The sequence below is a fragment of the Duganella sp. S19_KUP01_CR8 genome (assembly GCF_036688705.1).
Lineage (GTDB): Bacteria > Pseudomonadota > Gammaproteobacteria > Burkholderiales > Burkholderiaceae_D > Rugamonas.
Window position 1 is genome coordinate 171,911 of the sequence record NZ_JAQQPR010000004.1, and the last position, 57,671, is coordinate 229,581.

The 57,671-nt window shown below is 64.8% G+C and carries 48 protein-coding genes (2 of these 48 running past the window's edge); 20 read left to right on the forward strand and 28 right to left on the reverse strand.

The window, feature by feature from the left end:
* Both V6M89_RS05860 and V6M89_RS05865 read right to left on the reverse strand, forming a co-directional pair.
* Positions 1-1,027: the 5' portion of a CheR family methyltransferase gene (locus tag V6M89_RS05860; protein ID WP_332852317.1), read on the reverse strand. The gene continues 473 nt to the left of window position 1, outside the view; 1,027 of the gene's 1,500 nt are visible here — the first part of the coding sequence; the start codon lies at positions 1,025-1,027; its stop codon lies beyond the left edge, outside the window.
* Complete coding sequence (locus V6M89_RS05865; RefSeq protein ID WP_332852318.1) at positions 1,024-1,494, reverse strand: chemotaxis protein CheW; 471 nt, start codon at positions 1,492-1,494, stop codon at positions 1,024-1,026. The genes V6M89_RS05860 and V6M89_RS05865 overlap by 4 nt, the downstream gene beginning before the upstream one ends.
* 172 nt (positions 1,495-1,666) lie before the next feature.
* On the opposite strand from V6M89_RS05865, the gene V6M89_RS05870 reads away from it, so the two are divergent.
* From V6M89_RS05870 to V6M89_RS05880, 3 genes are read left to right on the forward strand one after another with little or no spacing between them, the layout of a single operon-like run.
* Positions 1,667-2,071: a response regulator gene (locus tag V6M89_RS05870; protein WP_332852319.1), complete on the forward strand. Its 405-nt coding sequence runs from the start codon at positions 1,667-1,669 to the stop codon at positions 2,069-2,071.
* A 16-nt stretch (positions 2,072-2,087) separates the two neighbouring features.
* Positions 2,088-6,656, forward strand: coding sequence for a PAS domain S-box protein (locus tag V6M89_RS05875; protein WP_332852320.1), 4,569 nt, complete (start codon positions 2,088-2,090; stop codon positions 6,654-6,656).
* Positions 6,657-6,669: 13 nt separating this feature from the next.
* Positions 6,670-7,602 (forward strand): diguanylate cyclase domain-containing protein, encoded by a 933-nt coding sequence (locus V6M89_RS05880; protein ID WP_332852321.1) that lies wholly within the window; start codon positions 6,670-6,672, stop codon positions 7,600-7,602.
* A 22-nt stretch (positions 7,603-7,624) separates the two neighbouring features.
* Here the strand turns inward: V6M89_RS05880 and V6M89_RS05885 are convergent, their stop codons facing one another.
* Positions 7,625-8,794 (reverse strand): FAD-dependent oxidoreductase, encoded by a 1,170-nt coding sequence (locus V6M89_RS05885; protein WP_332852322.1) that lies wholly within the window; start codon positions 8,792-8,794, stop codon positions 7,625-7,627.
* 98 nt (positions 8,795-8,892) lie between these two features.
* Between V6M89_RS05885 and V6M89_RS05890 the strand changes: the two genes are divergently transcribed.
* The gene (locus V6M89_RS05890; RefSeq protein WP_332852323.1) at positions 8,893-9,681 is read left to right on the forward strand and encodes an AraC family transcriptional regulator; all 789 of its coding nucleotides are present in this window, start codon (positions 8,893-8,895) and stop codon (positions 9,679-9,681) included.
* Here the strand turns inward: V6M89_RS05890 and V6M89_RS05895 are convergent.
* The 17 genes from V6M89_RS05895 to V6M89_RS05975 form a co-directional block, all read right to left on the reverse strand.
* Entirely contained in the window at positions 9,678-10,778 is a 1,101-nt protein-coding gene (locus tag V6M89_RS05895) for a lipase family protein (RefSeq protein ID WP_332852324.1), read from the reverse strand. The genes V6M89_RS05890 and V6M89_RS05895 overlap by 4 nt on opposite strands.
* Positions 10,779-10,946: 168 nt before the next feature.
* Positions 10,947-12,215, reverse strand: coding sequence for a PepSY-associated TM helix domain-containing protein (locus V6M89_RS05900; protein WP_332852325.1), 1,269 nt, complete (start codon positions 12,213-12,215; stop codon positions 10,947-10,949).
* On the reverse strand, positions 12,215-13,606 hold the full coding sequence (locus V6M89_RS05905) for an MATE family efflux transporter (protein ID WP_332852326.1): 1,392 nt from the start codon (positions 13,604-13,606) through the stop codon (positions 12,215-12,217). Before V6M89_RS05905 ends, V6M89_RS05900 begins: the two co-directional genes overlap by 1 nt.
* Positions 13,603-14,934 carry a lysine N(6)-hydroxylase/L-ornithine N(5)-oxygenase family protein gene (locus V6M89_RS05910; RefSeq protein WP_332852327.1) on the reverse strand — a complete coding sequence of 444 codons (1,332 nt, stop codon included), beginning with the start codon at positions 14,932-14,934 and terminating at the stop codon, positions 13,603-13,605. The genes V6M89_RS05905 and V6M89_RS05910 overlap by 4 nt, the downstream gene beginning before the upstream one ends.
* A gap of 9 nt (positions 14,935-14,943) precedes the next feature.
* On the reverse strand, positions 14,944-15,987 hold the full coding sequence (locus V6M89_RS05915; protein ID WP_332852328.1) for a GNAT family N-acetyltransferase: 1,044 nt from the start codon (positions 15,985-15,987) through the stop codon (positions 14,944-14,946).
* A 46-nt stretch (positions 15,988-16,033) separates the two neighbouring features.
* On the reverse strand, positions 16,034-18,136 hold the full coding sequence (locus V6M89_RS05920) for a TonB-dependent siderophore receptor (protein ID WP_332852329.1): 2,103 nt from the start codon (positions 18,134-18,136) through the stop codon (positions 16,034-16,036).
* Between the two features lie 11 nt (positions 18,137-18,147).
* Entirely contained in the window at positions 18,148-22,062 is a 3,915-nt protein-coding gene (locus tag V6M89_RS05925) for an amino acid adenylation domain-containing protein (RefSeq protein WP_332852330.1), read from the reverse strand.
* The gene (locus V6M89_RS05930; RefSeq protein WP_332852331.1) at positions 22,055-22,267 is read right to left on the reverse strand and encodes an MbtH family protein; all 213 of its coding nucleotides are present in this window, start codon (positions 22,265-22,267) and stop codon (positions 22,055-22,057) included. Before V6M89_RS05930 ends, V6M89_RS05925 begins: the two co-directional genes overlap by 8 nt.
* Before the next feature lie 170 nt (positions 22,268-22,437).
* Positions 22,438-24,639, reverse strand: coding sequence for an aldehyde oxidoreductase molybdenum-binding subunit PaoC (gene paoC, locus V6M89_RS05935; RefSeq protein ID WP_332852332.1), 2,202 nt, complete (start codon positions 24,637-24,639; stop codon positions 22,438-22,440).
* Between the two features lie 3 nt (positions 24,640-24,642).
* Positions 24,643-25,596: an FAD binding domain-containing protein gene (locus V6M89_RS05940; RefSeq protein ID WP_332852333.1), complete on the reverse strand. Its 954-nt coding sequence runs from the start codon at positions 25,594-25,596 to the stop codon at positions 24,643-24,645.
* A complete protein-coding gene (paoA, locus tag V6M89_RS05945; protein ID WP_332852334.1) occupies positions 25,593-26,234 on the reverse strand; it encodes an aldehyde dehydrogenase iron-sulfur subunit PaoA in 642 nt (213 codons plus the stop codon). Before paoA ends, V6M89_RS05940 begins: the two co-directional genes overlap by 4 nt.
* Before the next feature lie 83 nt (positions 26,235-26,317).
* Positions 26,318-27,115: a ferritin-like domain-containing protein gene (locus V6M89_RS05950; RefSeq protein WP_332852335.1), complete on the reverse strand. Its 798-nt coding sequence runs from the start codon at positions 27,113-27,115 to the stop codon at positions 26,318-26,320.
* Positions 27,116-27,278: 163 nt separating this feature from the next.
* Entirely contained in the window at positions 27,279-27,755 is a 477-nt protein-coding gene (locus V6M89_RS05955; RefSeq protein ID WP_332852336.1) for a helix-turn-helix domain-containing protein, read from the reverse strand.
* 82 nt (positions 27,756-27,837) lie between these two features.
* A complete protein-coding gene (locus V6M89_RS05960; RefSeq protein WP_332852337.1) occupies positions 27,838-28,875 on the reverse strand; it encodes a S66 peptidase family protein in 1,038 nt (345 codons plus the stop codon).
* Positions 28,875-31,640, reverse strand: coding sequence for a TonB-dependent receptor (locus V6M89_RS05965; protein WP_332852338.1), 2,766 nt, complete (start codon positions 31,638-31,640; stop codon positions 28,875-28,877). Before V6M89_RS05965 ends, V6M89_RS05960 begins: the two co-directional genes overlap by 1 nt.
* 195 nt (positions 31,641-31,835) lie before the next feature.
* Positions 31,836-32,726 carry a LysR family transcriptional regulator gene (locus tag V6M89_RS05970; protein ID WP_332852339.1) on the reverse strand — a complete coding sequence of 297 codons (891 nt, stop codon included), beginning with the start codon at positions 32,724-32,726 and terminating at the stop codon, positions 31,836-31,838.
* Between the two features lie 25 nt (positions 32,727-32,751).
* A complete protein-coding gene (locus V6M89_RS05975) occupies positions 32,752-33,636 on the reverse strand; it encodes an N-acetylmuramic acid 6-phosphate etherase (RefSeq protein WP_332852340.1) in 885 nt (294 codons plus the stop codon).
* Positions 33,637-33,786: 150 nt separating this feature from the next.
* Between V6M89_RS05975 and V6M89_RS05980 the strand changes: the two genes are divergently transcribed.
* Positions 33,787-35,055, forward strand: coding sequence for a serine hydrolase domain-containing protein (locus tag V6M89_RS05980; protein WP_332852341.1), 1,269 nt, complete (start codon positions 33,787-33,789; stop codon positions 35,053-35,055).
* A 4-nt stretch (positions 35,056-35,059) separates the two neighbouring features.
* Complete coding sequence (locus tag V6M89_RS05985) at positions 35,060-36,328, forward strand: D-amino acid dehydrogenase (RefSeq protein ID WP_332852342.1); 1,269 nt, start codon at positions 35,060-35,062, stop codon at positions 36,326-36,328.
* Between the two features lie 49 nt (positions 36,329-36,377).
* On the opposite strand, the gene mmsB is transcribed toward V6M89_RS05985, so the two are convergent.
* From mmsB to V6M89_RS06010, 5 genes are read right to left on the reverse strand one after another with little or no spacing between them, the layout of a single operon-like run.
* Positions 36,378-37,262: a 3-hydroxyisobutyrate dehydrogenase gene (gene mmsB, locus V6M89_RS05990; protein ID WP_332852343.1), complete on the reverse strand. Its 885-nt coding sequence runs from the start codon at positions 37,260-37,262 to the stop codon at positions 36,378-36,380.
* Positions 37,263-37,274: 12 nt separating this feature from the next.
* Complete coding sequence (locus V6M89_RS05995; protein ID WP_332852344.1) at positions 37,275-38,402, reverse strand: enoyl-CoA hydratase/isomerase family protein; 1,128 nt, start codon at positions 38,400-38,402, stop codon at positions 37,275-37,277.
* Entirely contained in the window at positions 38,395-39,180 is a 786-nt protein-coding gene (locus V6M89_RS06000; RefSeq protein WP_332852345.1) for an enoyl-CoA hydratase, read from the reverse strand. Before V6M89_RS06000 ends, V6M89_RS05995 begins: the two co-directional genes overlap by 8 nt.
* Positions 39,177-40,337, reverse strand: a complete 1,161-nt coding sequence (locus tag V6M89_RS06005; RefSeq protein WP_332852346.1) for an acyl-CoA dehydrogenase family protein — start codon at positions 40,335-40,337, stop codon at positions 39,177-39,179. The genes V6M89_RS06000 and V6M89_RS06005 overlap by 4 nt, the downstream gene beginning before the upstream one ends.
* A 5-nt stretch (positions 40,338-40,342) precedes the next feature.
* A complete protein-coding gene (locus V6M89_RS06010; protein ID WP_332852347.1) occupies positions 40,343-41,845 on the reverse strand; it encodes a CoA-acylating methylmalonate-semialdehyde dehydrogenase in 1,503 nt (500 codons plus the stop codon).
* A 140-nt stretch (positions 41,846-41,985) separates the two neighbouring features.
* On the opposite strand from V6M89_RS06010, the gene V6M89_RS06015 reads away from it, so the two are divergent.
* The 11 genes from V6M89_RS06015 (at position 41,986) to V6M89_RS06065 (ending at position 52,824) form a co-directional block, all read left to right on the forward strand.
* A complete protein-coding gene (locus V6M89_RS06015) occupies positions 41,986-43,395 on the forward strand; it encodes a short-chain fatty acyl-CoA regulator family protein (protein WP_332852348.1) in 1,410 nt (469 codons plus the stop codon).
* An 82-nt stretch (positions 43,396-43,477) separates the two neighbouring features.
* On the forward strand, positions 43,478-43,993 hold the full coding sequence (locus V6M89_RS06020; protein ID WP_332852349.1) for a PRC-barrel domain-containing protein: 516 nt from the start codon (positions 43,478-43,480) through the stop codon (positions 43,991-43,993).
* 121 nt (positions 43,994-44,114) lie between these two features.
* A complete protein-coding gene (locus V6M89_RS06025) occupies positions 44,115-45,197 on the forward strand; it encodes an ABC transporter substrate-binding protein (RefSeq protein ID WP_332852350.1) in 1,083 nt (360 codons plus the stop codon).
* 75 nt (positions 45,198-45,272) lie between these two features.
* The gene (locus tag V6M89_RS06030; RefSeq protein WP_332852351.1) at positions 45,273-46,703 is read left to right on the forward strand and encodes a circularly permuted type 2 ATP-grasp protein; all 1,431 of its coding nucleotides are present in this window, start codon (positions 45,273-45,275) and stop codon (positions 46,701-46,703) included.
* A gap of 9 nt (positions 46,704-46,712) precedes the next feature.
* A complete protein-coding gene (locus V6M89_RS06035) occupies positions 46,713-47,663 on the forward strand; it encodes an alpha-E domain-containing protein (RefSeq protein ID WP_332852352.1) in 951 nt (316 codons plus the stop codon).
* Between the two features lie 13 nt (positions 47,664-47,676).
* Positions 47,677-48,480 carry a transglutaminase family protein gene (locus tag V6M89_RS06040; protein ID WP_332852353.1) on the forward strand — a complete coding sequence of 268 codons (804 nt, stop codon included), beginning with the start codon at positions 47,677-47,679 and terminating at the stop codon, positions 48,478-48,480.
* 59 nt (positions 48,481-48,539) lie between these two features.
* On the forward strand, positions 48,540-49,415 hold the full coding sequence (locus V6M89_RS06045) for a proteasome-type protease (protein WP_332852354.1): 876 nt from the start codon (positions 48,540-48,542) through the stop codon (positions 49,413-49,415).
* 58 nt (positions 49,416-49,473) lie between these two features.
* Positions 49,474-49,884 carry an Hpt domain-containing protein gene (locus tag V6M89_RS06050; protein WP_332852355.1) on the forward strand — a complete coding sequence of 137 codons (411 nt, stop codon included), beginning with the start codon at positions 49,474-49,476 and terminating at the stop codon, positions 49,882-49,884.
* Positions 49,885-50,479: 595 nt separating this feature from the next.
* Positions 50,480-50,893 (forward strand): hypothetical protein, encoded by a 414-nt coding sequence (locus V6M89_RS06055; protein WP_332852356.1) that lies wholly within the window; start codon positions 50,480-50,482, stop codon positions 50,891-50,893.
* Between the two features lie 104 nt (positions 50,894-50,997).
* A complete protein-coding gene (locus V6M89_RS06060; protein ID WP_332852357.1) occupies positions 50,998-51,909 on the forward strand; it encodes a LysR family transcriptional regulator in 912 nt (303 codons plus the stop codon).
* 105 nt (positions 51,910-52,014) lie between these two features.
* Positions 52,015-52,824 (forward strand): hypothetical protein, encoded by an 810-nt coding sequence (locus tag V6M89_RS06065; RefSeq protein WP_332852358.1) that lies wholly within the window; start codon positions 52,015-52,017, stop codon positions 52,822-52,824.
* Here the strand turns inward: V6M89_RS06065 and V6M89_RS06070 are convergent.
* Entirely contained in the window at positions 52,758-53,582 is an 825-nt protein-coding gene (locus V6M89_RS06070; RefSeq protein ID WP_332852359.1) for a hypothetical protein, read from the reverse strand. The genes V6M89_RS06065 and V6M89_RS06070 overlap by 67 nt on opposite strands.
* A gap of 184 nt (positions 53,583-53,766) precedes the next feature.
* Between V6M89_RS06070 and nadB the strand changes: the two genes are divergently transcribed.
* Entirely contained in the window at positions 53,767-55,380 is a 1,614-nt protein-coding gene (gene nadB / locus V6M89_RS06075) for an L-aspartate oxidase (RefSeq protein ID WP_332852360.1), read from the forward strand.
* 9 nt (positions 55,381-55,389) lie between these two features.
* The gene (locus V6M89_RS06080) at positions 55,390-55,926 is read left to right on the forward strand and encodes a GNAT family N-acetyltransferase (RefSeq protein ID WP_332852361.1); all 537 of its coding nucleotides are present in this window, start codon (positions 55,390-55,392) and stop codon (positions 55,924-55,926) included.
* Positions 55,927-55,963: 37 nt separating this feature from the next.
* Here the strand turns inward: V6M89_RS06080 and V6M89_RS06085 are convergent, their stop codons facing one another.
* Positions 55,964-56,743, reverse strand: coding sequence for a PEP-CTERM sorting domain-containing protein (locus V6M89_RS06085; protein WP_332852362.1), 780 nt, complete (start codon positions 56,741-56,743; stop codon positions 55,964-55,966).
* A gap of 103 nt (positions 56,744-56,846) precedes the next feature.
* Positions 56,847-57,422, reverse strand: a complete 576-nt coding sequence (locus tag V6M89_RS06090; RefSeq protein WP_332852363.1) for a TetR/AcrR family transcriptional regulator — start codon at positions 57,420-57,422, stop codon at positions 56,847-56,849.
* Between the two features lie 62 nt (positions 57,423-57,484).
* Here V6M89_RS06090 and V6M89_RS06095 point away from each other — a divergent pair, with 62 nt between their 5' ends.
* Positions 57,485-57,671, forward strand: partial view of a DUF418 domain-containing protein gene (locus tag V6M89_RS06095; protein WP_332852364.1) — the 5' portion only. The gene runs 851 nt beyond the window's last position; only the first 187 of its 1,038 coding nucleotides appear in the window; the start codon lies at positions 57,485-57,487; its stop codon lies beyond the right edge, outside the window.

Sequence of the window (57,671 nt, forward strand, 5' to 3'; positions counted from 1 at the left end):
GGCAGGTCAGCGCGTGGTTAAGGTCGGCCTGTGCCGGCGCCGACGGGATGGCGCCGGCGCGCGGCACGGCCACCGCCAGCGTGTCGATGCGCTGCGCGGCGCGGGCGATGACGTCGACCCAGGCCGGATCGTCGAACAGCACGGGCCGGGTCTGCACGCCGTTCCATGGCGGCTGGTTGAAGTCGGCCGGCAGCGGCGCCTGGCCGGCGTAAAGCTTGCGCTGGTAATAGAAAGTCGCGTGGGTATGGCACAGATGGAAATCGTGCGACAGGCCGCGCAAGGTTTCCGCGTGGCCCATGAACAGATAGCCGCCGGGCGCCATCGCGCCGGCGATGCGCGCCACAGCCGCCTGCGCCTGGGCCGGGCTGAAGTACATCAGCACATTGCGGCAAAAGACGATGTCGTAGCTGCCGGGCGCCCACAACTCGTCGTCGTCCTGGGCCAGGTTGCGCTGGTCGAAACGCACCGAGCGCCGCACGCTGTCGTTGAGCACGTACAGCTCGGCCTCGCGGGTGAACCAGCGCGCCCGCATGGCCGGACTGACTTCACGCAGCGACCAGGCCGAATAGCGGGCGCGCGCGGCCTTGGCCAGCATGGCGGGATTGGCGTCGACGGCGCGGATCTCGACGCTGCCGGCGCCGAGCGGCCCCGCCTCGCGCGCGGTGATGGCCAGCGTGTACGGCTCCTCGCCCGAGGCGCAGCCGGCCGACAGCACCCGCACCGGCAAGCCTTCGCGCGCCTGCCAGCAGGCCGGCAGCGCCACCTCGGCATAGGCGCGGATCTGCTCGATGTTGCGGAAAAAATAGGTTTCGGTGACGGTCAGGTCGACCGCCAGCCGATGCAAGGCCTCGCACGGTGCGGGCGCGGCCGCCAGCGTGGCCAGAAAAGCCGCACTGTCGTTGCCCGCATGCAGGGCCAGCACGCGCGCCAGGTTGCCCAGTTTGGTTTCATCGAACTGCAGGCCCAGCCGCTCGGCGATCAAGTCGCGAAACTGCGCCACCTGGGTGGAGGTAGGCTCGAGGTTCATACGGTGGCTTCCCCGGCCGCCAGGGCTTCCCACATGGACTCGGGCACCATGCGGCCGGCGCGCAGCACCAGCAGCAATTCGGCATCGAGGGTGGCGATGGCTTGCACCAGGCCGTCGTCGCTACCGTCCAGCAAGGGAGCGATCTCGGCCAGCGCGGCGGCGGCCAGCTGGCGCACGCCGATCACGCCGTCCACCGCCAGCGCCAGTTGGCGCTCGCCGACGCTCAAGGTGACAAAACGCGACACTTGCGCCGAGCAAGCCGGCCCGACCAGGCGGGCACAATCGATGACGGGAACCGGGACGCCTCGTATCAGGGCCAGGCCGAGCAGGAAGTCGGCCATGGCGGGCACCGGATCGACCGGCAGCGCCCGCATGATTTCACGCACATGCCGCAACGGCAGCGCACACAGGCGTTGCCCGCTGCGGCACAATAGAACTGAATGCAATGGCTCGCTATCGAATGTCATGGAGACCCATTTCACTGACCAGCAAAAAGCGTGGAAACCGGTTTGCGCTTCCATGAAGGTTACACAAGATTCTAACAGAGAATCTATCCGAAAATCACACGTCGTAAATTGGTGTCAGGACATAAAATTCTACGTTATAGTCACTTTCGCAGGCGTATGGGAGGACGCATCGATGGCGCAAGATACGAGAACCGCAGTATTTATAGTTGACGATAATGCCATGACGCGCACTTTGCTGCGCATGATGATACAAGGCGAACAGTATCAGGTGGTCGGCGAAGCCGGGACCGCGGAACAGGCGCTGGAACGGATGAAGGCCATCCGCCCCGCCATCGTCTGCCTCGACGTGCGCCTGCCGGACGTGGACGGGCTGGAACTATTGCGGCGCATCCGCGCGATCTTGCCTGCCTGTGCGATCTTGATGGTGACCGCCTGCAATGACCGTGGCACGGTTGAAACCGCCATGCGGGATGGCGCCAATGGTTTCATCCTCAAGCCGTTCAATCCCGGCACCGTGCTGGACGCGCTCAATCAGGTCGCCGCCGCGCTGGGCGGCGCCAAGCCCCCCGACCAGTAGCGAAAGGGCCAAGGCCATGCAGTCGTTGATAGCGCGCCGGCTGGCGCCCCGAAATGTCCTGCGCATGCTGGCCGGCGGCCTGGCCGCGCTGGTGACCGTGGTCGTCACGCTGTACGCGCTCGGCCGTTATGAAGGCCAGCAAACGCTGGCGGAGCTGGAGATGCGGATCCGCGGACGCAGCATCGCCAACGCCGGCATCTTGCAGCGCGAACTGGACGACTTGCGGCGCGACACCATTTTCCTGGCCAGCGTGCCGCCCGTCGCCGGCCTCGCCCGCGCCGAGGGCAATGGCGGTTACGACGCCCTGGAAAATACGCCCGGCACCTATTGGGAAGCGCGGCTGGTCAACATCTTCACCGCCTACGCCATCGCCAATCCCGACATCACCCAGCTGCGCCTGATCGGCGTGGCCGATCAGGGACGCGAGCGCATCAGGATAGACCGCTCAGGTGGCAAGCTGGTCGCCACCAGCAAAGCGGACCTCCAGCAGAAAGGCGAAACGGAGTACATGCGCATGGCGATGCGCCTGCCCGCCGGCCAAACCTATCTGTCCGAAATTAACCTCAACCGCGAACATGGCGAGCTGCAGGTCCCCCACGTTGCCACCATCCGGGCGGCGACGCCGGTGTACAACAGTGCCGGACAGGTGTTCGCTGTGGTGGTCATCAACTATGACGTCCGGGCGATCATGCGGCCGGTCAGCGGCAATCTGCCGACCGGGTTTCGCGCCTACCTGACCAATGCCGCCGGCGATTTCGTGCTGCATCCCGATCCGTCGCGCGCCTATGGCTTCGAGCGGGGGCGGCGCTGGCGGTGGCAGGACGAATTCGCCACCACCGATGGCGCCGGCCTGTCGACCTCATTGCAGCAGGTCACCGCCGCCAACGGCCAGTCCCTGTACGTGGCGGAAACGCGGGTCAAGCTGGACCCGGCGCAACCGGGGCGCGACTACCGCTTCATGCTGGCGGCCACCGACACCGCCGTGACCGGCGCCATGATGACGATGCGGCTCGGCGTGCTGTTCGCGATGCTGGTGGGCGCGCTGCTGGTCGGCGCGGCGGCGCAGCTGTACTTGCGCCAGCGGCGCCAGGTGGACGAGCACCAGGCGCGCATGTCGGCCATCGTCGAGAATTCGCACGATGCCATCATCGGCAAAACCCTGGACGGCACCGTCACCAGCTGGAACCGGGGGGCGGAACGGATGTTCGGCTATGCGGCGGGCGAGGCGATCGGCCGCTCGCTCGCGGAACTCATCGTTCCGGCTGACGCGGCGGATGAAGAAGCGCAGATCCTGCGCCGCATCGCGCAAGGCGACGGGGTGGCGGACATGCATACCCGGCGCCGCCGCCGGGATGGCCGGCTGCTGACCGTTTCCGTCACCTCCTCGCCGATCCGCGGCGCGGACGGCCGCATCATCGGCGCCGCCAAGACCGTGCGCGACATCGGCGAGCAGGAGGCGGCCAACCAGCGCGTCCGCGACCTGAACGCGACGCTCGAGCAGCAGGTGCGGCAGCGCACGCTGCATCTGGAATCGGTCACCATGCTGCAACGGGCCATTCTGGACCATGCCTCCTACGCCATCATCGCGACCGACGAGACGGGCATCATCCGTCTGTTCAATCCCGCCGCCGAGCGCATGCTTGGTTATGCGGCAGATCAAGTACTGGGCCTGCTGACGCCCGCCGTGTTGCACGATCCCGACGAAGTGGCGGCCCGGGCCGCCGTGCTGTCGCAAGAGCTGCAGCGTGTGGTGGAGCCCGGTTTCGAGGCCTTCGTCGCCAAGGCCAGGCTGGGCCTGGCGGACGAGAACGAATGGACCTACATCCGCCGCGACGGCTCGCGCTTCCCGGTGTTGCTGTCGGTGACCGCCTTGAGCGGTGCGGACGGCGTCATCAACGGTTACCTGGGCATCGCCTCCGACACCACGGCGCGCGAGCAGGACCGGCGGGTGCTGGTGGCCGCCCGCGATCAATTGCTCGACGCCGCCGAGGTGGCCGAACTGGGCATCTGGACCTGGACCCTGGACACCGGCCTGCTGGAGTGGAACCAGCGCATGTACGACTTCTACGACGTCCCGCCGGAAGCCTACGGCGGCGGCCTGCATTATGAACATTGGCGCCAGCACGTCCATCCCGACGATGTCGACGCGACCGTGGCAAAGCTGATGGATGCGGTCGCCGGCACCGGCAAGTACGACCCCGTGTTCCGCGTCGTGCGGGCCGACGGCACGCTGCGCTACATCCAGGCGGCGGCCTCGGTCGAGCGCGACGCCAAGGGCAAGGCGATCAGAGTGCTGGGCATCAACCGCGACATCACGGCCCAGCATCAGGCGGAAGCCACCTTGCGCGCCGCGACCGAGGCGGCCGACAGCGCCAACCGGGCCAAATCCGAGTTCCTGGCGAATATGAGCCATGAAATCCGCTCGCCGATGAACGCGGTGCTGGGCATGCTGGCCTTGCTGAAAACCACCGCGCTCGACACCCGCCAGCTCGACTACGCCGACAAGGCCGAACGCGCCGGCCGCGCCTTGCTGGGCATCCTGAACGACATCCTCGACTTCTCCCGGGTGGAAGCGGGCAAGCTCACGCTCGACCCCTACCCCTTCAGCCACGACCAGCTGCTGCGCGAGATCAGCGTGATCCTGGCGGCCAACCTGGAGGACAAGGACATTGAAATCTCCTACCGGATCGACCCCGCCCTGCCCGACTGGATGGTGGGCGACGCCATGCGCCTGCAGCAGGTGCTGATCAACCTCGCCGGCAATGCCATCAAATTTACCCAGCAGGGCGAGGTGGTCGTCACGGTGCAAGCCTTGCCGCCGGAACAGCGCGACATCGCGAGATACGGCGCCGACGCGCTGCGCGTGGGTTTCGGCATCCGCGATACCGGCATCGGCATCTCGGCGGAACAATGCCAGCGCATCTTTGTCGGCTTTTCCCAGGCCGAGGCCTCGACCGCGCGTCGCTACGGCGGTTCCGGACTGGGGCTGTCCATCAGCCAGCGCCTGGTCGCCATGATGGACGGCGTGCTGACCGTAGAAAGCGTGGTTGGCCAGGGCAGCACCTTCTCCTTCAGCATCGCCTGCCAGCGCGCGCCGGCGCCGGCGGCGAGCGGCCCCGGGGCCGCCCGGTTCGGGGCGCTGAGATGCCTGGTCGTGGACGACCACGAGACCGCCCGCGCCTCGATGACCGCCATGTTGGCTTCATTTGGCTGGACGGTCGACGCCGTGCCCAGCGGGGCCGCCGCGCTGGCCGCCATCGAGCATAACGCCGCCCTCCCCTACGATGTATATTTCGTCGACTGGCGCATGACCGGCATGGACGGCTGGGAGACCGCGGTGCGGATCCGCCGGCTCGCCGCGCGCGGCCAGGCGCCGCTGATCATCATGGTGACCGCGCATGGACGGGAGGTGCTGGCCTTGCAACAGGCCGATGGCGAGGTGCTCGACGGGGTGGTGGTCAAGCCGGCCACGCCGTCGATGCTGTTCGACGCGGTAGCCAAGGCCGCCGATCCCGCCCGCGCAAACGGCGCCACCCGCCTGGCCGGCGCGCGCCGCCTGGCCGGCCTGCGCTTGTTGTTGGTGGAGGACAATCCGACCAACCAACAAGTGGCGTTCGAACTGCTCAACCAGGAAGGGGCCAGCGTCGAAGTGGCCAACGACGGCAGCGCGGCGATCCGCGCCGTGCTCGGCGCCGTCCAGTCTTTCGACTGCGTGCTGATGGACATACAAATGCCACAGATGGATGGCTACACCGCCACCCGCGCCATCCGCGCGCAGCCAAACGGCGCTCGCTTGCCCATCATCGCGATGACCGCCAATGTCATGGAGAGCGACCGCGAACTGGCCTTGGCCGCCGGCATGAACGACCATGTCGGCAAGCCCTTCGACTTGCCCAAATTGGTCGAGACCATCTGCCGGCATACCGGCAGGGATAAACCTGAGCCGCAGCCAGTGGCGGCGGCGGCACAGCCTGCGGCGCGGCTGGAGCGCCCCGGCCTGGAGGGCGGGACGGCGCTGGCCCGCTTCGGTGGCAACACGCTGTTCTACCGGCGCGCGTTGCGCGGCTTCGTGGCCGAACTGGCCACGCTGGAGGACCAGGTGCCGCTGCTGCCCGGCGGCAGCGCGGCCAGCGCGGCCGCGCTGCACAGCCTCAAGGGCGTGGCCGGCACCGTCGGCGCCGATGCGCTGGCGGAGGCCGCGTCCGGGCTGGAGCAACTGGTGCGCGACCAGGCCAGTCCCGCCGCATGGGCCGCCGCGCACGCCGCATTGATGAGCGTGGCGCGGCAGGCGGCCGAGAGCGCCACCGCGCTGGCCGCGGATCTGGAAAGCCTGGAACCGGCGCAGCCAGCGGCGATATCGGCCGATCCGTCGGCGTTGCCGGATGGGCTGCGCAAGCTGCATGGTTTGCTGGCGGCTTCGAATCTGGACGCCTTGCCGTTGTTTGAAGCGTTGTTGCGCGACTATGGGCAGCGCATGCCAGCGGAGTTTTCCGAGATGAACGACGCGATTGAACGATTCGACTTCGCGGCGGCGGCGCAGCATTGCGCCGCCACGCAGCGTCAATTGCCGGCCGAGCCATCGTAACTGGAGCAACGAGATGAACACAAACTTACAGACCGGCGCAAGGCACGGCAAAGTACTACTGGTGGACGACCAGCAGGCCAATCTGCGGCTGATGCATCAGATCCTGGCCGGCGACTACGAACTGTTTGTCGCCACCAGCGGTGTGCAGGCGCTGGAGCTGTGCGAGCGCGGCGCGCCCGACCTGGTGCTGCTCGATGTCGTCATGCCCGGCCTGGACGGCCTGGAAGTGTGCCGGCGCCTGAAACAGCATCCCGATACGCGCGGCATCGCCGTCATTTTCGTGACTGCCGGCACCACGCCGGAGGAGGAAAACGCCTGCTGGGCAGCCGGCGGCGCCGACTTCGTTACCAAGCCGGTCAATCCGCTGACGCTGCGCCACCGGGTGCGCGCCCATTTGCAGCTGAAGCAATACGTCGACACGCTGCACGCGCTGGCCTTCGTGGACGGTCTGACCGGCATCGCCAACCGGCGCCACCTGAATGAGCGGCTGGAGGTCGAATGGCGGCGCTGCCTGCGCAGCGGCATGCCGCTGGCGGTGCTGATGATCGATGTGGATTTTTTCAAACGCTACAACGACCGCTACGGCCACCAGGCCGGCGACGACTGCCTGAAGCGGGTGGCCGGCGCGCTGTCCTCGGCCATGCAGCGCGCCGGCGACCTGGCGGGACGTTATGGCGGCGAAGAGTTTCTCTGCCTGCTGCCGGAAACCGACGTCGCCGCCACGCGCGCATTGGCCGAGCGGGTGGAGCTGGCCGTTCGGGCGCTGGCCATCGAGCATCTGGATTCCGCGACCGCGCCGGTGGTCACCATCAGCGTCGGCGCCGCCGTCGTGCATCCGGGGCCGGACCAGGCCCCTGCCACCTTGCTGCAACGGGCGGACGCGGCCTTGTACAAGGCCAAGCAACTGGGGCGCGGCCAGGCTTTCGTCTCGGACGAGCAGGACTGACAACGGGGCAAGCCGCTGGCCGTCAAATCCCGGCCGTCGCGTCCTTCGCGCTGCCGTACAGCCGCTGGGCGCCGCGTGCCGATGCCTGCAGCGCCGCGCCCGCGCGCAGGCGCATATCGTTTTCGTAGCTGCCGACGGCCTGCTCCAGCGTCAGCGCGCCCATCAGCGCCTTGGCCAGCTGCGTGGCCAGCGTGGCCGCATCGCGCAGCGCGCTATTGCAGCCCAAACCGCTGGCCGGACTCATCACGTGCACCGCGTCGCCCAGCGCCGTCACCCTGCCCGGAACCGTCTCCAACGGTGTGCCCGCCTGTCGGACTGGCAGCATGGCCAGCATGCCGGCCGGCGTCGCGGCGAATACCGCGCTTAGTCCCGGCGCCCAGTGTTCGCTGACGGCGGCGATGCAGCGCCGCACGGCGGCTTCGTCGGCAGGCAACTGCGCGCCCAGGCCGAAGCGTTCGCGCCGACCTATCATCGCCCAGTACAGGTAGTCTTGGACCGGGTTCAGCGTGACCGCGCCGGAAAAGCGCATGGCATCGAGCACCAGCGCCAGATCGTCGCCGAACACCACCGAGGTGCCCTGCCGCAGCAGCGGCGCGATCGCCGCGCTGTCCAGCCCTGCCCGGCCGTAGATGCAGACGGCGCCTGTATCGTGCGCCTGCGCCGATGGGAAGCACTGCGCCGCGACGCGCGAATGGCTGCCGTCGGCGCCGACCAGCAGATCGGCCCGGTGGCGCGTGCCATCGGTAAATTCAAACGACACGCGGCCTTCGTGGTCGCGGTCGATCTTGCGCAGCTCCTTGCCGAAGTGCACTCTGTCGGCGATGCCGCACATCAGCACCTCACGCAAGGTCTGGCGATGGGCCTTGAGGTCCTGCTCGGCGTGCTCGCCGTCATCCCAGGCCTCGTTCCAGCGCGCCGCGCTGTTGAGCTGGACGTCCAGCGCATGGACCTGCCCGAGCTCATCCGCGCAGCTAGCCTGGAACAAGGCGTACAACTGCGGCGGCAGGCACTCGCGCAGCGCCGCTTGGCCGTCGGCATTGATGCGGAGGCGATAGCCTTGGGGGCGGCTGTCCAGCGCCGCGTCGCGCTCGAACACGTCGAACGGAATGCCTAGCCGCTTCAGCGCTTGGGCGAGGCACAGTCCGCCAAGGCCGGCGCCGATGATGGCGACGTGGAATCGATTGTTCTGCATGGGATATCTGTCCTGGTTGGTTGCTAAGAACCTCAGTATTGGACAATTCAGTCGTGCAGTGATAACGTGGTTTGGTCGATAAATAATGAAATTGAGCCATGCAGGAAAACCACAGCGAGCGTGAGGACGGCCCCGATCTGATCGTGCTGTGGGGCGATCCCGGCCAGGGCAACGAGTTTCAACTGGGGACGCGGGAATACGACTGGCACCGCCATCATCGCGGCCAGGTGTTTTGCGTGGAGAGCGGCCTGGTGCATGTGCGGACCGCCACCGGCTCCTGGCTGCTGCCGCCGCAACGCGCGGGCTGGCTGCCGCCCGGCGAACTGCACAGGGTCAGCATCACCGGCGCGGGCAGCGGCTGGACCGTGCTGCTGACGCCCGCCGCCAGCGCGCAACTGCCGCCCCACCCCACCGTCATCGGCGTGACCGAGATCATGCGCGCGCTGGTGCGCCAGGCCGCGACATGGACCGGACAGGAAGCGCTGTCGCCGCCGCAGCAACGCGTGTTGTCGGTGTTGCTGGACGAGCTGCACCAGCAGCCGCAAGCCGCCCTGCACCTGCCCATGCCGCAGGACCGCCGCCTGCTGCGCATCACCGCCGCACTGGCCGCCGCGCCGGACGACGGCCGCAGCCTCGCCGAATGGGCGGACTGGGCCGGCTTGTCGTCACGCAGCATGAGCCGGTTGTTTCGCCGCGAAACCGGTTGCAGCTTCGGGCAATGGCGGCAGCAATTCCTGCTGTCGATCGCGCTGGAACGCCTGGCGCAGGGCGTATCGGTGAACGCCGTCTCCGACGCGCTGGGCTACGCCACGACCAGCAACTTCATCGTCATGTTCAAGCGCCATTTCGGGGCATCCCCGGGACGGTATTTTCGGACCCGGCCTTAGTTGATTTTAGAAACTTCCGGATGGACCACTGTGGAAGCGTAGTCGTCGATCGGAGCCGGCGCTGCCGCCGGTTGCCAATTGGAGGCACTCTCGATGCTGCCGTACAGCAGCGTCATGCTGTGACGCCCAGATGGTCCGGCACTGATGGCTGGAAAAGCGATTCTGACGTCGACCCGATTTTCACGGGGCAAGTTGAATTTCGTCGAGACTCCACGGACAAACGACAGCGCCTCCCCATCGATGTAGACCCGATGAATGATCGGGTCCTGCGCGATCACGGCCTTCCTCCATTTGAGAAAGAACCATCCGGTGGCCGGGCTCGGATCGAATGTAATGGTTGAGCGCACAAGACAAGCGTCAACGGAATACGCCAGATGTTGGGCAAGTCCACCGCCCAAGGAATGTCCGGTCAGCTCGATCGGGACCTGCATGCCCTCAGTTTTTCCTTGCACGGCCGTGCAGACAGGAGTCGATTTGGTTTTAGGCAGCACACGGGCCAGCGCCTCGATCATTCTCATCCCCTCGGCTCGAGCCTCCTTGAATTGAGCATTTCCGCCGACACCGAAATCGACGTTGCTAAAATTCGCGACCCAGTCGTTGAGCCATTGTCGGCGTATGTTCTCCGTGCCGCGAAAGGCGATCGTCGCTTCAAGCGGACGGCCAGCCGGGTCAAGCTTCACGTACGTTTCGTATTCCAACCCCACGTTGCCGCGACATGGCCGGAGCGGTTCGGCGGCGCCGGCTGGTTCCATACCAAGAGTGATCATCATTTTTCTGTCGAGCCTGATCCAATCTTTCGGGAGATCCAGCGCCAGGGTTTTGGGATCAGAGGAAGCAACATAGTCGCAGGCCGTCGCCAGAAGCGCAGTGGACCCACGCAGCTCCCTCCGATAGACCGCTTCTGACATTTTTGCATACGGGACGTAGCGGGCCATCGCCGCAATCGCTTCCGCGTCCGTTAGCGTTTTTTCCGCATCGCCCGCCGAGGTACGTGCCGACTCGTAAACCGTGGGGAATTGGTTGCCAGTCGCCGTGCAGCCAGCGAATAATCCGGTCACTACGAGCAGCAGCGCCAGTTTGATTTTGTGCTTTTCCATCGTTTCTCCGTCGAAGTTCCGCCATCCACATTGGAGCGCCCGCTCCAGGCGATGTGCGATTAAATTATCATATTGATAATTCCAAGTGGGAACTTATCGGAGATTTTTCATCGAATTTTCACCGCAGAGTCGTTTTTTACAACACCTCCACGGTGAAGCAGGGTTTGCTCAACGCCGCGCGGCCGCCGCCGCCGGCGCCGACACTCTGGCCGCCGCAGTGACCCGAGCGCTTCGTTTGCGCCACCAGATCAGCACGCCGGTCACGGACAAGGTGGCGACGACCAGGCCCATCAGCGAGATCAGCACGCGACCCGGTATGCCCAGGATGCGTCCCGAGTGCAGCGGGAACTGGGCCTGGATGAAGATGTCGGCCGCCGTGCCCTTCCACGGCTGGCGGTCGCCCAGCAGTGCGCCGCTGCGGCCATCAAAGTACAGCTGCCGGTGGCCGACGCCGCCGGCGCCGTGCTCGTCCTGCGGCGCGAAGAAGGCCACCGAGTAGATGCCGTACTCGGGCGAATACGACAGGTTCCCCACCGGCTCGCGCCAGCCGCGCCGGGCTGCTTCCGGTTCGGCCTTGGCCTGCACTTCGGCATATGCCAGCGCGGGTGCGATCGGCTTGGTCGGGCCAGTCGGCGTGCGCACATCGAACGGCGACGGCGTCACGTCCGACACCAGCGACATCACGGGGAAGAACACCTCCCGGTACAGGTTCAATGAGAACGCCGTGAAGGCGATGATGAACAGCAGCAGCCAGGTCCACAGGCTGAACGCGCGATGCAGGTCGAAATTGAACTTGGTGCCGCCGGCGCCAAAGCGGATCAGCCATGCAGGCCGCCAGCGCTGCCACCAGCTCTTGGACTGCGGGCCGACCGCCACCACCGTGCGCCGCCGCACCGGCAGCGTGAGATAGAAGCCGACAAAACTGTCCACCGTCCAGATCATCGCGATGCCGCCCATCAGCCACAGGCCCCATTGCTCGATGCCCCACATCTGCGGAATGTGCAGCGTGTAGTGCAGCTGGTAGAGGAAGGACACGAACGTCTCGCGCGTGATCGGCCAGGCCGCGCCCCACTTGCGCGCGCCCAGCTCCGCGCCGGTGACCGGATCGACAAACACCTGGTTGTACGGCGCCGGATACAGCGCGCCGGTGGCCGGGTTCACGCGTGGCTCCACGTAGAAGGCCAGCGAATGTCCCGGTTCCGCCGCCATCGGCACCGACAGCACCTGCATCTGCGGATGGCGCGCCTCCAACGCCCGCGCCAGTTGCAGCGCCGGCAGCGCCGGGCCGACGCCGGATGCATCGGTCAGGTGCGGGTTGAGCAGTTCATCCAGCTCGTGATCCCAGGAGATCACGGCGCCGGTCACGCCGCTGATGAAAAGGAAGCCGGCGATCAGCAGACCGGCCCAGCGATGCAGCAATGTAGCGATTCGACGCATTAGTTTGTAGCCTGTAGAGTTTCAATCGAAGACGCGCCTTCCTGGCCGGCGATGCGGCGCAGCGCGCCCATTTCGCCGAGCAGCATGGTCGCGCCCAATGCGGCGCTCAGGGTGGCGGCGATCGCCATGCTGGCGATCAGTCCATTCAGTCCCCACAGCGACGGCAGCAGGAACAGCAGCGGTATCAGCAGGTAGCCGTGCGGCGCCAACACCAGCCAGGCGGCCTTGCGGCTACGCTCCGCAGCCTGCAGCGCCACCACCGCCACCATGTGGAAGCCGAACAGGCAAAAGCTCAGGTGGAACACGCGGCAGGTCGTCACCGCCAGCTGCTGCACGGCGGGATCGTTGGTGAACCAGGTGACGATCCACGGCGCGAACACGATCACCAGCGCCGAATAGACGATGGCGAAGCCGCTGCAGATGGCAAGCATCAGCCGCGTCGTCTGCAGGAAGCGCAGGCGCTGTCCGCCGCCCCAGCTAAAGCCCAGCAAGGCTTGCGCGCCAAGGCAGAAGCCCACCAGCGGCAGGCTGCCGCCGGTCAGGATGCGCAGGCCGATCGCCACCGCCGCCACGGCCGTGTCGCCGTAGCTCGCGGCGTTCCGGTAGATCAGTGCGAACGCCACCGCCGCCAGTCCGGTCGACATGGCGGCAGGTACGCCCACCTGCACCACTTGCCACAAGCCGCGCCAGTCGATCCGCACATGGCGCGGCGCCACATGGATCTTGCCGATGCGTTTGTAGAAGTAGACGGCATACGCTGCCAGCGCCGCCAGCGCGGAGATCAGCGTGGCCCAGGCCGCGCCGGCCACGCCCATCTCGTAGTGGAAGATCAGGATCGGATCGAGAATCACGTTCAGCGCGAAGGAACCGATCAAGGTCCACATGCTGAAGCGGGTGTTCCCTTCCGAGATGGCGATGAAGTCGCACAGCATCTGCAACAGGATCAGCGGCGCGCTGTAGCAGAAGATGGTGGCGTAGACGGTCGATGCCGGCATGGCTTCGGCCGTGGTGCCCATCGCGGCCAGCAGCATGGGCAGCAGCGGTATCAGCAGCGCCGCCATCACGCAGCCGGCCACGCCCAGCAGCACCATGACGGTGCTGGCGGTGCGATTGGCCTGTTGCCCGTCGCCGGCGCCCAGCATGCGCGCCACGCAGCTGGCCACGCCCACGCCCGCGCCTTCGCCGATCGCGCCGAACACGATCAGCAAGGGGAAGCAGATGCTGATCGCGGCGATGGCGTGCACGCCCAGCTGGCTGACGAAGAAGGCATTCGCCAACTGGTGCATCGCATTGGCCGACAAGCCGATCACCGCCGGCAGCGCCAGGGTGAACAACAGGCGCTTGAGGTGCGGCGAATTCATGTCCGGCAAAGCGGCGCTGGCGAAACTCATTCCACTTCCTCCATCACGACGTTGTCGGTACGGGCCGGCCGTTGCGGCTTGGGCGACAACTTGTCCACCAGCGACAACGCGATCTCGTGTGAACGTATCGCCAGCACCGACAGCAGCGTGTCGGCCAGGCCGTGCGTGGTCTCGGACGAACCCTGCACGAAGATCGGCGCCTGCACGTGGGCCGGCGTGGCCAGCTGATAGTGGCGGCCGATCGTAAAGCCGTCCAACTCGTGTTCAAGTTCGGCCAACAGCGAACGGCTGGTGTCGCGCAGATAGCCGGTGGCGCTGATCACGCGCTGGTAGCGCTGCTGGCGTAGCTCCCCGGCGCCTGCCTGGGCCAGGCTCAGGGTCAGACCATGCTCGTCGCTTTGCACCTGCTCGATGGCGCAGGAGCTGAGCACCCTCACCCGCTCGTTGCCGTCGACGCGCTGGGCGTACAGCATGGCGCTGATGCGTTCTATCAGGTCGCCGTCCACCACGGCGTAGTTCGTGTGGCGGAATTCCGCCAGTAGCGACTGCCGCACCTGCTGCGGTTGGCCGAAGAAGAAGTCGGTGTAGTCCGGGTCGAAGATGTGGTTGATCGATGGGCCGTCTTCCGATGGCTTGAGCGTTGAACCGCGCAGGATCAGGTCCACCTTCGCGTTCGGATAGCGCGACACCAGGTCGAGGAAGATCTCGGCCGCGCTCTGGCCGCCGCCCACCACCGCCAGCGCATGCTCGCCGCTGGTGCCGAGCGGATTGCGTTCGATCTCGCTCAAGTAGCGCGACGAATGGATGATGCGCGCATCGTTGAGCTCCGCCAGGCACGCCGGCACGAATGGCCGGCCGCCGGGCGCGAACACCAGGCTGCGGGTGCGGCGCTGGCGCTCGCGGCCCGCAACGTCGGCGGAGTGCACCTGCAGCGCGACCACGTCGCGGCCTTTGTATTCGGGGACCACGCGGGTGACGCTTTCGCCATAGCGGCTATGGGCGTCGAAATGGCCGGCGGTCCAACGCAGGTAGTCGTTGAACTCGATCCGGCTCGGGAAGAAGGTCTTCTGGCTGATGAAGGCCTCCAGCCGGTTGTGCTGGCGCAGGTAGTTCACGAAGGAGTAAGGGCTGGTCGGATCGCGCAGCGACACCAGGTCCTTCAGGAAGGAGATCTGCATATCGGTGCCGGGCAACAGCATATCGCCGTGCCAGGTGAAGCGCGGTTGGCGCTCGATGAAGCAATGCGACAGTTCGCGCCCGCGCTCCCGCAGGATCTCGTCCAGCGCGATGGCCAGCGCCAGGTTGGACGGGCCGAAGCCGACGCCGACGATGTCGTAGGTATGTGGTTCAGTGTACATGGTCGCTCCTCAGGCTTTCGGGCTTGGATGCCACAGTCGGTTGCTGAAGAACTTCTCGCGCATCAGCATCACCAGCGTGGCGCGTTTGTGCGGGAAGTCGAAGTCCTTGATGGCGGCGAAGCCCGAGCGTTCCAGGTTGCGCACCTGGCGCTGGTGGCTGGCCGCAGGCTCGCCGACGATGCGCTGGGTGCGCGGCTCGTCCAGGAACATGTAGTGCATCAGCGATGGCAACCAGGCGCTGATGAACTGCCCGCCCGAATAGGCGGCCTCCCCGACCAGCACATGCCAGCCGCGGTCGTAGTCGTCGGCGGCGTAGTAAGGCCCGAGGCGGTTCTCCTGCGACCAATACACTTCCATGTAACCGAACGGCACGCGGTCGAACTCGGCGATCAGCGGCAGCATGTGCGGATCGGCCAGGCGGCCGTTCAGGTAGGCGCGCTGGTAATCAAGGTCGCCTTCCTCCTGGAAGAACTGGGCCACGCGCGGATCGTTCATCCATTTGTGCATGGTGCCGAGGTCCTGCTCGACGCTGGCGACACGGAAGGCGATGCTCTGGCCCAGCCATGGGATGTAGCGCTCGTACACATAGCCCTGCGGCTTGGCGGGACGTTGCGGGTGCCAGCGTTCGCCGGTGCGTACATGGTTTTGCGGGTAGATGGCCGGCGCCTGCGGCAGCCAAAGTTGCGGCAGTTGCCACAACATCGCCGGCGATACGGTCAGCGACGGACCGGCCTCGCGGGCCACGCCGCTGCGCAGCAGGTCCGCCTTGATCTCGGGCCATTCGCCGGCATGCAGGCGGATGTTCGTCAGTTCGGCGCTGGAAGCGCTCAGCGACTCCAACGCGGCCAACAAGGCCAGTTGTAGCAAGGCCGGCGGCTGTGGTGCGCCGGATTTGCGTGCCAACCAGCATTCGTTGCCAAGGTCGACGTTCAGTTGCAGTACCGGCTGGCCGTTGCGGCTGACGGCCAGCGTGTCGGCGGCATGCACCACCTCCAGCGCCTGGCCGGACAGGATCGCGCTGCGGAATGGCGCGGATTTTACAGTGTCGTTCATGCTTTATCCTTCGTATAAATCGTATGGAGGAATGGCTGGCACCGTGTTACCACACGTAGCGGGCTGTGAGTTGGGCCTGGCGGCGGGCGGCGTAATTGCAGCTGCCGTCGGTCGAGCAGTTACCCAGATAAGTCTTGTCGGTCAGGTTGCTGACGTTGAGCGCGAAGTCCCATTGCCGATAGCGGTAGCCCAGCATGGCGTCGGCCAGGGTGACGCCGGCGTGTTCGAAGGTGTTGGCGTCGTCGCCGAACGTGGCGCCGGTGCGCCGAACGCCCGCGCCGGCGCGCCAGCCCTGGCCGAATGTGCGCTCGGCCCATGCGGCCAGGTTCACGCGCGGCACCAGCGATGGACGCTTGCCTTCGTTGCCGTCGTTGTTGCGGGTGATCTTGGCATCGAGTCCGGTCAGGGAGCCGTTGACTTTCCAGTTGTTGTCCAGTTTTGCTTCGGCCTCCAGCTCCAGGCCGCGCACGCGCACTTCGCCGCGCTGGATCTGGGCGCCGATGCCCACGTGATCCGGATCTGCGGTCAGCACGTTGCTCTTGCGCAGATCGAATACCGCTGCGGTGAACAGCGCCGGCCGATCCAACGGCGCCCATTTGACGCCCAGTTCGACCTGCTTGCCTTTCTCCGGCTCGAAATTGTGGCCGTCGAAGGTCTGGCCCATCACGGGACGGAACGAGGTGGCGTAGCTCAGGTAAGGCGATACGCCGTTCGGCGCCAGCCAGGTCAGGCCCAGGCGGCCGGTGGTGGCGTTGTCCTTCTGGCTGTTTTGCGCGGCGTTGAAGTAGTCGTCGTTGTCGATGCGGCTGCGGTCGCGGCGCAGGCCCGCCGTCAGCAGGTACTGGCCGTCGAACTTCATCTGGTTCTGGGCGTAGACGCCGGTCTGGCTCAGGGTGCTGCGCTTGTCCTCATACTTGTCCGGCACGCCGACCGCCTGGCCGTAGACCGGCGAGATCACGTCCAGCGTCGGCGCCTCGCCCAGGTAGTTCTGCCCTTCCTGCACGGCGCGGCTGTAGTCGATGCCGGCCACGAAGGTGTTGTCGATGGCGCCGAAGCGGCTGCTCCATTCAACATTCTGGTCGGCGGCGAAGACGCGCGCCTTTTGCTGCGCCGAGAAGTTGGCGCGGTCGATGGTACGCTCGTCGTCGTGCAGGCCGGTCATGTACAGGCTGTGGTAGTCGACCTTCTCGGTCGCATAGCGCAGGTTCTGGCGCACCTTCCAGGCTGGCGACAAACGCTTTTCAAACACGTAGCCGACGCTGCGCTGTTCGGTCTTGAAGTGATCGAGTCCCGGCTCGCCAACGAAGCGGTTGGCCGGGATCTGGCCGAATGGGCCGGTCTTCTGCGTGCCGATGGACGGCAAGTAGAAATTCGGCGGCACGTTATCGTTTTGCAGATAGGCGAGCAGCGTGAGCGTGGTGTCGGCGTCCGGATGCCAGGTCAGCGCTGGCGCGAAGTACTGGCGATTGTCCTTGGTGTAGTCGATGGCGCCCTTGGCTTCACGCGCCAGCATGGTGACGCGGTACAGCCATACGCCCTGCTCGTCCAGCGGCCCGCCCACATCGGCGGCGACCTGCTTGCGGTCGTAACTGCCGTAGCTCACTTCCACTTCGCGCAGCCGGGATGCGGTCGGCCGCTTGCTGACGGCGTTGACCATGCCGCCTACTTCCGCCTGGCCGTACAGGACGGAGCTCGGGCCGCGCAGCACTTCCAGGCTTTCCAATCCATACGGCTCCAGCGTGAAGCCGGTGAAGCCGCGCGTCGGCAGATTCAGGCCGTCGCGGAAAATGCCGTTGGAGCCGACTTCGAAGCCTCGTATCATGTATTGGTCGAAGCGCGGATCGACGCCGAAGCTCTCGGTCTGCATGCCGGCCGTGTAGCGCAGCGCTTGCGGTATGCCGGGCGCTTTTTGCGCATCCAGCCGTTCGCGGTTCAGCACCGAGATCGATTGCGGTACTTCGACGATGGGCGTGTCGCCCTTGCTGCCAGTGCTGCTGCGCTTTGCGATGACGTCAGCCTCGCCCTGCACGACGATGGTGGACAGGGTGGTTTCGGCCTCACTGGCGCAGGCGCCCAGGTGATAGCCGCCCATCAGCAGCATGGCGCCTGCTACGGCGCGGGCCAAAGGCGTGAGGTCTTGCTTGTTCAACTGGTGTCGCATCAGGTAAAGCTTTCTTCAAGTGGGTGAATGGTCATTTCAACGCTGAGTGCAAAGCTCTGGTGGAATTGCGGATCGGCGATGATGCTCAGGTGCGTGCTGCCGGGGATGGCGTGCACGCGTTCGACCTTGCTGGACTGTTTGCGCCAATCGATCACGTTCATCCCGCGCAGCAGCGAGTCTTCGGCGATCCATGCGTGGATGCGGCAATCGAGCGGCGCCAGCGTGTAGTCGCGGAAGACCAGCGCGTTTTCCATCAGCGTCCAGAAAATGTGTTCGCGGCTGCCGATCTCCGGACCGTCCAATGGCAATGGTTCCGGGCTGTTGTTCACGTAGTGCAGGAACTGGGTGTAGACGGTGGCGTCCATGCGGCCCAGCAGTTCCAGCCAGCGTTTGTGCATGGTGCTGACGGCCAGCCAGGCGTCGATGTCGTTTTGCAGGCTTAGTCGCAGCGACGGTTCCAGCGGCTTCTCGCCGCCGACCGCGAACTCCGCGTCAAGCGCGCAGACGTCGAGCATGCCGACAAAGCGCACATCGACGCTGTCACCCAGCAGGCGCGCCGCTTCGTAGGCCAGGATGCCGCCCCACGACCAGCCCAGCAGCATCACCGGCTGGCCGGCGCTCTGGCTGCGGATATGGTCGGCGTAGCGTGCCGCCAGCGCGGCGACGGCCAGCGGTTCGCCGTCGCCGCCGGACAGCGAGTGGCAGATAAAGCCGGTGGCCGGTTGGTCCGGGCCCAGGTAGTTCACCAGCGCCGTGTATTCCAGCGTGCTGACCAGCAGTCCGGGGAAGCAGTACAGCATAGGCTTGCTGCCGCCGCGCTGGAGGCACACGACTTCGCTGCCCGCCATATCCTGGTCGCTAAGCGCGCGGGCCAGGCTGGCGATGTCCGGGTAGTTGAACAGGTCGACGATGCCAAGGCCGTGATCCGGCAGCAGTTTGTCGAGCATGGTCAGCACGCGCAGTGCGCTGAGCGAATCGCCGCCCAGTTCGAAAAAGTTATCGGTGGCCCCGACCTGCTGTAGTTGCAGCACTTCCTGCCAGATCGCCACGAGCTGGCGTTCGATATCGGTGGACGGCGCCACCACTTCGCGCCGTTCCTGGGTCGGCAGCGGCAGCGCCTTGCGGTCGATTTTTCCGTTCGGCGTCAGCGGCAGGCTGTCGAGCATGACGACTGCGGCAGGCACCATATAGTCCGGCAGTTGCGCGGCAAGCCGGTGGCGCAGCGTGGCGCCGTCGATCACAGCGCCCTGCTCGGCCACGGCGTAGCCAACCAGCCTGGCGCCTTGCGGGGTCTGGTGCAGCACCACGACGGCCTCGCGCACCGATGCCAGCTTGCCCAGCGCCGCTTCAATCTCGCCCAATTCGATGCGGAATCCGCGCACCTTGACCTGGTGATCGAGGCGCCCCAGGTATTCGATGATGCCGTCGGCGCGCCAGCGCACCTGGTCGCCGGTGCGGTACATGCGCCCGCCGTCGGCCGTGAACGGGTCGGGGATGAAACGGTCTGCGGTCGCTGCGGCTTGCCCGTGGTAGCCGCGCGCCAGGCATGCGCCGCCTATATGCAGTTCACCCGCCACGCCGGGCGGCACGGGATTGAGGTCGGCGTCCAGCACATAGGCGCGGCGCGGGCCGACGGCGCGGCCTATCGGCGCAAACGCGCCATCGAAGCTGGCGCTGGCGGTGGTCTTCCACGCCAGTGGCGAGATCACCGTTTCGGTCGGGCCGTAGCCGTTGATCAGGCACTCGGGCGACAAGGCGCGCTTGAGTTGTTCGAAGGTGGCGCGGGGCATGCCCTCGCCGCCAAAGGACAACAGGCGCAGGGATGCCGCGTCGCTGCGGCCCTCGGCCCATTCGGCCAACTGCTGCACGTAGCTGGTGGGGAAACCGGCGTTGTTGACGCGGTGCTCGCGCATGGCGGCGTGGGTTTCGGCCGCGCTCCATAATGCGCCGCCGCGCAGCACCACGCAGCCGCCGACGATCAGCGGTACGATCCAGCGCTCGTGGGCGCCGTCAAAGCTGATCGACAGGAAGTGCAGCTCGCGCGATGCGGCGCTCATTTCGTACAGTTCCGCCGTGGCTTGGCAGTGCAGCGACAATGGCCCGTGCGCGACCGCCACGCCTTTGGGCTTGCCGGTGGAGCCGGAGGTGTAGATGATGTAGGCCATCTGCTGCGGCGATACGTACAGGTCCGGCGGGCTGTCCGGCAATTGGGACAGGTCGAGCGCATCGACCGCGATGGTGGCGCCGTTGGCCGGCGCCGGCAATTGGTCTTGCAGCGAAGCTTGGGTCAGCAGGCAGAAGACCGCCGCGTCTTCCAGGATGTATTCGATGCGCTCTTGCGGATAGGCCGGATCGATGGGCACCAGCGCGCCGCCGGCCTTGAACACCGCCAGCAAGGTGACGATCATGTCGACGCCCCTCTCCAGCGCCACGCCTACGCGGGTTTCCGCGCGCACGCCGATCGAGACCAGGTAATGCGCCAAGCGATTGGCCGCCGCGTGCATGGCCGCGTGGCTCAGGGAATCGCTGCCGCACACCAGTGCTTCGGCTTGCCCGTGCTGCGCTATTTTCTGCTCCATCAGCTGGTGTACCGGGACTGGCGCATAGCTGGCGGCCGGCCACGGAGAGCTCAGCTGCGCCAGCGCTTGCGCATCGACCAGCTGCAACTGGTCAAGCCGGGATTGCGGCGCGGCCAGCGCCTGCGCCAGCAGGGAAAGCGTCCGCTCCAGCAGCGCGCCAGCGGTGGAGGCGTCGAACAAGGCTGCGACATACGACAAGGCCAGCGCATAGCGGCCATCGACGCGCACGCTGGCGCGCAGCAGCAGGTCCACGCGCAGGGCCTGGTCTTCGTCTATCCTTAGCGCGACATCGCCCTTCAGACGGGCGTCATGTCCGCGCCAGACGTAAGCCACCTGGAACGGCAATTCGTGTTTTTGGAAACCGTCGGCATTGAGCCGTTCCAGCAGCTTCTCGAATGGCAGCGCGGCGTGTGCCAGATTGGCGGCATCTTCAACGCGCACCGCATCCAGCAACGCGGCAAAGCTCATGCCGCTGTCCAGCGCCAGGCGGGAGACGAGGATATTTTCGAACGGGCCGATGATGCTGTCCACCGCGGCCGGACGGCCGGCGTCGAACGTCGCCATACGCAGATCGGATTGCATGCTGTGGCGGTACATCAGGGTGGCGAATACGGCGCGCAGCACCTGCTCCGGATGCGCGCCGCTAGCGGCGCAGAACGAATCCAGCGCTTGGGACAAGGCGCCATCGACCACTGCGTCCACCTGCGCATCGGCATAGGTGCGCACCGCTGTACGCGGACGATCCAGAGCCAGCGCCAATGCTGGCGATCCGTCGGCCAGCTTGGTCATCCAATAGTCGTAGTCGGATGCCAGCGCGCCGGAACTCAGTTGCGCCAACTGGCGGGCCGCGTGCTGGTGAAAGGCCAACGATCCGATTGCCGGCAATGGCTCGCCGGCGATGCCGCGCAGGAGTTCATCGACCAGCTTCTCGACCGAGTTAACGTCGGCGACCATGCGATGCACGGCCAGGACCAGGGTCGAACCATTCAGCCAGGCTTTCATGCCAGGTTGGCGTTCCAGATCGAAGTCCTGGCGTTCGGACCAGCGGTCGTAGTCACCGCTGCGCTCCAGCAGAAGCGGCGCCGCGCTGCCAAGGCGCTGTTCGATGTCGCCCCAGGCCAGGCGGTGGAACGTGGTTTGCAAAATTGGATGGCGTGCCTGCAAAGCGGTCAGGCCATAGGCGATCAGCGCGCGGTCTACGGCTTTCGGCCAGCGCAATTCGATGCGGATGTGCAGGCGCTGGGTAGTCTGGCTCAGCTGGCTCAGGAACCACAGGCTGCGCTGGGCCGGCGAGACCAGCTCGATGGCGGCGTCGGATGGCAGTTTGTTACCCATGACGCAGCTCCCCGCCGGCCAGCGCCAGTTGAAGGCTGTGTTCACGCAGGTCTTGCCAGACGGTGTCGATATGCGCCAGGCACAGTTCGCGGGTGGCGCGGAATCCCGTCGCCAGCCAGCCCTCCGGCACCGGCCGTTGCGCCGGCCAGACCGAGTACTGCCGCTCGGCGTTGATGACTACTTCGTAAAGTCGTTCCTGTTGCATGCCCGCTCCCGATCCGCCGGACGCCAGCATGCCGCTGGTGTCAAGCAGTTAAAATTAACAATAGCATAATCAATGTGAATGATAATGACTATCATTTAGATTTGCAATAGCGATTTGAAATGCCACTGCCGGGTGTAGGGAATACGGATGAGGGTGCCGCGCGGCCGGGCTTACGTCGGTTCCGGCAATTTTCCGATCAGTTTGTCGAGGGTAAGTGGATAGTCGCGTACGCGCACGCCGGTGGCGTTGTAAACCGCATTGGCGATCGCCGCGCCGACGCCGCAAATGCCCAGTTCACCCACCCCCTTGGCCTTCATCGGCGACGAGATCGGGTCGGTTTCGTCGAGGAAGATGACGTCCTGGTGCGGGATGTCGGCGTGCACCGGCACTTCGTAGCCGGCCAGGTCGTGGTTGACGAAGAAACCGCCGCGCTGGTCGACCACCAGGTCCTCCATCAGCGCCGCGCCCGCGCCCATGGTCATGGCGCCGATCACCTGGCTGCGGGCTGATTTGGGATTGAGGATGCGCCCGGCGGCGCACACCGCCAGCATGCGCCGGATGCGTGTTTCACCGGTGGCCGCGTCGACCGCGACTTCGACGAAGTGGGCGCCGAAGGTCGATTGCTGGTACTTCTTGTCGAGGTCGCCGTATTCCATGAAGTCCTCGGCCACCAGTTCGCCATCGGCCGCCGCCTGCGCCAGCGGCGCCGTGCGACCGCCCGCGCGCACGGCGCTGTCGGCAAAGATGGCGTCGTCGGGATCCAGGCCAAGTTTTTGCGCCACCGCCTCGCGCAGTTTGACGCAGGCCGCGTACACGCCGGCCGTCGAACTGTTGGCGCCCCACTGCCCGCCCGAGCCGGACGACACCGGGAACGACGAGTCGCCCAGCTTGACGACCACGCTGGCCAGCGGCACGCCCATCATCTCGGCGGCGGTCTGGGCGATGATGATGTAGCTGCCGGTGCCGATGTCGGTCATGTCGGTTTCCACGGTGACCACTCCGCCGCGGTCCAGCCGCACGCGCGCGGCCGACTTCATCACCAGGTTGTTGCGGAAGGCGGCGGCCACGCCCATGCCGATCAGCCAGTGGCCTTCACGCAGCTTGCCGGGCTGGACGCTGCGCTTGCTCCAGCCGAATTGATCGGCGCCGGTGCGAAGGCATTCGACCAGCCGGCGCTGCGAAAACTTGCGGTCCTTGTTCTCGGGATCGGAGGTGGTGTCGTTGATGATGCGGAAGGTGACCGGGTCCATCTTCAGTTTCTCGGCCATCTCGTCCATCGCGATTTCCAGCGCCATCAGGCCCGGCGCCTCGCCCGGCGCGCGCATGGCGTTGCCTTCGGGCAGATCGAGCACGGCCAGCCGCATTTTAGTCATGCGGTTGGCGCCCGCGTACAGCAGCTTGGTCTGCTGCACCGCCGTCTCCGGACTGCCGCCCGGCAGGTTGCCGGACCAGCTCTCGTGGCCGATGGCGCTGATCTTGCCCTCGCGGCTGGCGCCGATGCGGACGCGCTGGATGGTCGCCGGCCGGTGCGTGGTGTTGTTGAACATCAGCGGCCGCTGCAGCGCCACTTTCACCGGGCGGTTCGCGGCCCGCGCGCCGAGCGCGGCCAGCAGCGCTTCGGCCCGCACGAACAACTTGCCGCCGAAGCCGCCACCGATGTAGGGCGACACCAGGCGCACGTTTTCCTTCGGTATTCCCAGCGTTTTGGCCAGGTCGCCCTGGCCCCAGGCGATCATCTGATTGGCGGTCCAGACGGTGAGCTTGTCGTCCTCCCATGCGGCGATGGACGCGTGCGGCTCCATCATCGCGTGGGCCTGGTCCGGGGTGGTGTAGCTGGCGTCCAGCCGCACCGGGGCCGAGGCATAGGCGCCTTCGAAGTCGCCGGTCTTGCTGTCCTTGTTGCCCTTGCCCTCGGGCAGGACGGCCTTGTCCTTGGCGGCGGCCAAGTCGTAGGCGCCCTTTTCCGCCGCATATTTCACTTTCACCAGCTGGGCGGCGGCGCGCGCCTGTTCGAAGGTTTCCGCCACCACCAGCGCCACCGCCTGGTGATAGTGCTGGATGTCCGGTCCGCCCAGCAGCTTGGCGGTATTCATCTTTCCCTTGCCGAGCTTGCCGGCGTTGTCGGCCGTGACGATGGCCAGCACGCCGGGCGCGCGCCGTGCGTCGTCCAGCGACATCGAACTGATGCGACCCTTGGCGATGCCGGCGCCGACCACGTAGCCGTAGGCGGCGTTGGGCGCGGCGGCGTGCTGCTCGTAGGCATACGGCGCGGTGCCGGTGGTTTTGTAGGGGCCATCGATACGGTCGACCGGCTTGCCGATGACCTTGAGCTGATCGATGGGATTGGTGGTGGCGGGCGTGGTGAACTTCATGTGTCAGCCTTTCTTCGCTTCCGCCAGCACCGCACCGAGCGTGCGCTGGACCAGGGTGATCTTGAAGGCATTGTCTGCCGTGGTTTTGGCGCCGGCCAGCAACTGCTCGGCAACCGCCTTGGCGCCTCGATGCATGGTCGCGTCCGCCGCCGGCATGCGCCAGGGCTTGTGCGCCACGCCGCCCAGCGCCACCCTGCCCGTGCCGTCCGGCTGGACAATGGCCGCCACCGAGATCAGCGCGAACGCATACGATGCGCGGTCACGCACCTTGCGGTAGATGTGCACGCCGCCCAGCGGTTTCGGCAACGTCACGGCGGTGATCAGTTCGCCCGGCATCAGCGCGTGCTCGATATGCGGCGTCGTGCCCGGCAGCCGGTGGAAATCGGCGATCGGAATGGTGCGCGCAGAGCCGTCCGGGCGCACCGTCTCCACGCTGGCGTCGAGCAGGTGCATGGCCACCGCCATGTCGCTGGGATGGGTGGCGATGCAGGACGCGCTGGCGCCCAGCACCGCGTGGTTGCGACTGTAGCCGCCGATGGCCGAACAGCCGCTGCCTGGCGCGCGCTTGTTGCACGGCTGGTTGGTGTCGTAAAAGTACGGGCAGCGGGTGCGCTGCAGCAGGTTGCCGCCGGTGGTGGCCTTGTTGCGCAGCTGCGCGGACGCGCCGGCCAGCAAGGCGCGCGACAGCACGCCGAAGTCGCGCCGCACGCGGGCGTCGGCAGCCAGATCGGTGTTGCGCACCAGCGCACCGATGCGCAGGCCGCCGTCGGAGGTGGCTTCGATCTTGTCCAGCCCGAGGCCGTTGACGTCGATCAGGTGGGCCGGCGTTTCGATTTCCAGCTTCATCAGGTCGAGCAGATTGGTGCCGCCGGCGATGAACCTGGCGCCCGGTACGCGTAGCGCGGCTGCCGCGGCCTCCGCAGGCGATTGTGCACGTTGGTAGCTGAAGACCTTCATGCGGTCCTCCCGGCTACTTCGGTGATGGCATCGATGATGTTGGAATAGGCGCCGCAGCGGCAAATGTTTCCGCTCATGCGTTCGCGCAGTTCGGCGGCGCTGAGCAGCGGCCGCGCGTTCAGGTCGGCGCTGACGTGGCTCGGTATGCCCTGCTTGATTTCCTCCAGCGCCGATACGGCCGAACAGATCTGCCCCGGCGTACAGTAGCCGCATTGGTAGCCGTCGTGCTTGATGAAGGAGGCCTGCATCGGGTGCAGCTTGTCCTTGTTGCCCAGGCCTTCGATGGTGGTGACTTTGGCGCCGTCGTGCATCACCGCCAGCGTCAGGCAGGAATTGATGCGGCGGCCGTCGACGATGACGGTGCAGGCGCCACATTGGCCGTGGTCACAGCCTTTCTTGGTGCCGGTCAGGTGCAAGTGCTCGCGCAGGGCGTCGAGCAGCGTGGTGCGGGTATCCAGACTCAGGCGCTCGGCCTTGCCGTTTACCTGGATGCTGAGTTTGGCAATATACGGGTCCGGATTCGGCACCATGGCCGGCTGGGCGCTTGCCATGGGCGGCACCGCGACGGCGGTGGCGGACAAGGCGCCTGCGATCATCAGATCGCGCCTCGCGTGGTTGATGTCGCTGAAGTCGTTCATGGGGTCGCATCCTTGGGCTGGTATCGGCGACCTCCATGGTAAACGTTTTCCATGGGAACAATGTTCGTTTGCCCACATTAGCGCTACAAATCGCGCACTTCTTCCTCGGTAAAGCCGGCTTTCAGGCGCGCCTCGATATTGAACGGGCCGCGCGGCGTCGGCGCCTTGTAGCGCACGGCCAGTTCGGCATAGGTGGCGCGTGGTTCCAGGCTGCGTTGCTGGCACAGGTAGTTGTACCAGCGGTTGCCGATCTCCACGTGGCCGACTTCGTCGCGCAAGATGATGTCGAGGATCGCTGCAGCGTCGCGGTCGCCGGCCTGGGCCAGCTTGGCGCGCAGCGGCGGAATCGCATCCAGCCCGCGCGCTTCGAGCGTGCGCGGCACCAGCGCCATGCGGGCCAGCACGTCCTCGGTAGTCTTGCCGACCATTTCCCACAGACTGTCGTGCGCAGGGAAATCGCCGTACTGGTAGCCCAGGGTTTGCAAGTGGGCTGCCAGCATCGCGAAGTGAGTCGCCTCCTCGGCGGATACGCGCAGCCAGTCGATGTAGTACTCCTGCGGCAGATCCGGGAAGCGCCACAGCGCATCGAGCGCCAGGTTGACGGCGTTGAATTCGATGTGGGCCAGCGCGTGGATCAGCATCGCCCTGCCCTCCACCGTCACCATCGAACGCCGTCCCACCGACAGCGGCGGCACCAGCTCCGGCTTGACCGGTCGCCCCGGAATGGCGCCCGACGGCACGATGGCGACAGCCGGATCCAGCCCGCACTCGCCTGCGAGCGATGCCGCCGCCATCGCAGCGACCGCCGTCACCTTGGCGCCGGGATCGTTCTCCAGCAGGCAATGTAACGCGTAGGCGCGTAACTCGGTTGGGATGGACATGGTGTTCCTTGAAGCTTGAAAAAGGACGCAGTGTAACAAATCCTTGTCGTGCCGCGGACGAACCGGGGTTCTGGATGATTGCGCCATGTACGAAGTCAAGCGCAGCGGCAAAAACAGATGCGAGGTGTATCAGTCCGGCATGGCTTGTGCACCAAGCTGACGGCTACCAGACCATTCGGCAAACTTTCCATTGCTTCGCCCAAAGGTTGAGGTTCTTCATGATTTTCTTTGCGGGTACCTCGGGTGTGGCAGCCTCGCCGATCGCTTTTACTACGACCGATAAGGGTGTTTCATCGAGCAAAGCCATCAAGTGCGGATGAAATTGCTCCGGTGCTTCGCCGGAGCGCAGCATCACCGATAGCATATCGGGGGTGATCACGTCGCGGTAGCTGGTACTGACACTGCGCGCGGCTATAGCAAGCGCGCTTTTCGGTCCGGTGGGCCGCACTGTCTCCATATCAAGGCCCAGAATATCCAGCACAGCCTTTAGTTTGGAGTAGCCGAGGTCCTTCAAGGTTCCGTTTTCCAGCTGATTGATGGTCACACGCGAAAGTCCGGAAAGTTTGGCCACATGCTCCTGCAGGAGGCCAGCCTGGATGCGTTTGCTCTGAATTTCGCTGCCGATCTGCGTCAAGTTCATTTGGATTGCCAATTAATGTTAAGTATATTTAACATTATAGTGCTGATTGCGGACATTCCAAGTAAAAGACAGCATGGGGTTTCTAGCTGACGGCCGACTCCAGCAAGGTGAGCGTCTGCTGCTCCGTGTCCAGCCTGGCACGCAGGCCGACGGGGAGCGTGAACTGGTGCCGGATGTGGCCGAAGGAGTAGCCGGCCACGGCTGGCCGGGGCAGCGGCAGCAGGTGCTGGTTGACAGTATCTTCCAGTGACAGCGCGCTTTCACCGTCCACGCCTTCGCAGTTTTCAAAGATGCCCAGCACGACGGCGGCGGCGTGACGGTAGCCTTGGCTGAGCTGGAGCTGCGTCATCATGCGGTCGATGCGGTAGGGTTCTTCATTGACTTCTTCCAGGTACAGGATGGCGTCCTTGAAATCGGCCGCGTACGGCGTGCCGGCCAGCGCGCTGACCAGCGACAGGTTGCCGCCGATGAGCCGTCCGGTAGCGACGCCGCCGTGCACCGTGCGCGGCGGCGGATTCTCGGTAGACATTGCTATCGTGTAGTTTGGTTGCGGCGCCATCAGCACGTTGCGCATCTGCTCCACCGAATAGTCGGAAAAAGTGGACGTGGCCACCGGTCCGTGGAAGGTCACCAGCCCTACCTGTTTGAGCAAGGCCAGATGCAGGCAGGTGATATCCGAATAACCGATCAGCACTTTGGGATGCGCGCGGATCAGCCGGTAATCGATATGCTCCAGCAGCGAGATGCAGCCTGAACCGCCGCGTACCGCCCACACCGCCTTGATTTCGGGATCAAGGAACATCGCGTGCAAATCCGCCAGCCGTTGCTCGACCGTGCCAGCGTAATTGCCGTAGACGTAGTGGATGTTGTCGCCCAAGCGCACCCGTAAGCCCAGCGATTCGATGTTCGCGATCGCTTGGGCCAACGCAGCATCATTGGTGTGGCCGCCGGGTGCGATCAGGCCGACCAGATCGCCCGGCTGCAAACGGCGCGGCTTTATCAATCGCATGGCTTTCCTCCCTGCCGGCGCGGCGCTGGCTGTGACCGGCAACGCGCCGCCGCCCAGCGCGGCGGCGGCCAGCAAGTGACCGAATCGCCGCCGGCCGTGGTCTGCGGACATTACAGGAACTTGTACTTGAGCAGTACGTTGAGCGCCCGTCCACGCGGATCGGCCACCCGTGGATCCCAGCCCGCGCCCACCACCTCATCCACATTGTGCGCGGTGAACGGTGGATCGGTATCGAGCAGGTTCTGGATGCCGAGCGTGATCGTCACGTTCTTGAAGCCGGTGTACGTCGCCGACAAATCGTACTTGGTGTACGCCTTCACGTTCGGATTGAAGCCCGGTGGCGGCGCCGCCTTGCCGCCGTCCGGCAGCTGGTCCTTGTAGCCGGAGCTGTAGCTTTGGATCAGCATGCCGCTCCAGTCGCCGCGCGACAGGCTCAGGCTGGCGTTGTGCTTCCAGCGCAGGTACAGGTCGCGCGTGTAGAAGTTGCCGACGTATTCCTGGTACGGCTGGCCTTCGATCTCGGCGAACTTGAAGCTCTGGGTATAAGTGCCGTCCAGGTTGAAGGCCCACTTGTAGCTGTCGAGCTTACCCTCGCCGCGCAGGCTCAGGTCGGCCCCGCGCGTCTTGGTGCCGGCCGCGTTGATCCAGCCGGCGTTGACGTAGGCGATGGTGTTGTCCGGATTGCGGATGATGTTCTGCGACAGCAGCGCCGCGTTGGCCAGCACGATCTGCGGCGTGCGGTTCAGGATGCGGTTCTGCGAGTTGATCGCCCAGTAGTCGATCGACGCCGAGTAGCCGCGCACCGGTTCGATCACCATGCCCAGGCTGCCCTGCTTCGAGGTTTCCGGCTTCAGGCTCGGATTGCCGCCGCTGAAGTAAGGCAGGCGCGCAATGGCGCAGAAGGCCGGATCGCCCGGATGGGTCGGGCAATAAACCGGATCGATGATGCCGTTCGGCAGTTCCTGCGACAGCCGGCCTGAATACAGTTGCGTGAAGCTCGGCGCCAGGAAGCCTTTGTTGGCCGAACCACGGAACACCAGCATGCCGTTCGGCTGATAGCGGAACGAGATCTTCGGATTGGTGGTCGAGCCGAAGACGCTGTAGTGGTCGCGGCGCAAGGCCAGTTGGGTTTCCAGTTCCTTGGTGATCGGAATAATCAGCTCGGTGTAGACCGCCTTGATGTCGCGGGTGGCCTCGTTCAACGCGGCGTTCCCTGGCGATAGCAGGATCTGCGTGGCATCGACATCCTGGGCGAAGTTATAACCTTCACGGCGCAGGTCGAAACCCACCGCCATCGACAACGGCCCGGACGGCAGCTGCCAGACTTCGCCGGACAGGTTGCCGTCCAGCTGGGTCAAGGTGGTTTTGCCGTGCTGGAAAGCGCCACGGAACTTGGTCGATTCGACCAGTTGCATGGCTTCCGGCGTCTGGGTCTGGCCGGCGGTCAGCCATGGATTGATGATGCCGGTAGCCAGCGCGGGAAAGATCTTGCTGGTGTAGCCGTAGCCGTCGAGCAGCGCGGTCTTGGTGCTGCTCTCGCCGTGCGACAGGCCGGTGCGGTAGTCCCACTTGCCGAGCAATACGCCTTCCGCGCCGATCAGCAAGCGGGCGTTGTCGGTGACGTTCTCCTGGACGCGGTTGCCCCACGCGTTGGCGCGCCATTTGTAGATGATGGGCTTGGTCTTGTCGAAGGTCGGAATGAAGGCCGACAGGTCCTGGTAATACGCGCCGCCGACCGGGTAGGCATTGCCGTTGGCCAGCGAGGTCTGGATCTGCACCGGGGTAAATTCCGCCGTGGCCTTGTTGTGGCCATACAGTGCTTCGACGAACAGCTTGTGCTCGGGACTGATTTGAAGCGTGCCGCGCGAGACCGCATTGAGGCGCTCGACCGGGACGCTGATGATGTAGTCGGCGCCGTAATCGTAGGCGCAGGAGTAGGTGCTGCGGGTCGCCGCCGTGACGTCCTTCCACAGCGCGGTCTGATACTGCGACATGCCGGGTATGGAATCGCACTTGCCCTGGAAGCTGAGCGGATTCGCCTGCAGATAGGTGGTGGGATCGCCCGGCCGCTTGAAGCCTGTGCCCAGCGCGGTGCCGGCGCCGGTCAGCTGGTTGGCGTATGGTGTGCCGGTGGTGTCCGGCGACAGGCCGCGCTCAGGCTGGAAGCCGTTGGCAAAGGTACGGTCGCGCGAGCTCAGCTTTTCGTTGTTGTCATAAGTGACGCTGCCCATGACGTTAAAGCCGTCGTTCTGCAAGGAGCCGATGCCGCCCAATAGCGACAGCCGGCGATTGGCGCCGCCGCCATGCTGGGCGAAGTTGTCGTTGAGCGAGACTTCGAGACCGTGGTAATCGGTGCGCAGGATGAAGTTGATGACGCCGCCGATGGCGTCGGTGCCGTAGATGGCCGAGGCGCCGTCCTTCAAGATCTCCACGCGCTGGATCGCGCCCAGCGGGATCGCGTTCAGGTCGACCGACTTGGCGCTGGCGCCGAAGGTGGCGATGCGGCGGCCATTTAACAGCACCAGCGTGCTGTTGGGTCCGAGCCCGCGCAACGACGCATACGAAGCGCCGCCGCTGACGCGGTCGGCATCGGCGCCGAACACGTTGTTCCCGGAAGTCATGTTGTCGGCGCCGGTGCCGTTGGCGGACAGGCTGCGGATCAGCTGCTCGGTGCTGGTGATGCCGGATTTTTCGATGGTGTCGTAGTTGATCACCTGGACCGGCAACGCGCCCTCCTTCGCCAGCCGCTTGATGCTACTACCGGTAATTTCCACGCGCTGCATGACGGCCGCGCCATCCTGTGCGAACACCGGACCCGCTGCCGGGGCGAACACGCCCATCAGCGCAATCATATGCGCCAGTTTTTTAACCTTCACGGTCTCTCCCTTTGGTGAATCTGAATTCTTATTTTTCCAGATTAGCGCCTTGCTTCCTTGACCAGCCAATGAAATTAGCTTTTGCCGCTATAACTTTTGGTCATGAAGTAGCGCTCTCCCCAGCAGCATGACAGCGGAGCGAACTTTCAGGAAAGATATTTGTATCTTTTAAGCCACATTTCCCGGGAATAAAGACTAGGCCAGCAGAGCGCGGGCGGCCTCGGCGATGCTGGCGGCCAGCTGGCTGGCGCCGTGGGACAGCGGCGCATGGGCCGGCGTCAGCAGATACAGCTGGATCGGGATTTCCGGCGCCCACGGCCGGCTTTGCAGGCGTCCCCGTCCGGATGCCGCGGTGAAGGGATCGACCACCGCCATGCCGCCGCCGGCTTCCACCAGCGAGCGGGCGATCTGGTAAGTCTGCACGACGGTGTGGAAATGCGGCGTGATGCCTTGCGCTTCGCAGGCCGCCAGCACCTGATCGCCGAGCGGGTCGTTGTCCGCGTAGCCGATCAATTCGCCTTCCAGCGCCGGCGCCGTGAACGGTTGCGCGGTTTGCGCGGCGGACCAGCGGCCAAGCGGCGCGATCACCGTCATCACGCCCTGCGCGATCGGCTCGGCGACGATGCCGGGATGGCGCGGGTCCTGCAGCGACAGGCCGAGGTCGGCCTCGCCCAGGCGCAGGGTGTTGACGATTTCGCTGGTGTGGTGGGTCGCCAGTTCGCAGCGGGTGTCGGCGAAGGCGCGGCGCCAGTTGCTCATCGCCTGCGGCAGCACGCTGGCGGCCACGGTCGGTGTCGACACCAGGCGGATGGTCTCCACCGCGCGGCCCTTGAGGCTGGCCGCCAGGCGGCGTATGCCTTGCAGGTCGCGGTTCAGTTTTTCGGTTTCGGCGAACAGGCGGTGGGCTTCCGGCTTCGGATACAGCTTGCCGCGCACGCGCTCGAACAGCGGCATGCCCAGCTGCAGTTCGCAGTGCTGCAGGACTTTGGTGACGGCCGGCTGCGAGATGTGCAGCACCTGTGCTGCGCCGCTAATGGTGCCGACTTGCATGATCGCGTGAAAAACTTCTATGTGACGCAGCCGCATCTTCCTCTTTCGCTATGACGATGCGCTACTGTAGCAGGAGTGCCGCCCGGACGCTGCCATCACTTTGGTCGAGCAATGCACGCGCCCGCGCCACCGGGATCTGGCGCAACAGCACCACGATCGCCGCCTTGACGTGGTAATCGCATTGCTCCAGCACGAAACCCGCGCTGGCTTCATCGGCGCCGGTGGCGTGCATGGTCAGCGCCACGGCACGGCGCAGCAGCTTGGCGTTGGAGGCCTTCATGTCTACCATCAGGTTGCCGTAGACCTTGTGCAGCCGCACCATGATGGCGCTGGAGATGGTGTTGAGCACGATCTTCTGCGAGGTGCCAGCCTTCAGGCGCGTGCTGCCGGAGATGACTTCCGGTCCGGTATCAAGCGTGATGCCGAACTCGGCCCGCGCGGCAACCGGCGCATCGATGTTGTTGGCGATGCCGATGGTCAGTGCGCCGGCGGTGCGGGCGGCGTCCAGCGCCCCCAGCACATAGGGTGTGCTGCCGGAAGCGGCCAGCAGGATGACCACATCGTCGGGCTGCGGCAGCAAGGCCGCCAGGTCAAGGAAGCCTTGCTTGCTGTCGTCCTCCGCGCCCTCCACCGCCTTGAACATGGCGCCCTTGCCGCCGGCTAGCAGTGACAAGGCGCGTTCATGCGGCCACGAAAATGTCGGATGCAATTCCACCCCATCCAGCACCCCGAGCCGGCCCGAAGTGCCGGCGCCGACGTAGATCAGCCGTCCGCCGGCGGCGATGCGCGGTACTGCTGCCTCGACCACGGCAGCGATCACGTCGGCCGCGGCGCGCACCGCGGCGACGGCGTTGAGCTGGTCGTCGATCAGCGTATCGACCAGCGAGGCCACCGGATACTGATCCAGGCCGGCATGTTCCTGACTGGGGGTTTCGGTTTTAAGCATGTTGAAAGTGTAAGCTTGAACCTCGCCACGCAGTCATGAAAGCTTGCCGGGCACTCATTCCGAAAAGTTATACGGCAAGAGCTGGTTTTCATTGGCAGGCGGCCTCCGCGCACAGTATTCTTGGCCATCGAATCTATTTATTGGGCCAACATGAAACGCGAAATGCAGGCCTTGATGGGAATGTTGTTGATGGCGGGCGCCAGCGGCGGCGGCGTGGCCGCGTCGCTGGACCAGGAACTTGCCGCCATTGCCGCCGACCAGGCGATGCCGCTGGCCAGCCTGTCGGTGCTGGCTGTGCGCGGCGGCAAGGTGCAGTACCAATATCAAACCGGCCAGCGCCGCATCGGCCCAGCGGCCGCGCCGGCCAATGCCGACACGATGTACCGCATCGCTTCGATCTCCAAGATGATGACCACTTTCGGCGTGATGCGGCTAATCGAGCAGCATCAGCTGGAGCTGGATACCGACGTGAGCCGGTATCTCGGTTACGCGCTGCGCAATCCGCACTTCCCCGATCAGGCGATCACCTTGCGCATGCTGCTGACGCATACCTCGTCCTTGCGTGACGACGCCGGCTACTTCTGGGGCGCGGACGTCGCCATCCGCGACAAGCTGACCAGCGCCACGGCCGGCATGTGGGCGGGCGATCACGGCCCGGGCGGCTACTTCACGTACACCAACCTGAACTGGGGCGTGATCGGGACCATCATGGAGAAAGTCAGCGGCGAGCGTTTCGACCGCTTGATGAAGCGCTTGCTGCTGGAACCGATGGGCCTGCGCGGCGGCTATAACCCGTCCGAGTTCTCCGCCGCTGAGATCGACAACGTGGCGACGCTGTACCGCAAGCGCACCGTCGATACCGAGGTCTGGAATCCCGACGGTCCGTGGATCGCCCAGGTGGACGACTACGGTGTTCGGCCGCCTGCTGCGCCTGCCGGCATCGCCAGCTACGTCGTCGGCAACAACGGCACGCTGTTCAGTCCGACCGGCGGGCTGCGCATCTCGGCCGCCGACATGGGCAAGATCATGCTGATGCTGACCAACCACGGCCGCTATCAGGACCGCCAGATTCTTCAACCCGAATCGGTGGCGCTGATGTTCAGCCAGCAGTGGAAACACAACGGCAGCAACGGCGATACCTATCGCGGCCTGTATCACAGCTGGGGTTTGGGCAGCCAGCGTTTCGATGACAAGCGCCTGGTTGAGGGCGGTGGCTTCAGCGCCAGCGGCCATCTGGGCGAGGCATATGGTTTGATTTCCACCTTCGTCGTCGATCTGCAGCACGGCAATGGCATGGTGTCGCTGATCGGCGGCACCGGCGCCGACCCGGACAGCAATCCCGGCCGCTATTCGGCGATGACGCGTAGCGAAGAGCGCATCCTGACGGCGCTGTATCGTCACGTTATCCTCGGTCGGTGACCCGATGAGCGAGGTGATCGTCATCGGCGGCGGCGTGGTGGGCTTGACCTCGGCATGGTGGCTGGCCGAGGCTGGCTATCGCGTGACGCTGGTCGAGCGTGAGGCCGAGGTCGGTAGCATGGCCAGCTACCGCAACGGCGGGCAGCTCAGCTATCGCTATGTGTCGCCGCTGGCCGATGCCGGCGTGCCGTTGAAGGCTTTGCAGTGGCTGTTTCAGCCGGATGGTCCGCTGCGCTTCCGGCTGGAGGCGGACTGGCGACAATGGCGCTGGATCGCGCAATTCCTCGGCAACTGCAATGCCGCCGCCAACCGACGCACCACCGCCACGCTGCTGCAACTTGGGGACCTGAGCCGCCATGCGATGAACGAATTGTCGCTGCACGTGCCGCTGTCCGACTTCGCCTGGCGGGATGCTGGCAAGCTGGTGGTGTATCGCAGTGCGCGGCTGTTCGAGCACGCTGCCATGCTTGCCGCCGCCGACGCCGAAGTGTTGACGCCGGCCGCCACGGCATTGCGCGAGCCCGCGCTGGCGGCGTTGCAAGGCGATCTGGCGGGCGGCATTTTCAATCCCGGCGAGGCGGTGGCGGATTGTCACGCGTTCTGTGTGAAGCTGATGCAGCGCCTGGAAAGCCATCCCAATTTTAAGGGCGTTCTGCATCGCGATGTGACCGGGATACGTACCGATCGCGGCAAGGTGGCATGGTTGTGCACCGCAGCCGGCCCGCTTCGCGCCGACCATTTCGTGCTGGCCGCAGGCATCCAGAGCCGCGATCTCGCGGCAAGCGCCGGCATCTATCTGCCGCTGTATCCGCTCAAAGGCTACAGCCTGACTGCGCCGATCCGCGCGGACGATGTCGCGCCGGAGATCAGCGTGACCGACTTTGAACGCAAGGTTCTGTATGCGCGCATCGGCTCGCAATTGCGCGTGGCGGCGATGGTGGACATGGTGGGCGCCGATACGCGCATCAATCAGCGTCGCGTGCAGGGACTGGTGCGCCTGGCGAAGGAAGCCATGCCTGGCGCAGCCGACTACGACCGTGCCGACGCGTGGGCTGGCTTGCGTCCCGCGACGCCGAGCAGCGCGCCCATCATCGGCGCCACGCGCTACGGGAATCTGTGGCTGAATGTGGGGCACGGCCCGCTGGGATTCACGTTTGCCTGCGGCACGGCCAGCCTGCTGGCGGGCATGCTGCGTGGCGCGTCGTCGCCCATCGCGCTGGATGGGCTGACCCTGCGTGCCCGTCATTCCCGCGCAAGCGGGAATCCATACTGATTAGCCCAGCCGGCTCAGCATGGGTTCCCGCTTGCGCGGGAACGACGGGTTAGCGGTGTTGGAACAAGCGCAGGATGCTGGAGAAATCTTCCTGCCCGTGGCCTTGCTGTTGGTGCAGTTGATACAGCTGACGCGCCAGGCTGCCCAGCGGCGTGACCGCCTGCGCCGACTGCGCGGCCTGCTGCGCCAGTCCCAGGTCTTTCAGCATCAGCGCGGTGCCGAAACCGCCTGCATAGCCGCGAGACGCCGGCACATTGTCCATCACGCCGGGCCACGGGTTGTACAGCTCCAGCGCCCAGTTGCGGCCCGAACTCTTGGCCATGATATCCGATAGCACTTTCGGATCGAGACCGTGGGAGACGCCCAGGTTCAAGGCTTCCGAGGTACCCGCCATCAGTATCCCCAGCAGCATGTTGTTGCAGATTTTTGCGACCTGTCCGGCGCCCGGGCCGCCTGCGTGGAAGATGTTCTTGCCCATTTGCTCCAGCACGGGACGGGCGCGCTCCAGCGCCTCCGGCTCGCCACCGACGATGAACGTCAACGTACCGGCAGCCGCACCGGCAGTGCCGCCCGAGACCGGCGCATCGATCATCGCCAGGCCCAGCTTGGTTGCGGCTGCTGCCACCTCGCGTGCGGCATCGGCGGCGATGGTACTGCAATCGATGAACAGCGCGTTCGGCGCGGCGTTGGCCAGGATGCCCTGCTCGCCCAAGTACAACTCGCGCACATGACGGTCGGCGGGCAGCATGGTGATGACCACATCGGCCTCGCGCACCGCTGCGACGGCCGATGCGGCAGCGCGCGCGCCTGCGCTGTGCAGGTTTTCCATGGCTGCGGCTGACAGGTCGAACACCGACACCGTGCGGCCCGCGCGCAGCAGGTTGTGCGCCATCGGCGCGCCCATATTACCCAGTCCGATAAAAGCGATATGCATCTTGTCTCCTTGTTAGTTTAAGTCTGCCAACGGATGCTGCGGGCCCGGCGCCACGAAGAATTCGCCGACCCTGGCTTGCGCCTCGTCCAGCGTGGACGGCGACCATTGCGGTGCGTTGTCCTTTTCAACCAGCAGCGCCCGCACGCCTTCCGCGAAATCCGGATGGGCGCAGCATTGCAGGGCGACCACCAGTTCAAGGCGGAACACATCGGCCAGGCTGAGGTGGCGGCTGCGCTGCTGCATCTCCCACACCAGCGCCACCGACGATGGCGCGCCCTTCGCCAGCGCCGCAACAGCGCGTTGCAGCCAGACTGAATCACCCTGATAGCCGGTGATGGCGGCCACCACCTCGCTCAACTCGCGGCTGGCGGTCATCGCAGTGATGGTATCCCAGTTCTGGCGCAGCTCCGATGCCGGCAGCGTTTCCGGCGCCAGGCTCAGCGAGCGCAGCAGGCGGTCCACCACCACGGCGGGATCGGCGGTCCATTCAGCGGCGCACAAGGCTTCGACGACGTCCGCGCGTTGTTCTTGCGGCAGGAAATAGTCGCCCAGGCCGGTGAACAGCGCGTCATGTGCGTTCAGCGAGGCGCCGGTGAGTCCAAGAAACAAGCCGCTGCGGCCCGGCATGCGCGGCAGGAACCAGCTGCCGCCGACGTCCGGGAACAGACCGATGGTAATTTCCGGCATGGCGATGCGAGTGGTCGGCGTGACCACGCGATGGCTGGCGCCGGCCAACAGACCCAAGCCGCCGCCCATGACGATGCCGCCGCCCCAGACCACCAGCGGTTTCGGGTAGGTGTGGATCAGATGATCGAGCCGGTATTCCTCGCTGAAGAACGCCTGCGCCTGCTGGTTGGGCATGGCGCCGGGTTCGGCCAGGATGGCGTTGCGCAGCGTGCGCACGTCGCCGCCGGCGCAGAAGGCCTTGTCGGTGCTCGATTGCAGCACGACGCAGGCGATCGCATCGTCCTTGGCCCAGTCCTGCAAGGCGATGTAGAGCATGCGTATCATGTTCAACGTCAACGCGTGCAGCGACGACGGGGCGTTCAGCGTGGCGACGCCGATGCGCTTGCCGTCGGCCGCCGCGCGCGCTTCGAGCAACACGGCCGGTGCGTTTTCCATGGTGGCAGTATCACGCATTGGACCACCGTGCGGCACGTTTTTCCAGGAACGCTTGCACGCCCTCTTTCTGGTCCTGCGTGTCGAACAGGTCGACGAAGCGCTCGCGTTCCTGCGGCAACATGTGCTGCGGCGGCAGGCTGCGCGCGCCCTGGATCAGCGCCTTGCAAGCAGTGACGCTGCTCGGGCTCTGGCGCCACGATTTTTCCGCCAGCGCCAACGCGGCATCCAGCACCGTGCCGGTGGCGACCACTTCTTCCACCAGGCCGATCGCCAACGCGCGCTGCGCGTCGATGCGTTCGCCGCACAGGATCATGCGCTTGGCCCAGCCTTCGCCGACCAGCCACGACAATTGTTGCGTACCGCCGGCGCATGGCAGCAGGCCGACCGCAGCTTCAGGCAAGGCCATCTGTGCGTGTTCTTCGGCGATGCGGATGTCGCACGCCAACGCGCACTCCAGCCCGCCGCCCATGGCGTAGCCGTTGATGGCGGCGATGCTGACGCCGCGGAAGCCGGACAGCGCCTCGAACGCCTTGCCGAAGCGCTGCGCCATCGCGCGCGCCACGGCCTTGTCGCCGTCGGCGAACAACTTCAGGTCGGCGCCGGCCGAGAAGAACTTGGCGCCGCCACCGGTGATCACCAGCGCGTAGATGTCGCGTTCGGCGTTCAGGTCGGCCACCAGTTCGGCCAGGGCCGCCAGGCTTTCCAGCGTCCACGTATGGGCAGGCGAGTTGTCGAGCGTGACGACGGCCGTGTGCTGGCGTCGTTCCACTTGCAGGTTTGCGTAGGTTTTATTCATTTGATATTCTCCGTTGCGCCTTCGCGCAGGATGGCCCTGCCGACGATGAGGCGCATGATTTCATTGGTACCTTCGAGGATTTGATGCACCCGCGTGTCGCGCACGTGGCGCTCCAGCGGATACTCGCGGATGTAGCCGTAGCCACCGTGCAGTTGCAGCGCTTCGTTGGCGACGGCGAAACCGGCGTCGGTGGCGAAGCGCTTGGCCATGGCGCAGTAGACGCTGGCGTCGGGACTTTCCTGGTCCAGCTTCCACGCGGCCAGCCGCACCATCTGGCGCGCGGCGACCAGCTCGGTCACCATGTCGGCCAGCTTGAATTGCAAAGCCTGGAACTGCGCCAGTTCGCGACCGAACTGGATGCGTTCCTTGATGTAGCTGCATGCCCGCGCCAGCGCCGCCTGCGCCGTGCCGACCGAACAGGCGGCGATGTTGATGCGGCCGCCGTCCAGTCCCTTCATCGCGATGGCGAAACCCTGGCCCGGCTCGCCGAGCAGGTTGGCCGCCGGGATCGTCACGTTGTCGAAGTGGATGGCGCAGGTGGGCTGGCTTTTCCAGCCCATCTTCTCTTCGTTCTTGCCGAAGCTGATGCCCGGCGTGTCGGCCGGGACCGCGAAGGCCGAGATGCCGGAGGCGCCATCCATGCCGGTGCGCGCCATCACCACCAGCAGGTCGGTGCTGCCGGCGCCGGAGATGAAGGCCTTGCTGCCGTTGAGCACGTAGCGCTCGCCCTGACGTTCGGCGCGGGTGCGCAGCGAGGCGGCGTCCGAGCCGGCCTGCGCTTCGGTCAGGCAGTAGCTGGCCAGCGCCTGGCCGCTGGCGAGGCGCGACACCCATTGCTCGCACACGGCCTGGCCGCCCCAACGCGCCACCATCCAGGTCGCCATATTGTGGATCGACAGGTAGGCGGTGGTGGAGGTGCAGCCGGCGGCCAGCTCTTCGAAGATGATGGACGCTTCCAGCCGCGACAAGCCGAGCCCGCCCAGATGCTGCGGCGTGTACAGCCCGCAGAAGCCGAGCTCGCCCGCCTTGGCCAGCGTGTCGCGGCAGAAATGGCCGTCGGCATCCCAGCGCGCGGCGTTGGGCGTGAGCTCGCCGTCGGCAAACTCGCGCGCCGCCTGCTGGAAGGCTTGCTGCTCTTCGTTGAGCGCGAAGTCCATGCTCATTACTTCAGGCTGATGGTGGTGTTGACCTGGCCGACCGACGCCGCGTCCGCGAACCAGCGCTGGGTGATGGTCTGGGTTTGGGTGTAGAACAGCACCACTTGCTTGCCGTACGGGCCCAGGTCGCCCAGCTTGGAGCCGCGCGAGCCGGTAAAGCTGAACAGTGGGACCGGCACCGGAATCGGCACGTTGATGCCGACCTGGCCGACGTCGATGTCTTCCTGGAACTTGCGCGCGGCGGCGCCGCTTTGGGTGAACAGCGCTGTGCCGTTGCCGTTCGGGTTGGCGTTGACCAGGGCGATGGCTTCGTCCAGCGTGTCGGCCTCGACGACGATCAGCACCGGTCCGAAGATTTCCTGGTCATACACCGCCATGCCGGGCTTGACGCCGGACAGGATGGTCGGGCCGATGAAGTTGCCGTTCGGGTAGCCGTCGACCTTGATGGCGCGGCCGTCCAGCGCCAGGTGGGCGCCCTGCTCCAGGCCCTTGCCGATCAGCGCCAGCACGCGCTCCTTGGCGGCGCAGGAAATGACCGGACCAAGGTCGGGATTGTTCTTGCCGGCGCCGACCGACAACGCGCCGGCCTTTTGCACCAGCTCAGGCAGCCAATCACGCGCTGCGCCGACCAGCACGGCGACGGAGGCCGCCATGCAGCGTTGGCCGGCCGCGCCGAAGCCCGCGCCCAGCAGCTGGTTCAGCGTTTGCTCCTTGTTCGCATCCGGCAGGACGACGGCGTGGTTCTTGGCGCCCATCATGCACTGGGCGCGCTTGCCGGACAGCGTGGCGCGTTCATACACATGCTTGCCGACGTGGCTGGAGCCGACGAAGGAAACGGCGCGGATATCGGGATTGTCGCACAGCGCGTTGACGACTTCTTCGCCGCCATGCACCACGTTCAGCACGCCGGCGGGAATGCCGGCTTCCAGCGCCAGCTTGACCAGCTTTACCGTCACCAGCGGATCCTGCTCGGAAGGCTTGAGCACGAAGGTGTTGCCGCAGGCGATGGCCATCGGGAACATCCACAGCGGAATCATGGCCGGGAAGTTGAACGGCGTGATGCCTGCGCACACGCCCAGCGGTTGCAGCACGCTGTAGGTGTCGACGCCGCCGGCCACGTTCTGCGCGAACTCGCCCATTTGCAGCGAGCCGATGTTGGCGGCGTGCTCGACCACTTCCAGGCCGCGGAAGATGTCGCCCTCGGCGTCGAGCAGGGTCTTGCCTTGTTCGGCGGTCAGCGTGGCGGCCAGGTCGGCCATGTTTTCACGGATCAGTTGCTGGTACTTGAGGAAGATGCGGGCGCGGGCGCCGATCGGCGTCTTGCGCCAGGTCTTGAAGGCGCGTTGGCCGGCGGAGACCGCCTGCGCCACTTCGTCCACGGTGGCAAACGGCACGCGGGCCAGCACTTCCTGGGTGGCGGGGTTGACGACGTCGCGCCAAACGGTGGTGCGGGATTCGACCCATTCGCCATTAATCAGCAAGGGTACGGTGGGGATAGCTGCGGTCATCGTCGGTCTCCTGGTGGTGTTTCGAAAGCTTGCGTTTTTTGCTAATTGTTTGCATTATTCGCTTATCCGAAACGTGCGTAAAGACGTAAAAATGCGAGGAATTGTGAAGCTGATGCTGGAATTTTGCGAAGGTTGCGAAGATGTCTAAGGTTTTCATGGGGGTACGTTTGCAGCGGCTGCGCGAGGAGCGCAAGCTGACCCAGGCCGCGCTGGCCAAGTTGCTGGACATCTCGCCCAGCTACCTGAACCAGATCGAACGGAACCAGCGGCCGCTGACCGTGTCTATCCTGTTGCGGGTGGGCGCGGTGCTGGGCGTGGATCCACAGATCTTCTCCGAGCACGACAGCGCCGGCCTGGTGGCCGATCTGCGCGATGCCTTCAGCGAGTTGCCGGATGCCGATACCTCATTGGCGGAACTGAAGACGCTGGTCGAGAACATGCCGGGCGTGGCGCGCGCCATCGTGCAGATGCAGAGCCGCTACCGCATGGTCGCAGGTCGCGCGGCGGCGCTGGAATCGCAATTCGACGATGGCAATCGAGGCATCAGCGTGGCGCCGCCTTCGGTGGATGAGGAGGTGCGCGATTACCTGAACCAGCGCCAGAACTATATCGATGAGCTGGACCAGGCCGCAGAGCTGGTCCCGGACGCCAGCGCGGCCGCCTTGCAGCGACGCTTGGCGGAGCGACACAGCGTGACGGTGCTGGCCGCGCATCAGTCCGGATTGCCAGCGGCGCGGCGTCGGTATGATCCAGATCAGAAAATACTTTGGCTGCCCGAATCGATCAGCGAGGGCCAGCGGGCGTTCCAGATGGCGGCCCAGTTGGGCTTGCTGGAACAGGCGGAGGCGATCGAGTCACTGCTGCGGGCAGCATCGTTTTCCAGCGACGCCACGCGCGATGGGGCGCGCCTGGCGCTGTCGAACTACTTTGCCGGGGCGGTACGGCTGCCCTACCGGCGCTTCCTGGCGGCGGCCGAGGCTTGCGGCTACGATATCGAGCTGCTGGCGGGACAGTTCGGCGTCAGCTTCGAGGCGGTTTGTCACCGGCTCAGCACGATGCAGCGGCCCGGATTTGCCGGCTTGCCGGTGTTTTTCGTGCGCGTGGACCGGGCCGGGAACATCTCCAAGCGACAGTCGGCGGCGGCGTTCCACTTTTCCCGCGCGGGCGGGACCTGTCCGCTGTGGGTGGTGTACGAGGCGTTCAGCCTGCCGGGCCAGGTGTTGCGGCAAGTTGCGCGCATGCCGGACGGCAGCACCCATCTGTGGATCGCGCGTCAGGTCAGCAGCGGCCCGGCCGGATTCATGGCGCCGGGCAAATCGTTCGCCATCGCGCTGGGATGCGACATCAGCCAGGCGCAGCGCATGGTGTACGCCAAAGGCCTGGACCTGGCCAATCCGGACGTCGCCACGCCCATCGGCAATGGTTGCAAAGTCTGCGAACGCAATGACTGCCCGCAACGAGCGTTTCCGTCCATTTTGCGTCAGAAACCCGCCTTAGGTTCCTCAGGAACTCAGCCCCGTCCTACAACCACACCGCTTGCGCACCTATAGCTGTACCGGGGCGCTCCAAGCATGATGAGCTTAGTCACCGCGTTATCCAACGCGGGACCTTACTCACCATCTGGAGACCAACATGAGCTACCTAGACCGCGATACCTACGGCATTTACAGTGATACCTCGGACGGCCCCGGCCCTCGGCTGATGGGCGCAGACACACTGATCGGTGAAGACGTCTACAACCTCCAGGACGAAGACCTGGGCGACATCAAGGAAATCATGCTCGACATGCGCCAGGGCCAGGTTGCCTATGCGGTGCTGTCGTTCGGCGGCTGGCTGGGCATGGGCGACAAACTGTTCGCCGTCCCCTGGCAGGCGTTGCAGCTGGATACCGCCAACAAGCGCTTCCTGCTGGACGTATCCAAGGAACACCTGAAGAACGCCCCCGGCTTCAACAAGGATAACTGGCCCGATATGGCCAGCGCCGAATTCAGCACCCAGATCCACAACTTCTACGGCACCCAGCAGAACGTCCCCGGCGCCCGCACCGCCAGCGGCAGCGTAATGGGCAGCGGCACCGGTAGCCTGCAAAGCGATCCGGGCGCCAGCGCCAGCCGCACCACCCCGGGCAGCAGCAGCGGCAACATGTAGTCACAACATGTAGCGGCTGGCCCACAGAACGCGCAGATTGGCTCGTCAAGGCATGCGATAGCAAGCGTGCCTGACGGGCATCTCTGGTCTAATTGTTGCATCGACAGCAAGCAGACCAACCATGCAAAAATCCTACGCCCTTCCCCTGATCGCGCTGGCGCTGTGCGCCGGCAACCCTTCCGCTTTCGCCTTCGAACCCCTGCCGCCCGAAACCATGGATGACGCCCGCGTCTTCAAGGTCGAGATATTGCAGGTCACCGATATCGAGCCTTACCAGCAGGCCTACACCGGCTTTCTCAAGTCGCTGCAAGACAGCGGCCTGGTTGAGGGCAAGAACCTGAGCATCAACCGCGTGGCCATCGACTTCGACGTCGAAAAAGGTGGCTTCTGGAACCGGCTGGGCGTGTTGCTGCGCATCCGCCAGGAGACCAGCCGCATCGTCACCACCAAGCCCGACCTGGTGCTGACCATCGGCACGCCGGCCACCAAGTATGCGCGCGGCATGCTGGTCGACGCCCATATCCCGCTGGTGTTCACGGCGGTGGCCAATCCCGAGGATGCCGGCTGTATTTCGCTGGTGGACGCCGGCGAAGGCGCCACCGGCTCCACCCTGTACACCGACATGTCGGACTCGCTGAAACTGGTCCGTGACGTGTTCCCCAATGCGCACCGGATCGGCATGGTGCATACCGACGATGAAAACGGTGTCGCCAACGTGGCGGCGGCAACCCGCGACGGCAAGCCGCTGGGCCTGGACGTGACCACGCGGCTGGTGAACAAATCCGACCCGATCGCGCCGACGCTGAAGGAACTGTACAACGGCGGTCGCGGCGTCGATATCTTCGCGGTGCCGCTGGACACTTACTACGGCCTGCACCGCTACGAGGCGGCGATCGACCTGGGCGATTTCGGCATCGAGAACAAGGTGCCGGTGGTGACGCTGGCGATGGTGCGCGTGCCTGGCGCGGCGCTGTACGTGGGCGCGGATTTCACCCAGGTCGGCCGGCTGGCCGGCAACCAGGCGGCCAGGATCCTGCAACGCCACACCAAGCCGGACGTCATGCCCATCCTGCGCCAGATGACGCCGACGGTGATGGTGGATCCGGCGCGCATGGCGGCGCTGAAGGTCACCCTGCCGGCCGCGATGGTGGCCCACAAGACCGAGACCAGCAGCGGCTTCTGGCAGATCGACATGAGCCAGTAGACGCACCAATATCGGGCATTTTCTCTGGCACGTTTCTTGATAGAAGAGAAATGTACTCATCAGGGAATGTTCGATATGGCTAAATTCTTCAACGAAATGACCGCCGACGGGCTGGCCCACCATGCCAGCGCCGAGGTACGTGAACACTACCGCGAGTTTTGCGGCTGGCTGCAGCGCCAGTCGGCCGAGACCATCGAGCGCAAGCGGGCCGAGGCCGACCTGACCTTCCGCCGGGTCGGCATCACCTTCGCCGTCTATGGCGACGATGCCGGCACCGAGCGGCTGATCCCGTTCGACACGATACCGCGCATTATCCCGGCGGGCGAATGGAAGCGGCTGCAGACCGGGCTGGTACAGCGGGTCCAGGCGCTGAACATGTTCATCCATGATATTTATCATGACCAGAACATCATCAAGGCCGGCATCATCCCCGCCGAGCAAATCTACAAGAACGCTCAATACCGGCCGGAGATGCAAGGCATCAAGGTGGTGTCCGACATCTATGCGCACATTGCCGGGGTCGACATCGTGCGCGCCGGCCAGGGCGAGTTTTACGTGCTGGAGGATAACCTGCGGGTGCCGTCCGGCGTCTCCTACATGCTGGAAGACCGCAAGATGATGATGCGGCTGTTCCCCGAGCTGTTCGCCCGCAACAAGATCGCGCCGGTCGACCACTATCCCGATTTGCTGCTGGATAACCTGCGCTCGGTGGCGCCGATGGGCATCAACGATCCGACCGTGGTCGTCATGACGCCGGGCATGTACAACTCGGCCTACTTCGAGCACGCCTTCCTGGCGCAGCAGATGGGCGTGGAGCTGGTCGAGGGCAAGGATTTGTTTGTCAGCGATAACACGGTGTTCATGCGCACCACGCGCGGCCCCAAGCGGGTGGACGTGATTTATCGCCGGCTGGACGACGATTTTCTCGATCCGCTGGCGTTCCGCCCGGATTCCTCGCTCGGCGTGCCGGGCCTGCTGTCGGTGTACCGCGCGGGGCGCGTCACGCTGGCCAACGCGATCGGCACCGGGGTGGCGGATGACAAGTCGATCTACCCCTTCGTTCCCGACATGATCAAGTTCTACCTGTCCGAGGAGCCGGTGCTGAACAATGTACCGACCTATCAGTGCAGGAAGAAGGAAGATCTTGCCTACACGCTGGCCAACCTGCCGGAGTTGGTGGTCAAGGAAGTGCACGGCGCCGGCGGCTACGGCATGCTGGTCGGACCGGCCTCGACCAGGCAGCAAATCGAGGACTTCCGGCGCCGCCTGATCGCCAAGCCGGACGGCTACATCGCCCAGCCGACGCTGGCCTTGTCGGCCTGCCCGACTTATGTGGAGAGTGGCATCGCGCCGCGCCACATCGATTTGCGTCCCTTCGTCCTGTCCGGCAAAACCATTTCGATGGTGCCGGGCGGCCTGACCCGCGTGGCCTTGCAGGAAGGCTCGCTGGTGGTGAACTCGTCGCAAGGCGGCGGCACCAAGGATACCTGGATTTTGGAACGCTAAGGAGAGCCCATGTTAAGCCGTACCGCCGATCACCTGTTCTGGATGGCGCGCTACACCGAGCGCGCTGAAAACACCGCCCGCATGCTCGATGTCAACGTGCAGACCTCGATGCTGCCGCAATCCGACGAAGAAAACGCCCACGGTTGGCGCGCCATGCTCGGCATCTCCGAGCTGCAGTCCGCCTTCGACCGCAAGTACGACGCGCTGGAGGCGCGCGCCGTCATCGATTTCATGGTGCGCGACCCGGACAACCCCTCCTCCATCGTCGCCTGCCTGACCGAAGCGCGCGAAAACGCCCGCGCCGTGCGCGGCACCTTGACCACGGAAGTATGGGAAATCCAGAACCAGACCTGGCTGGACATGCAGAAACGGCTGGACAGCGATCTGCTGGAAACCGATCCCAGCAAGTTCTTCGAATGGGTCAAGTTCCGCTCGCATTTGTCGCGCGGCGTCACAGTTGGCACCATGTTGCGCGACGAAGCCGTGCATTTCATCCGGCTTGGCACCTTCCTGGAGCGGGCCGACAACACCGCCCGCATCCTCGACGTCAAGTTCCACGGCGGCGGCGCGGAAAGCACCGGCGAGGCCATGACCCAGCGCGACTTCTATTACTGGGGCGCGCTGTTGCGCTCGGTGTCCGGCTTCGAGATCTACCGCAAGGTGTATCGCGACGTCATCACGCCGGCGCGCATCGCCGAGTTGCTGATGCTGCGCGGCGACATGCCGCGTTCCCTGCTGGCATGCATGGACGAGGTGGTTCAGAACCTGCGCGAGGTGCGCAACGACGTTTCCGCCGATACCGAACGGTTTGCCGGCCGGCTGCACGCCGAACTGCAATTCGGCAAAATCGACGACATCCTCGCGGCCGGACTGCACGACACCCTGACCGGCTTCCTGGCCGACATCAATCAACTGGGCAATCGCGTCAGCCGCGATTTCCTGGTGCCGCTGGCGGCTTGACACGAGGCACTCTATGCAACTGACGATACGTCACGAAACGCGCTACACCTACACCACGCCGCTGGCCTACACCATCCAGCAGCTGCACCTGACGCCGCGCGCCGAGGCGCAGCAGCACGTGCTGTCGTGGAACATCGCCATGCCGGGCCATGTGCACGCCTACACCGACGCCTACGGCAACCTGTCGCACATGATGACGATGAACGTGCCGCACCAGGGGTTGACCATCGTGGCCGGCGGCGTGATCGAGACCACCAGCCCGAAACAGGGCCGGATTCCCAACGGCGACAGCCTGTCGCCGCTGATCTATACCGTGTCGACGCGGTTGACCGAGCCCACACCCGGCATCCTGGAACTGGCGGCGTCCTGCTTGCCGGACGGCAAGGCACAGACCAAGGATCTGATCCGCCTGGCGGAGCACATCTTTGGTGCGGTCCGGTATCAAAGCGGTGCGACCGCCGTGACCACCACCGCCAGCGATGCGCTGGCGCTGGGCGAAGGCGTGTGCCAGGACCACGCCCACCTGTTCCTGGCCTGTTGCCATGCGCACGGCATACCGGCGCGCTACGTGTCCGGCTATATCGACCCGGAAACCAGCGACCACGCCGCCAGCCACGCCTGGGTGGACGCCTGGGCCGAGGACAAGGACTACACCGGCTGGGTCAGCATCGATGTGACCCACGCGCGGCTGATGACGGATGCCTATTGCCGCCTGGCCATCGGGCGCGACTACGATGCGGCGGCGCCGGTGCGCGGCGTACGGCGCGGCGGCGGCACCGAGTCGATGAGCGTGGATGTGCAGATCGTGCCCCAATAGGATTGGGCTGCAACTGCGGGGTGTACAATAATAATTATTCTAATCAATAACTTGTAACGATGACCTATTGTGTGGGCATGCGCCTGAATGCCGGGCTGGTGTTTCTATCCGACTCACGTACCAACGCTGGCGTGGACCAGGTCGGCACTTTCCGCAAGATGAGCGTGTTTGAGATTCCCGGCGAGCGCATGATGGTGATGATGACCGCTGGGAATCTGTCGATCTCGCAATCGATACGCCAGCTGTTGTCCGAACAGCAGAATGCAGACGGCCACAGCATCTGGACCGCCACCAGTATGCACGAGGCGGCCCGCCTGCTGGGCGACGCCGTACGCCAGGTGCACGAGCGCGACGCCAAGTCGCTGGCCGAGTTCGGCATTGAGTTCAACGTCAGCATCATTTTCGGCGGTCAGATCAAGAACGAACGCTGCCGTTTGTTCCAGATCTATTCGGCCGGCAATTTTATCGAGTCACACGACGAAAATACCTATTTCCAGATCGGCGAGGCCAAGTACGGCAAACCCATCATCGACCGCGTGGTCACCCCCGCCACCAGCCTGGACGACGCCGCCAAGTGCGCGCTGATCTCGATGGATTCGACCTTGCGCTCGAACGTTTCCGTCGGCCTGCCGCTGGATTTGCTGGTCTATGAGACGGACAAGCTGGCGGTCACCCATTTCGTCACCATCGACGAGCGCAACCAGTATTTCCAGATGATACGCAGCACCTGGGGCCATCAACTGAAGCGCGTATTCGAAGGCCTGGACCATCCGGTCTGGGACGCCGCGCCCGAGGCCACCAGCAATGTGCTGCACTCGGCACAGGCCGGCAGCCAGCCGGTGCGCGTGGCGCCGCCGGCCAACGTTGCGATGCCGCCGCTGTCGAGCGCGCCATTGCAGACGTTGACGCAACAGTTTCATGACGGGCAGCAGTAACGCCAGCCTTCAGGAAAGAGTATGATGCAAGGAGTTTTCACCTTACACGGAGCGATGCATGTCTGACGCCTTACCGCCGGTAGCCGAGGAACAAATCTTTTCGGTTGATACCTTGCTCAAGTACATGGGCAATGACGATAAAGCGCTGGCCGTAGTATCGAAGATCGTGCGCGACGCTTGCGCGCCGGGCATGGCGCCGATGCAGCAGACCGCCGTCGCTTTGCGCGAGGAACGTTACACCGACGCCGGGAAAATCCTGCACAGCCTGCGCGGATCGATAGGCACGCTGGGCGCCAAGCGCCTGGTGACCGCCTCGCTCAAACTGGAGCAGGCCATCGCCGGACGCCTGCTGGACCAGGTCCCGGCGCTCTTGCAGGAGCTGGAATCCGAGTATCAGCTGGTATTGCAGGCGGCCGACGGCTGGCTGCAAGGCAATGCGTCACAAAACGGCCAAACCGCCCAAGCCTGAAGTTACAGTTACACGCTGGTCTGCTACCACTTTCACCAGCGGTCACCCGGACCGCTGCGTTCATTCCACGCCTCATGATTGCCTGATCAGTTTATCGCTGTCTCAGAGTCAACTATTTACAACGCAACAAGCACTAAAGTCAAAAGAAACAGGCGTATTATTCAGTAATTGTGAATACCTATCCGTGCTGCAGTGCAACCAAGCGCATCCTTTTAGTGCTTTATTGCCCCTCTTAACGAATGGTTACAATTGTTACCCTGAATATCGCCTTGCGAACAGGAGGCTGAAAAGCTTCGTGATAATATCCGACCCGTACTGGGAAATCCAAGGCGGCTAGCAAGGCAGGATCTAGTGTGCGCCATGTTTGCCCGCGATTTTGTAGAATGGAAAGATAAGTCTATTGCGCTAGAGCATCTTGCGGAATTGATAATTTGTCTCAGTGCAAGTATAATGGTGCGTTGCGTCGAGACGGCTGGGCGACGCGTGCAGCATTGGAAGCGCCACAGCAGATGGTCTCGGGTTACAGCCTTGGACAACGCAGTAGTAGGCTTTTCTCTCGGACGGTGGTACTGCTTTAACCAAGGGTAACTAAAATATGGAATTATTCAACAAGTCTGGCGTGCTGGTATCGTCGGTGCTGGTGCTGGTTGGAGCGTTGATCGCTTGCCAGGCCCAGGAAGACGGGATCCCTTCGCCGACCGCGATTGAAGCGGCCGCCATGCAGTTGGGGCCGCAAGGCCAGCCGGCGGCCGAGCGCCGCTTGCAAGAGTGGGCCGAACAGGGTTCGCCAGTGGCCCAGCGTGAACTGGCGCTGCGGTATCTGGCCAACCCGGCCAAGCGCGGTGAAGCCCAGCAGTTGTTCGAGCGCGCCGCCAATGCCGGCGACGCCCAGGCTGCGGTAGGATTGGTCGGCATGTATCATGGCAATTCCGCAGGCGCCAGCAACACCACCATCACCGCCGGCCGCGTGATCAAAGAAGCCGCCAACGTGAACTATTTGCCGCGCTGAACGCCTTGTTCCCTGCGCCATAGAGCCGCAACACCCGACTGGTGCTGCGGCTTTTTTATTATGTTGTTGATCTATATTTTACAAAACATGAATGGGAGCGCTGTATGGATCGGTTGCGTGCACTGGAGGTGTTCGTCGAGGTAGTGCGCAGGGAAGGTTTTGCCCGTGCCGCGGACGCGCTCGATACATCACCGGCCAACGTCACCCGCTACATCAGCGACCTGGAGGCGCATCTGCAAACCCGGCTGCTGAACCGCAGTTCGCGCAAGATGTCGCTCACCGCCAGCGGCGAGGCGCTGTTCGAGCGGGCCAAGTCCATCCTGGACGACGTGGCCGAGGCGGAAGCCATCGTTTCCTCCGCCACCATGCAGCCGCAGGGTGTGCTGCGCATCAACGCCCCGCTCAGCTTCGGCGTGCTGCACCTGGCGCCGCTGTGGGCCAGGTTCATGCAGAAATATCCCGACGTGCAACTGGATGTGGCGCTGATCGACCGCGTGGTCGACATCGTCGAGGAAGGCTATGACATGGCGATCCGCATCTCGCGCGCCGGCTCGGCCTCCAACGTGGCGCGCAAACTGGCCACTTCGCACAATATCCTGTGCGCTTCCCCTGCCTACATCCAGCAACGCGGCATGCCCATGCAACCCGCCGAACTGCTGCAACACAGCTGCATCGGCTACAGCTACGCGGCCACGGCCGACGAGTGGCAGATACTGGACGCCAACGCGCAGCCGCATACGGTCAAAGTGCGCTGTGTCATGCACACCAATAACGGCGATACCGCGCGCGGCGCGGCGCTGGGCGGCCTGGGCGTGATCTGGCAACCCAGCTTCCTGGTTGGCGCCGACCTGCGCGCAGGCAGGCTGGTGCGGGTACTGCCCGACTACCACATGCCCGATATCGATGTGCTGGCGGTCTACCCCAGCCGCCGCCACCTGAGCGCCAAGGTGCGGGTGATGATCGACTTCCTGGTCGATGAATTTTCCGGTACGCCCCCATGGGACCGCGCTGACTGATTTTCGGCCATAAAAATCCCCGAGTCCATTTGATGCACCTCATATAGCCTGCCCGTCATGGCGCAGATACTTGTCTGTGCTGACTGCACAGGAGGGGATGCGACGATGGATCAACGCGAACAATACCGGGAGCAATTGCAAGCCTTCACGCGCCAGCACCGGGCGGGGCATTGGAGCGGCAGCTTCGCGCAATTCATGGAGCAGGTGCTGCCGATGGCGCCCTGCCAGTTCGTGCGCAGTTCGCATCAATACATCTGGGACATGCTGGGCTGGAGCGGCCAGCAAGATGAAAACGGCAAGTTGCGCTGCAAGCTGTTCGCCGACGAACTGTTCGGCATCGACGATGCGCTGGCGCGCGTGGCCGACTACTTCAAGGCCGCCGCGGCGGGTTCGGAAGTCGGCCGGCGCCTGCTGCTGTTGCTGGGGCCGCCGTCCGGCGGCAAATCCACCCTGGTCATACGGCTCAAGCGCGGCCTGGAGGAATACAGCTACACCGACGCCGGCGCCCTGTTTGGCATCGCCGGCTGCCCGGTGCACGAATCGCCGCTGCATCTGGTGCCGCACACCATGCGGCCGGGCTTCCGCGAGACCTATGGCGTCGACCTGAGCGGCGAGTTGTGCCCCCATTGCCGGATGCGGCTGGAGCACGAGCTGAGCGGCGACTTCCTGCGCATGCCGGTCGAGCGCATCTTCATCTCCGAGGCCGGCCGCAGCGGCGTCGGCACGTATGCGCCGCATGATCCCAATACGGCCGATATCGCCGACCTGGTCGGCTCGGTCGACCTGTCCAAGGTGGCCGAGTTTGGCGACGAGGGCGATCCGCGCGCCTGGTCGTGGTCGGGCGCCGTCTACGCCGCCAGCCGTGGCATGCTGGAGATGATAGAAATCCTCAAGGTCAAGCGCGAATTCCTGTAACTCGGCTGCAAGGAGTCGACCCGGATCTGGCAAGCCTCGCGCTCGAAGAAGGTGGCGGCGTCGGTCACCGGCACGCCGCCCAGCGCGCATTCCAGCAACTGCCGGACTGGAAACGCCCCATTGCGGCGGTCGCCGACCGACACCACGATCTCATCGGCCGCATAGCGCCGCGCCAGCGACAGCAGCGACAGGTCGGCCGGCAGCAGCAGCGAAGCCGGCACGCAGGACACTTCCCCGGCCACCGGCACAAAGCCCACCACCTTGAACGCATGGAAGCCGACACTGCTGGCGCCCAGCTCCAGGCACTCGCGCGCGGTGGCGCCGTCGCCGATGACGATCAGGCGCTGCTCCAGCATGCCCGACTGCGCCGAGGTGAACACAATCAGCCGCGCCAGCAGCACCGCCGCCCCGCCCAGCACGAACACCACGCTGCCGACGCGGCCGAACTGCGCGCCCGGCAGCATGTTCGACAGCAAAGTCATCAGGCCAAAGCCCAGCACGAACGACGGCAGGATGCGCAGCAAGGTACTCTTGATGTCTTCCCTGGCTTGATTGTGCTGGTACATGCCCAGCGTGCTCATGCTCAGCACCATGACCAGCGCGAACGCCAGCGCCGGCAGGTACAGCTGGTCGCCGCCGTGCCGTCCCTTGAGCCACAGCGGCGCGCTGGCCACGGCGGCCGTCAACAGCACCAGCAACTCCAGCAACAACAGCATGAAGGCTATTTTAGACACATAGTGGTGGAATATCCTGATCACGATCCGCTCCCCGACACCACACAGCGGTGTAACCACGATCATCGCCAACACTAGGCGCTTGCGCCTTGAGCCGCCACAATTGGCTGGTCGGTTCAGGACTAAAAAGTCCAAAAATCAGCCGAAAATGACGCGTTCATGACAAATGGTCTATAGTCATGGTTCTCTACCGCATCCAAACGTAATCATGAAATTTGATGTTGCAATTGTCGGCAGCGGATTGGCCGGCCTGTCGGTCGCCCTCCACCTGGCCGAAACGCGCACAGTCGCGATCATTTCCAAACGCGCGCTGAAGGATGGCGCCAGCAACTGGGCCCAGGGCGGCATTGCCGCCGTGCTCGATTCGGGCGACAGCCACACCCAGCACATCGACGACACCCTGATCGCCGGCGGCGGCCTGTGCGACGAAAGCGCCACGCGCTACATCGTCGAACACGGCCGCGAGGCGATCGAATGGCTGATCGAGCAAGGCGTGCCCTTCACCAAGGACGATTCGGCCGAACTGGGTTTCCACCTGACCCGCGAAGGCGGCCACAGCCAGCGCCGCATCATCCACGCGGCCGACGCCACCGGCCACGCGGTGCAGGTCACGCTGGAGGAAAAAGTCCGCGCCCATCCGAACATCACGCTGTTCGAGCACCATTGCGCGATCGACCTGATCACCTCGGACAAGCTGCATCCGCACAAGAAAGCCAACGCCCAGCCCAAGTGCTACGGCCTGTACGTGCAGGACGAGAAGACCGGCCAGGTGCTGACCTTCGCCGCCGAGCACACGGTGATGGCCACCGGCGGCGCCGGCAAGGTCTATCTGTACACCACCAATCCCGACACCGCCAGCGGCGACGGCATCGCCATGGCCTGGCGCGCCGGCTGCCGCGTGTCGAACATGGAATTCATCCAGTTCCATCCGACCTGCCTGTACCACCCGTACGCCAAATCCTTCCTGATCACCGAGGCGATCCGCGGCGAGGGCGGCCTGCTCAAGCTGCCGCCGGAAGCCGGCGCCGCCGCCGGCAGCCGCTTCATGCTGGCCCACGACGAGCGCGCCGAACTGGCGCCGCGCGACGTGGTCGCGCGCGCGATCGACTTCGAGATCAAGAAACGCGGCCTCGACTACGTGCACCTGGACATCAGCCACAAGCCGGCCGAGTTCCTGATCGAGCACTTCCCGACCATTTACGCGCGCTGCCTGGAACTGGGCATCGACATCACCAAACAGCCGATACCGATCGTGCCGGCCGCGCACTACACCTGCGGCGGCGTGGTCACCGACCTGCACGGCCGCACCGACCTGCCGGGCCTGTATGCGGTGGGCGAAACCGCCTGCACCGGCCTGCACGGCGCCAACCGGCTGGCCAGCAATTCGCTGCTGGAATGCGTGGTCATCGGCCGCGCCTGCGCCACCGACATCGCCGCCAAGGAAAAAGGCGAAGTGCCCTACCTGCCGGACTGGGACGAAAGCCGCGTCACCGACGCCGACGAGGAAGTGGTCATCTCCCACAATTGGGACGAGCTGCGCCGCTTCATGTGGAATTATGTCGGCATCGTGCGCACCACCAAGCGGCTGGAGCGCGCCCAGCACCGTATCGCGCTGCTGAAGGAAGAGATCGACGAGTACTATCAAAACTTCCGCATCACGCACGACTTGCTGGAGCTGCGCAACCTGGTCGACGTGGCCAACCTGATCGTCAACAGCGCCTTGCAGCGGCACGAAAGCCGCGGCCTGCACTTCAGCCGCGACTACCCGGAGACCTTGCCGAAAGCGCTGCCGAGCATCCTGACGCCGGCGCGCCGCAAATAAGGAGCGGGCTTGATCACCGTGCGCGCAGCCCGGCCGGGCGATATCCCCGCGATGGAAGCGTTGATCGCCCGTTCGGGCATCGAGCTGAGCGACGGCTTCTACACCCAGGAACAGGCCGTGGCGATCACCCGCCATGTGTTCGGCGTCGATACGCAGCTGGTCGCCGATCACACCTATTTTTTGATTGAAAAGCATGGGGAGCTGGTGGCCTGCGGCGGCTGGAGCAAGCGCAGCACGCTGTTCGGCGCCGATCGCACCAAGCAAGGCGCCGATCCGCTGCTCGATCCGGCCACGGAAGCGGCGCGCATCCGCGCCTTCTTCGTCGAGCCGTCGGCGGCCCGCCAGGGGCTGGGCCGGCTGCTGCTGAGCCATTGCAGCGACGCGGCCGCCGCCGCCGGTTTCCACACGCTGGAACTGGCCGCCACCATGCCGGGCGTGCCGCTCTACCTGGCCTGCGGCTTTACGGTGGTGGAACGGTTTGAGATTACGCTGCCGGGCGACATCAAGGTGCCGCTGGCAAAAATGCAGAAAAGTATCAAGGCCTAGCGCCGGCCGGCGTCAGCCGCCGGCGCCATCAACCGACTTAAGCCGATTTCTTGCGGCGAGCCATGAAGCCCAGCAGGCCCAGGCCAGCCAGCAGCATGCCGTAGGTGGTAGGCTCAGGTACCGGCGGCGTCACGGCGCCGAAGCCGTCCAGATAGGCATAGCCGGTGTGGCCGGTCGGCTGGCAGTCGGAAGCCAGCAGCGACAGCGTGAAGCTGTGGCCGGACAGCGACTGGTCGATGCTCAGTTGCTCGACTTGCCAGCTTGGGGTGTAGAACAGGTTGCCTTCTTTGGAGAAGCGGCTGTCCACGCCCGAACCGGTGTAACCGGCGTTGTAGCTGCGGCTGATCAGCAACTGGCCGGTGGTGTCGTCGGTCAGGGTCAGTTTCATCAGCGCCGATTCATATTCCTGGTGGCCGCCGTTTTCCAGCACGGCTTTCCAGGCGAAGTAGATGTTCGCGTCGGTGTAGTTGCTGACTTTCTGGCTGATCGCGGTGGCATAGCCGCCGCTGGTCGTGTCTTCAGCGCGATACGAATAGTTGCCGCTGTACACGGTCGAACCCAGCAGCGCCCCCAGGTTAGGATCGACATAGCTGCTGTTGACCACGGCGCCACGGCTGCCGTTGTCACCGTTCAGGCTGCCACCAGGCAGGAATTGCGAAGGCTGCATGCTGTTGTCGACGCCGGCGCGATAGCCGCCGCCGGTGGTCCAGCCGCCCGTGGTGCCGGCCTCGAAACCGCCATTGTAGAAGCCATCCGCGTGCGCCATGCCCGTCAGACCCACCATTGCCACGACACCCGCCAATAATTGCAATTTCATCAAACTCGCTCCTTTAGTTAATAGTGTTTAAAAAACAAGCGAGATTATATTGCATTTAAGTCATTCCTAATTAATAATTTTTAACCGGATACATGAATTATTTTCATGGTTTGCGCAAGGCATGGGCGGCGAAGTGCAACAATTCCTCGCGCGCCATCGACGGCCTGGCCACATCACCCAGCACCGAACGCAGCGCCTGCCCTTCGACCAGGTCGAGCAGCAGGCACGCGGTTTCCCCGGGGTGGGCAGAGCGGCGCAGCCTGCCGCTGGCGGCGCCGGCCTCCAGCACGGCGCCCAAGGCCCGCAGCAAACCCTGGCGATTGCCTGCGAACGTGGCCGCGATCGAGGGATTGCGCACCGCCTCGGCCACCAACTCCAGCGTCATCAGCGCGTTCTCGGGCCGCGCCGCGTAGTCGAGATAAGCCTCCAGGAAACCCATCAAGGCCGCCATCGGATCGGCCGCCGCCTGCAAATGGGCGACAAACGGCAGCAGCTCGTCCGCCTCCAGCGCAGCGATCTCGGCCAGCACCGCATCCTTGCCGGCGAAATGGTTATACAGGTTGCCCAGGCTGATACCGGCCTCGGCCGCGATGTCGCGCACGCCGGTCTGGTGATAACCCTTGCGCAGGAAGCAGGCGCAGGCCGCCTCCACGATCAATTGCTTTCTTGACTCTGTCATAAGGACCTCATACCATGAACGAACGTTCGTTCATCATACTTCAAACCCGATGAGGAAACCATATGCAACATCAGAAACAACGACTTGAAGGACTGGACCTGGCCCGATTTCTTGCCTTTGTCGGCATGGTGATCGTCAACTTTCGCATGGCGATGGGCATCAAGGATGGCGACAGCCTGTTGGCGGTGCTCACCGGCGCGCTGGAGGGCCGGGCCGCCGCCTGCTTTGTGGTGCTGGCCGGCATAGGCC

Coding starts and splice junctions, on each gene's coding strand:
- V6M89_RS05865 (WP_332852318.1), bottom strand. CDS start 1,494: ATGACATTCGATAGCGAGCCATTGCATTCAGTTCTATTGTGCCGCAGC.
- V6M89_RS05870 (WP_332852319.1), top strand. CDS start 1,667: ATGGCGCAAGATACGAGAACCGCAGTATTTATAGTTGACGATAATGCC.
- V6M89_RS05875 (WP_332852320.1), top strand. CDS start 2,088: ATGCAGTCGTTGATAGCGCGCCGGCTGGCGCCCCGAAATGTCCTGCGC.
- V6M89_RS05880 (WP_332852321.1), top strand. CDS start 6,670: ATGAACACAAACTTACAGACCGGCGCAAGGCACGGCAAAGTACTACTG.
- V6M89_RS05885 (WP_332852322.1), bottom strand. CDS start 8,794: ATGCAGAACAATCGATTCCACGTCGCCATCATCGGCGCCGGCCTTGGC.
- V6M89_RS05890 (WP_332852323.1), top strand. CDS start 8,893: ATGCAGGAAAACCACAGCGAGCGTGAGGACGGCCCCGATCTGATCGTG.
- V6M89_RS05895 (WP_332852324.1), bottom strand. CDS start 10,778: ATGGAAAAGCACAAAATCAAACTGGCGCTGCTGCTCGTAGTGACCGGA.
- V6M89_RS05900 (WP_332852325.1), bottom strand. CDS start 12,215: ATGCGTCGAATCGCTACATTGCTGCATCGCTGGGCCGGTCTGCTGATC.
- V6M89_RS05905 (WP_332852326.1), bottom strand. CDS start 13,606: ATGAGTTTCGCCAGCGCCGCTTTGCCGGACATGAATTCGCCGCACCTC.
- V6M89_RS05910 (WP_332852327.1), bottom strand. CDS start 14,934: ATGTACACTGAACCACATACCTACGACATCGTCGGCGTCGGCTTCGGC.
- V6M89_RS05915 (WP_332852328.1), bottom strand. CDS start 15,987: ATGAACGACACTGTAAAATCCGCGCCATTCCGCAGCGCGATCCTGTCC.
- V6M89_RS05925 (WP_332852330.1), bottom strand. CDS start 22,062: ATGGGTAACAAACTGCCATCCGACGCCGCCATCGAGCTGGTCTCGCCG.
- V6M89_RS05930 (WP_332852331.1), bottom strand. CDS start 22,267: ATGCAACAGGAACGACTTTACGAAGTAGTCATCAACGCCGAGCGGCAG.
- paoC (WP_332852332.1), bottom strand. CDS start 24,639: ATGAAGTTCACCACGCCCGCCACCACCAATCCCATCGATCAGCTCAAG.
- V6M89_RS05940 (WP_332852333.1), bottom strand. CDS start 25,596: ATGAAGGTCTTCAGCTACCAACGTGCACAATCGCCTGCGGAGGCCGCG.
- paoA (WP_332852334.1), bottom strand. CDS start 26,234: ATGAACGACTTCAGCGACATCAACCACGCGAGGCGCGATCTGATGATC.
- V6M89_RS05950 (WP_332852335.1), bottom strand. CDS start 27,115: ATGTCCATCCCAACCGAGTTACGCGCCTACGCGTTACATTGCCTGCTG.
- V6M89_RS05955 (WP_332852336.1), bottom strand. CDS start 27,755: ATGAACTTGACGCAGATCGGCAGCGAAATTCAGAGCAAACGCATCCAG.
- V6M89_RS05960 (WP_332852337.1), bottom strand. CDS start 28,875: ATGTCCGCAGACCACGGCCGGCGGCGATTCGGTCACTTGCTGGCCGCC.
- V6M89_RS05970 (WP_332852339.1), bottom strand. CDS start 32,726: ATGCGGCTGCGTCACATAGAAGTTTTTCACGCGATCATGCAAGTCGGC.
- V6M89_RS05975 (WP_332852340.1), bottom strand. CDS start 33,636: ATGCTTAAAACCGAAACCCCCAGTCAGGAACATGCCGGCCTGGATCAG.
- V6M89_RS05980 (WP_332852341.1), top strand. CDS start 33,787: ATGAAACGCGAAATGCAGGCCTTGATGGGAATGTTGTTGATGGCGGGC.
- V6M89_RS05985 (WP_332852342.1), top strand. CDS start 35,060: ATGAGCGAGGTGATCGTCATCGGCGGCGGCGTGGTGGGCTTGACCTCG.
- mmsB (WP_332852343.1), bottom strand. CDS start 37,262: ATGCATATCGCTTTTATCGGACTGGGTAATATGGGCGCGCCGATGGCG.
- V6M89_RS05995 (WP_332852344.1), bottom strand. CDS start 38,402: ATGCGTGATACTGCCACCATGGAAAACGCACCGGCCGTGTTGCTCGAA.
- V6M89_RS06000 (WP_332852345.1), bottom strand. CDS start 39,180: ATGAATAAAACCTACGCAAACCTGCAAGTGGAACGACGCCAGCACACG.
- V6M89_RS06005 (WP_332852346.1), bottom strand. CDS start 40,337: ATGGACTTCGCGCTCAACGAAGAGCAGCAAGCCTTCCAGCAGGCGGCG.
- V6M89_RS06010 (WP_332852347.1), bottom strand. CDS start 41,845: ATGACCGCAGCTATCCCCACCGTACCCTTGCTGATTAATGGCGAATGG.
- V6M89_RS06015 (WP_332852348.1), top strand. CDS start 41,986: ATGTCTAAGGTTTTCATGGGGGTACGTTTGCAGCGGCTGCGCGAGGAG.
- V6M89_RS06020 (WP_332852349.1), top strand. CDS start 43,478: ATGAGCTACCTAGACCGCGATACCTACGGCATTTACAGTGATACCTCG.
- V6M89_RS06025 (WP_332852350.1), top strand. CDS start 44,115: ATGCAAAAATCCTACGCCCTTCCCCTGATCGCGCTGGCGCTGTGCGCC.
- V6M89_RS06030 (WP_332852351.1), top strand. CDS start 45,273: ATGGCTAAATTCTTCAACGAAATGACCGCCGACGGGCTGGCCCACCAT.
- V6M89_RS06035 (WP_332852352.1), top strand. CDS start 46,713: ATGTTAAGCCGTACCGCCGATCACCTGTTCTGGATGGCGCGCTACACC.
- V6M89_RS06040 (WP_332852353.1), top strand. CDS start 47,677: ATGCAACTGACGATACGTCACGAAACGCGCTACACCTACACCACGCCG.
- V6M89_RS06045 (WP_332852354.1), top strand. CDS start 48,540: ATGACCTATTGTGTGGGCATGCGCCTGAATGCCGGGCTGGTGTTTCTA.
- V6M89_RS06050 (WP_332852355.1), top strand. CDS start 49,474: ATGTCTGACGCCTTACCGCCGGTAGCCGAGGAACAAATCTTTTCGGTT.
- V6M89_RS06055 (WP_332852356.1), top strand. CDS start 50,480: ATGGAATTATTCAACAAGTCTGGCGTGCTGGTATCGTCGGTGCTGGTG.
- V6M89_RS06060 (WP_332852357.1), top strand. CDS start 50,998: ATGGATCGGTTGCGTGCACTGGAGGTGTTCGTCGAGGTAGTGCGCAGG.
- V6M89_RS06065 (WP_332852358.1), top strand. CDS start 52,015: ATGGATCAACGCGAACAATACCGGGAGCAATTGCAAGCCTTCACGCGC.
- nadB (WP_332852360.1), top strand. CDS start 53,767: ATGAAATTTGATGTTGCAATTGTCGGCAGCGGATTGGCCGGCCTGTCG.
- V6M89_RS06085 (WP_332852362.1), bottom strand. CDS start 56,743: ATGAAATTGCAATTATTGGCGGGTGTCGTGGCAATGGTGGGTCTGACG.
- V6M89_RS06090 (WP_332852363.1), bottom strand. CDS start 57,422: ATGACAGAGTCAAGAAAGCAATTGATCGTGGAGGCGGCCTGCGCCTGC.